Below are 57,179 nucleotides of genomic sequence, written 5' to 3'. Positions count from 1 at the left end.
GGGCGCGCTGCCCCCCAGCTGGGTCATCGTCTCGGCCGGTGCGGCCATCGCCACCGGTGCGCCGGCTGCGGGTGCGCCCGCCGTGGGCCTCCCCGCTACTTCCCGGTCATCTGCACCACGCAGAGGATGTTCCCTTCACTGTCCTTGAACCATGCACCGCGCATCCCCTCGACCTCCATGACGCCGTCGACGGTCTTCAACCCGGGCAGGTCGTAGTCCTCGAACGTCACGCCCTTGGAGCGCAGTGCCGACATCTCCGCATCCAGGTCGGAGACCTTGAAACTGGCCAGCGTGTGGTCGGCCTTGCCGCCGTACGGCGTCTCGTACATGCCGAACAACGTGCCGCCGCACTCGAAGCCGACCTCGTTCGGGTTGTCCTCGACGATCTTCAGCCCGAGGGTGTCCTGGTAGTAGGCCTTGGCCCGGGCCAGGTCCGCGACCGGAATGACGGCTTGCAGTGGCGCATCTGAGAGCATCTCCATCGCCTCCTCCTTCCAGGCTAGGCGTATCCGGCGATTCGCGTCGGACACGCCTCGGCTACTCCCCGCCCGGAATGCGCAGGGGAGTTCGGGGAGTCCGCGGGCCGCGGCGCTGGGTCACCGGGTGTGCGGGATGCGTTCCAGGACGCCGCCCGCGAAGACCTCGTACAGCGGCAGGGTCTCCAGGTGGACGTAGCCGATGTGGCAGTCGCAGACCGGCAGCGGGCAGCCGCGCGGGCGCAGGCCGGCCCGGTAGGAGCCGTCGTAGAGGTTGCCGAGCGGGGTCCGGACGAAGTGGCAGCGGCGCACGGTGCCGTCGCCGTCCACCGAGAGCACCGACTCGCCGGTGCGGCACGGGAGTCCGGCACTGGGGTGGGCGGTGCGGCTGAAGCCGAAGTGCGGGTCGAGGGCCGTCCAGTCGGCGGCCTCGGCGTCCGTGTAGACCAGCCCCTCGGCGGCGTTGATCCACAGGTAGACGGCGGGGGCCAGGTCGGCGCGCAGCCGGCGGGCCGCCGCGAGGTGTTCCGGCTGCCCGACCACGCCGACGCTGTACCGCACGCCGAGCGCGTCCAGCTCCCGGCACTTGGCGAGGAAGCGGTCGTGGCTGAGCTGCCCCGGGTGGTACGTCACCCAGAGGGCGAGGGTGTCGAGGTCGGCCTCGGCGAGCCAGCCGGTGCGGCAGCTCAGGTTGGTCTGGATCGCCACCCGGCGCACGTGCGGCAGCCGGCTCAGCCCGACCAGGGCCCGCCGGTACCAGGAGCGCACCAGGCCCTCGCCCCACGGGGTGAACAGCACGGACAGGGTGTCGCCGCTGCCCGCCCGGGCCTGCGCCCAGCCGGTGAAGCGTTCCAGCGCGGCCCGGTCGGCGCGCAGCTGCTCCGGGGTGTCGCGCCGCTTGGCGAACGGGCAGTAGGGGCAGTCGTAGTCGCAGGAGGCGAGCGGCCCCCGGTAGAGGAGCGTCAGATCGAGCGGCGCGGCCTCCGGGGCGGACTTCGCTGCAGGGGATGGGGCCGCGCCCGGGGCCGCGTCGGGCCCGGGGGAGGCGGGCAATCCCAGGAAGGTGCTCACCTGGCCTCGTAACCGGCCATGCGGGCGCGCACCTCGGGGGAGAAGAGCATCGGACCGAGCGCGTCGGAGTGCGCCAGCCCCTCGGGGGAGAGGACCAGCCGCTGCGGGTCCGCGGGCGCCGCCAGCCAGCCGCGGTCGGCGAACGCGGCCAGCTCGGCCGGGAAGTCCTCGGCCGGGTCGGCGCCGAAGCGCTCCCGGTAGTCGGCGACGGGCAGCCCCTCCGCCTGCAGCAGCGACTGGACGAGGTGGCGCCGGCGGGCCTCCCCGGGCGTCATCCAGTGGCCGACCTCGGCGCGCGAGAAGTCCTCGACGGCCACGTAGTCGTCGATGATCCGCCGCACCTCGGTGGCGTTCACCGCGTAGTCGAAGGAGTAGTGCAGCCGCGAGGTGTAGGAGCGGGAGCCGCAGCCGAGGCCGACCATGCCGTCGGTCTGGCAGGCGTACTCGCTGCTGCCAGCCTGCGGGGAGTCGGCCCGGCGGAACATCCGCATCGAGACCTGCTGGTAGCCGTGGGCGAGCAGGTGGTCGCGGCCGGTCCGGTAGAGGGCGAGCCGCTGGGCGTCCCAGGCGGGCGACCCCTCCGGCTCGACGGCGGGGCCGCCCGGCTGCCCGCGCCGGGCGAGGCCGGTGAGCGGGCGGACGTACAGCGGGTAGAGGTACAGCTCCTCCGGCTGCCAGGCGAGGGCGGCGTCCAGCGAGCGCAGCCAGGCGGCCGGGGTCTGGCCGTCGATCCCGTAGATGAGGTCGATGTTCAGCACCGGGAAGTCGGCCGCCCGGATCCGTCCGAGCGCCGCCTCCACGGCGGCGCGCTTCTGCGGGCGGACCGCCGAGCGGGCCTCCTCGTCGAGGAAGGACTGCACCCCGAGGCTGAGCCGGGTGGTGCCGCGCGCCGCCAGGACCTCCAGCCGGTCGGCGGTCGCGGTGTCCGGGGAGGCCTCCACGGAGAGCGGGACCGCGCGCAGGTCGGCGCCCATCCGAAGCTCGGCGATGTCGCAGAGCCGGTCGAGTTCGGCGGCGGTCAGGTAGGTGGGCGTGCCGCCGCCGAACGCGGCCAGGGCGAACCGGGCCCCGCCGTCCAGCGCCTCGCGCACCTGGCGGGCCTGTCGGTCGAGCGCGTCCAGGTAGGCGGTGGTCAGGCCCTCGGGGCTGCCGATCCGGGTGAAGAGGTTGCAGAAGCCGCAGCGCACCTCGCAGAACGGGATGTGGACGTACAGCGAGAGCGCGTGCTGCGGTTCGCCCGCCCACAGCTCGCGCAGCGCCGGGCGCTCCGGCAGCGGCCGGTACGCCGTCTTGTGCGGGTAGGCGTAGACGTACGACAGGTACGGCGACTCCGGGTCGGGAGCGGGTGCCCCGGCGGCGGTCGCGGGGCCGGTGGAGCCGGGCCCGACCAGCGGGAGCGGGGCGGGTCGCGCGGGAGCCGGCGCGGTGTCCGGGGCCGTCGTCATGCGGACTCCTCGGGGCTCGCGGCCGCGGGCGCGGCGGCAGGAGTGGCGGCGGGGAGGGTGAAGTGCGCGTACGGCACCGTCCAGACCACCTCGTGGCCGATCCGGTGCCCGGTGTAGCCGTCCTCGCCGTACGCGGTGCCGTGGTCGGAGCAGACCACGGCGAAGCACGGCCGTCGGGCGCTCATCGCCGCGAACAGCCGGCCGATGTGCGCGTCCACGTACTCCAGGGCGGCGGCGTGGCTCTCCCGGGTGTCGCCGTGCTCGCGGCTCGCCCCCGGCAGGTGGAACCAGTTCGGCTGGTGCAGCGCCGAGACGTTGACGAACAGGAACAGCGGGCGGTCGGCGGGCTGCTCGGCGGCGACCCGCTCCGCGCAGGCGACCTGCGCCTCGAAGGAGGTCGGCGAGGGCACACCCATCTCGGGCGACCAGTGGCTCTCCTGGAACAGCCCCGGCAGGACGGAGCCGAGTGGTCCCTGCTTGTTGAAGAAGCCGACGCCGCCGATGCAGACCGTGCGGTAGCCGGCCCCGGCCAGGGCGCTCGGCAGGTCGGGCGTGTCGAAGACCCAGGTGCGGCTCTCGGTGGTCTCCGACCCGGCGAAGCGCGCGGCGAACAGGCGCGGGTGCGGCCCGTCCGGGCTCGCCGGGGTCGGCAGGAAGCCGGCCAGCATCGCCTGGTGGGAGGCGTAGGTGAAGCTGCCGGGGGAGTGCCGGCGCTCCCAGCGGCCCTGCGGGAGCAGCGCCGCGAGGTGCGGCGTCCGGCCGGCGGCGGCCAGCTCCTGCGCCACGTCGAAGCGGAGCGTGTCCAGCGTGACGAGCAGCAGGTCGTGGCTGCCGACCACGGCGTTCATGTCGGGCAGGGCGTCGGTGTTCGCGTGGGGCAGGGCGTTCACGCCGGTGACGGCGTGCTGCGGCGGGTGCGGGCGGTTCGGTGGGTGGTTCATCGGCGCGGTTCCAGGGGTGGGTCGGGCAGGGGTGCGGGGGCGGCGGCGGTGCCGGGCGGTGCCGGTGGTGTCGGGGCGCGGCCGGGGCCGGGCGGGGCGAGGGTGCCGTGGGCCAGCAGGGCGGCGAGCTGGGCGCCGTAGGTGTCCAGGCCCTCGGCCGGGCCGCCGGGCAGACCGGTCAGTCCGGGCAGCAGGTCGCCGAACGCGTTCACCTCGCCGACCAGCGCCCGCCGCCAGCCGGCGGTGGGCAGGACGTCGACCCCGACGGCCGGGGAGCGCGGGAAGCAGGCGGCGGCGCGCTCGGCGGTCTCCAGCACGGTGGGCCAGGCCGTACCGGCGGCCTCCCGGGCCAGCCCGACGCTGCCGCGGGCCCCGCCGAGGTGCAGGTTGGTCATCGGCTGCCGGCTGGTGCGGACGACGACGTGGGTGGCCCGGCCGCCGATCACCACCACCCGCAGGTCCGCCGAGCGGCCGGACTGGGCGGCCTTCGGGATCCACTGCTCGACGTGCAGGCCGTCCGGGGCGAGCCGGTCGACCAGGTCGGCGACCTCCCGCTCCGAGCGGTACCGGCGCACCCGCAGCGAGTTGTGCAGCCCGTCGGGCGCTGACTCGACCGAGGTGGTGGCCTGCACCCGGCCGCCGGGACCGAACTCCAGGGCGACCACCCCGGACGCCGACGAGCCGTGCGCGGGCTTCACGAAGACCCGGCGCAGGTCGGCCGCGGCCAGCCGGGCCCGCAGGTCCTCCCAGCCCGCGATCGGGGCGCCGGACGGGCCCGCGCCGAGCGCGCGCGGCACCGGGACCCCGGCGGCGTCGAGCAGTGCGTGCGCCCGCCGCTTGTCGAACATCACGGCGATCTCCTCCGGATCGCCGAGCAGCCGCACCCCCGGCAGCCGGGCCAGCCCGCGCAGCGCCGCCGTCACCCCCGCGTACCAGGCGGCGCCGCCCTCCACCCGGGTCGGCGCCCAGCCCGCGCCGAGTGCCGGACCGCGCAGCAGCTCGTCGACCGCCGGCTCCTCGCCGGGCGACTCGATCCGCAGCAGCGCGCCCTCGGGCGGCCGGGCCGTACCGCGCAGGACGTCCAGCCAGGGCACGACGAGCGGCTCCGGCAGGCCGGCGGACCGTGCGGCGTCGGCGAACAGGACCACCCGCCGGTGGCCCGGGTTGCCGAGCACCGCCAGCCGCCCCGGGCGGCCTGCCGCCGGCCGTACCGCCATGCCTGTCTCCACGCTCTCCCGCCCTCCCGTCCCGCCCGTTGCGCCCGTTGCCTGTCCCGACCGCAGCGCCCGTCGCGTCCGTACCTGCCCGGCGGCTACTCGGCGACCGCGACGTAGCGGTCCTCCGGATCCTCCTCGTCGTTGTGGAAGTCGAGGTCGACCGCCACCCCGGGCAGGGCCGCGACGATCCGCTGCTGCAACTCCTCCGACACGTAGTGGTAGTACAGGTCGAGCGACTCCAGGTGGGTCAGCGGCTGGCCCTCCAGCAGCGCGACCGCGCCCTCGTCGCCCAGCACGCCCATCCCCAGGCCCAGCGAGGAGAGCTGCGCCACCACCGGGGCGTGCGCGACGGCCGCGGCGATCTCGTCCTGGTACTCGCTGTTCTTCAGGCCGAGGCGGCGCAGCGCCGGGAAGTGCGAGCCGTCGAGGAACGGCCGCAGGTCGTCGAGGGTGGAGTCGCCGCCGTACTCGTCGACGCCGAGCCAGAGGTCCAGCTCCTCCAGCGCGGGCAGGTCGGCGGCGGCCACGCCCCGGACCACCTCGGCGGGCAGGCCGCCGGAGTGGAAGCGCAGGGCCCGCAGCCGTTCGTGCCGCACCGGCTTGAGGCCGAGCCCGCTGCCGCCGCGCACCACCAGCTCGTCCAGGGCGGGGAAGGAGGTCAGGACGGAGGTGATGTCGCACAGTTGGAGCCAGGAGATCTCGCACTCCTCGGACACCACGTCGGCGAGGAACAGCGCCTCCAGGGCGGGGAGCCGGTCGGCCGCCGCCACCAGGGCGTCGATCGCGGGGCGCAGCCCCGAGTAGTCGCGCCGCCACCACGGGCCGATCAGCACGGCCCGGACGCCGGCCGGGTCGACGGTGGCGAGGAACGCCTCCCAGCGGGCGGTGAAGTCCTCCGGAGCGTCGTACTCCAGTGCGACGTACCAGGCGACGGCGCCGGGCTCGGGGAGCTGCTGCCGGTCGGCGGGGTCGGCGGGGAAGGCGTGCACGGGGAGCCCGTGGAACTGCTCGGGGTGGCGGTGGTACACGGCGGCTGCTCTTCTCTGGGCGGGGGGACAGTGGTGACGGCCGGGCGGCGGAACGGCGATGAGGGGGGTCGGGCGGCGGCCGGGCGGGGCGGGCGCCCCGGTACTACTCGGCCACGGCGACGTACCGCCGGCGGTCGTCCGGCTTGCCGGCGCCGGAGAGGTCCAGCTCCACGCCGGGCAGCGCGTCCCGCAGCCGCTGCTGCATCGCCCCGGTGAGGAAGTGGTGGTGCAGGTCGAGGGACTTCAGGTGGGTCAGCGGCTGGCCCTCCAGCAGCGCGACCGCGCCCTCGTCGCCGAGTACACCCATCGACAGGGCGAGCGACTCCAGGCGGGCGACCACCGGGGCCTGGGCGACGGCCTCGGCGATCCGGTCCTGGTACTCGCTGTTCTGCAGGCCGAGGTGGCGCAGCGCGGGGAAGGCCGCGCCGTCCAGGAAGGGGGCGAGGTCCTCGATCCGGGTGTCGCCGCCGTAGTGCTCCACCCCGAGCCAGAGCTCCAGCCGCTCCAGGGCGGGGAAGCCGCAGGCCGCGATCCGGCGCACCACCGCGGCCGGCAGCCCGCCCGCCTCGAAGCGCAGGGCGCGCAGGTGCTCGTGCCGCACCTCCTGGAGCTCCAGGCCGTCGCCGCCGCGCACCACCAGCTCCTCCAGCGCGGGGAAGGCCGTCAGCAGCGCCGTGACGTCGCACATCTCCAGCCAGGAGATCTCCGACTCCTCGTAGGTGATGTCGCCGAGGAAGAGCCCGCGCAGCGCCGGCAGCCGCCCGGCGGCGGCGGTGACCAGCTCCAGCGACGGGGCGAGGTTCTCCGGCTCCTCGGACCACTGCCCGATCACCACGGCGCGCACCCGGTCGGTGTCCACGGCGTCGAGGAAGTGCTCCCACAGGGCGGGGAACTCGTACTCGCTGTCGTAGTCGGTGCCGATCTTCCAGGCGACCCCGGCCGCGTCCGGCAGGTCGGCGCCCTCCTCGACGGCGTGCCGCAGGTCGAGGACGGGCAGCCCGTGGAACTGCTCGATGTGGTGGTTGACCGTCATGCGCTGCTCCCGGCGCTGTACCTCGTGGATCCCGGACGGGATCTGTCTATCAGCCGCCCCCGACAGACCGGTGCCCGGGTGCCGCGCCCGGTCCTGTGCCCGGTGCCGTGTCCGGTGCCGTGCCCGCGGCCGTGGCCCGGACGGCGGCTCGGGCGAGGTGCGGGCGAGGTGCGGCCGGGGCCGGGCCGCGTTGTCGGTCCCCTGTCCTAGCGTTCGGAGCGTGGGATTCCGACGCCCCGCCGGACCGGCGGGGGTCCGTACGTGCTGCCGGGGAGGCCTGATGTATCGCCAGGGTGATGTGCTGATCGTGCCGGTGCCGGAGGATGCGGTGCCGGCCCGGGTCGCGGCGGCGGCCGTGCAGCCGCGGGACGCGCGGGGCCGCATGGTGCTGGCACTCGGCGAGGTCACCGGCCACGCGCACGCCGTGGTCGGCCCGGGGGAGCTGCGCCGGGAGGGCGGGCCGTTCGGCTCGGGCTGGCTCCACCTGCCCGAGGGCGGCCGGGTGGTGCACGAGGAGCACGCGGCGATCCCGCTGCCCAGGGGCTGGTACCGGGTCGTGCGGCAGCGGGAGTACGTGCCGGGCGCGGTGCGCGTGGTGGCGGACTGACCCGCGCGCGGCGGCGGTCACGGGACAACGGAACGGAACGGCGGAGCAGGAGCGTGGAGGGCATGACGGTGACGGAACCGACGGACGCACCCGGCGAGGTGACGGCCCGCTGGCGGGCGAGCGCGGCGGCGACCGGCCCCGGCGACCGGGCGGCGGTGGAGCGTGCGGTGCGCGCCGCCTACCGGGCGGCCGGGCTGCCCGAGCCCGCGGAGGTCCGGTGGTGCGGCTCGCCGCTCGAAGCGGTGGCGGCGGCGCTGGAGCTGCGCGGGGCCGGTGCGGTGAGCGTCCGCGAGGCCGTGCGCACCCGCACCTGGGACCGGGCGCGGCGGCGGGCCGTCGAGCGGGTCGGCCCGCAGGGCTGGGCGCCGCTCTGGGCGCTCACCGGCGGCGAGCTCGGGCCCGCCACCAACGCGCTGGCCGACCGCATCCGGGACGCCGTCCTGGACCGGCTCGGCCCGGAGCCGGACTTCGAGCGGGACGACGACGCGGTGGTGACCTGGGCCCTGACCCGGCGCACCGCCGTCCGGCTCGCCCTGCTCGACGCGGTGCGCGGCCAGCACGACGCACCCTGGCTCGCCGCCCTGGAGGCCGCGGGCGCGTTCGGCGCACCGGCCGGGGACGGAACCGCGGACGTGATCGGGGACGTGGCCGGGGACGGCGGCGCCGACGGGGAGTCCGCCGGGCCCGCCGCCCTCGCCGAGGTCGCCCGCGGGGCCGGCTGGTGGTGGCCGTACGAGCGTGTCGCCCTGGTGAGCGACCGGCCGCTGGCCCTCCACCGGGACGAGGCGGGCCGACTCGATCGCGCCGACGGCCCCGCCCTCGCCTACGCCGACGGCTTCGCGCTGCACGCCTGGCGCGGCATGCCCGTCCCGCCGGACTTCCTGGCCGGTCTCGGCACGCTCACCGCCGAGCGCATCCGCACCGAGGAGAACGCCGAGCTGCGCCGCGTGATGCTGGAGCACTACGGCTACGAGCGCTACCTCGCCGACTCGGGGGCCAAGCCGCGGCACCGGGACGAGACGGGGGTGCTGTGGGAGATCGTCCTGCCGGACGACGAGCCGGTGGTGATGGTCGAGGTGGTCAACTCCACCGCGGAGCCGGACGGCACCTTCCGCACCTACTGGCTGCGGGTGCCGCCCGGCATCCGCACCGCCCGCGCGGGCGTGGCCTGGACCTTCGGCGTGACGGAGGAGGAGTACCGCCCGCAGCGCGAGACCTGAGCCGGGACCTCGGCAGACCGCGAGGCGCTACCGGGGGGAGGCGCCACCAGGCGGGCCGGGCGGGCCGGGCGGGGCGGGGCCGCGGTGCGCGCGGCGGGCCCGCCCCGGTGTCACTCCTGGAGCTCCTCCAGCGAGACCTGCAGGGCGTCCCGGGCGCGGGTGAACCAGTCGGCGAGGACGGCGGTCTCGTCGGGGGTGTAGTCCGCGAACAGGGCGTTGATCCGCTCGTAGAAGGGACCGTAGACCTCCAGGAGGCGGGCCTGCGCGCCCTCCTCCATCACCACCCGCACCCGGCGGCGGTCGCCGGGATCCGCCTCCCGGCGCGCGTATCCCGCCTTCTCCAAGCGGTTGAGCACGCCCGTCACCGCGCCGGTGGTCAGCCGGGCCTGGTCGGCGAGGTCGCCGGCCGCGAGCGACCGGCCCGCCAGCGCGGCCTCGATGACGAAGCCGAGGCAGGTCAGATCCGTGACGTTGAGCCCGAGCCGGGCGGCGATGCCCTGCTGGCCGAACTGTGCGAGCGCGACGAACCGGTCCATCGCGTACAGCGCCTGCGGGGCCGCCGCCTCGGGGCGTGCCTTGCCCTCCACCCAGATTCCCCTTAGCATCTAAGTTACTTAGATTGTAAGACTTCTTGTGCGGGCCGTACCAGCGGTCCGCCGGATCGTCGCACCCCGAGGGAGTCGACATGAGCATCCACGGCGATCATGACATGGGCCACACCGTCGCCGGATGGACCGGGACCGCCCTCGCCTTCACCGGGAGCCTGGTCGCGGGCGTCGCGTTCGCCGCCGGCTCACCGGTCGGCCTGGCGGTCGGGACGGGCGTCGTCGTCCTCGCCGCCGTCACCACCTGGCTGCTGCACCTCGCGGGCTGGGGCAAGCCCGGCGGCCCGCGGCCGGCCGACCAGTGGGACTGGCGGGTCCGGGACACCGCCGCCCGCCGCGGCCACCGGGACTGCCTCGGCTGCCGGCTCGCCGGCCGCCGCCCCGCCGCCCGGCCCGAACCCGCCGCACCCCCGGCCGCCACCGCGCAGCCCGTCCTCGTCGCGGCCGGCCGCGACCGGGCCTGAGAACGCGCCCACCGTCCCCGCCCACCGCCCGCCAGGTCCCGGAGGCCCGGGGAACCGGTCCCGGGGGACCGTTCGCCCGGGTCAGTCCAGTCCGCGGGCCGCGCGGAGGCGGGCCGAGAGCCGGTCGGGGTCGATGACGGGCGAGGGGTAGTCGGCCGGCGGGCTGTCCAGCCGCCAGGGGCGGTGGACGGAGCGGCCGGGCAGCCCGGCCAGTTCGGGCACCCAGCGGCGGACGTAGGCGCCGTCCGGGTCGAGCCGGTCGGCCTGGGCGAGCGGGTTGAGCACCCGGTTCGGCCGGGTGTCGGTGCCGGTGCCGGCCACCCACTGCCAGTTCAGCTGGTTGTTGGCGATGTCGCCGTCGACCAGCAGGGAGAGGAAGTGCCGGGCGCCGATCCGCCAGTCCCGGTACAGCGTCTTGGTGAGGAAGGACGCCGTCACCAGCCGGGCGCGGTTGTGCATCCAGCCCTCGTGGGCGAGCTGGCGCATCCCCGCGTCGACGATCGGGTACCCGGTCCGGCCCTCCCGCCAGGCGTCGCACTCCGGCCCGTCGGGCAGCCACCGGTCGCCCTTGCCGCGGTAGTCGGACCAGGCCGCCGCGGGCCGCGCGGCGAGCACCTGGTGGTGGAACTCCCGCCACACCACCTGCCGGACGAACGCCGCGGCGCCGCTGCCGCCGTGCCGTTCGGCGTCCTCGACGAGTTCGGTCGCGGAGAGGCAGCCGAAGTGCAGGTAGGGCGAGAGCCGTGACGTCGCGTCCGCGGCGAGGTCGTCGTGCCGTTCCTCGTAGCGGTCCAGGCCGCCGTCCGAGCGCCATCGCCGCCACGCCCGGCGGCCCGCCTCCTCCCCGCCGGGCGGCAGGCCGGGGGAGTCGGGCCGCGGCCGGGGCACGGCCACGCCGGAGAGGCCGTCCGGGGTGCGGAGCGTGCGCGGGGCGCGGTGCACCGTGCGGCGCGGCGCCTGCTGCCAGGCCCGCAGATAGGGGGTGAAGACCGCGTAGTGGTCCTTGCCCGCGGGGGCGACCTCGCCGGGGACGGTAGCGGTGAGCGAGGCGTCGTGGACGTGCAGCCGCTCGCCCAACCGCTCCCGCAGGGCGTGTTCGCGGGCCCGGGCGAAGGCGCTCACCCCGGCGGCCACGTGCACCGAGGACGCGCCGCACTCCTCCGCCGACCCGGGCCGCCTGCTCCGCCGGCCGGCCGCGCCGGACCACCAGGCGCCCGCCGAGCCGGCGCAGCGAGGCGTCCAGGTCGGCCAGGCAGTCGCCGAGGAAGGCCGACCGGTTGGCGGTCGCGAAGCCGGCCGCCGCGATGTCCGGGTCGAGGACGAACAGCGGCACCACCTGCTCCGCGGACCGCTGGGCGGCGAACAGTACGGGATTGTCGTGCAGGCGCAGGTCCTGGGTGAACAGGGCGACGGAGACGGTCATCGGCGGCCCGGGTGTGCTCGTGCGGACGGGGACACGCGAGCCTCCCACCCGCCGTCCGGCCGTCCCGGCAGGCGCGCCGACCCCGCCGGGGCCGCCGACCCCGCCGACCTGCAGGGGTCGCCGGGGTCGTGCACTGTGCCGTATCGGGCCCTACGCCGTGCCGGGCGCGACGTCGCGGTAGGGGTTGCGCGGGGCCTGGACCGGGCGGACCTCCTGGAGCACCAGCCGGGGCGCGGCCGTCGGCGCGACCCCCGGGACGGCCTGCCAGGTGCCGGTGATCTCGACCCAGCTGTCGGTGGCCGGGGCCGCGCCCGGGCCGACCACCTGGACGCGCAGCCGACGGGCGTCGGCCGCACAGCAGTTGACGGTCAGCCGGTTGAGGTACCACTCGCCGGCCTTGGCGCCGGGCGCGGCGAAGCCGGTCAGCCGGACGGTACGGCCCTCCAGGCTCCGCGCCGGGTCCTGGCTGCGCCCGATGAACTCGGTGAGCGACATCGGGGTGGTCGGCCGGTCGGGGGTGAGCCCGGCGTACTCGACCTGCTCGACCGGGGCGGTGGTGCCCTCGCGCTGGGCGGTGAACGCGCCGAGGGCGGGCGGGGCGAAGAAGATCAGCGCCACCGCGGGGACGGCGAGCAGACCGGCGACCCGCGGTACGGCGGAGTGGTCGTGCCCGCCCCCGTGCGACCCGTGCCCGCCGTGACCCCCGTGCCCGTGGTGTCCGCCGGGCCCGGCGTGGTCGTGCGGCTGCCCGCCGGGTTCGGCCCGGTGCCACTGGGCGCTGCCGTCGGCGGCCCGGCTGAAGCGTAGGACGGGCTCCCGCCGGGGCCGCAGACCGTGCACGGCGTTGGCGGCCCCGACCAGCACCAGGACCGCGCCGGAGAGGACGAGCGGGACGTACAGGCCCTCCTTGACGTACTGGAGGTAGACGTCGCTGCCGACGGTGATCCGCAGCAGGGCGCCGCCGAGCAGGGCGAGCAGCAGCGGGGGGACGAGGACGCGGACGCGGCTCACAGCAGGATCCCTCCGACGGCGATGCTGGCGAGGACGGCGACGACGAAGGTCGCGGCGGGGAAGCGGGCGGCGAAGGAGCGGCCGAAGGCCCCGGACTGCAGGGCGATCAGCTTGAGGTCGACCATCGGGCCGACGACCATGAAGGCGAGCCGGGCGGTGGGGGAGAAGCCGGTCAGCGAGGCGGCCACGAAGGCGTCGGCCTCGGAGCAGACGGCGAGCACCACGGCCAGCAGGGCGAGGGCCAGGACCTGCAGCCAGGGGGAGCCGGCGAAGGCGTCGAGCACGGCGGGCGGCACGAGGACGTTGAAGGTGGCGGCCGCCGCGGCGCCGACCACCAGGAAGCCGCCGGCGTGCAGGAAGTCGTGCTGCAGGCCGCGGCCGAAGCGGGCGAGCGGGCCGTCGTCCTCCTCGTGCTCCTCGGACGCCTTGGGCAGCCGCAGCCACTCCTCCCGGCCGAACCGCAGCCAGAGCCAGCCCATCGCGGCGGAGGCGAGCAGCGAGGCGAGCAGCCGGGCGGCCACCATCTCGGGCTGCCCGGGGAAGGCGACGGCGGTGGAGACCAGCACGACGGGGTTGACGGCCGGGGCCGAGAGCAGGAAGGCCAGGGCCGCGGCGGGGGCGACCCCGCGCTTCATCAGGCTGCCGGCGACCGGCACCGAGGCGCATTCGCAACCCGGCAGCACCACTCCGGCGGCGCTCGCCACCGGCACGGCAAGGGCCTGACGGCGCGGCAGCAGACGGCTGAACAGGTCGGGCGGGGCGAACGCGCCGATCGCGGCCGACACCACGGTGCCGAGCAGCAGGAACGGCACGCCCTGCACCACGATGGCGATCAGGACGGTGCGCCAGGTGGCGAGGGCGGGCGCGGTCGAGCTGCCGAGGAAGCCGGTGCCGAGCAGCAGGACGGCGGCGCCGACGGCGGCCGGTGCGGCGACGGCGGCGATCCGGCGGGCGCCTGGTCCGGTTCGAGGGGGGCGCTCCGGGGTGCCCGGCGGTGGCCGGTGGGGTGCGGTGCGCGGGGGTGGTGCGGTGGCTGTGGGGGTCCTGTCGGCCATGTTCCCGCCCTGACGGACTGCCGGTGTGCGGCAGGAGGTGTGGGGGTGCCGACCCGCGCCGGAGCATGGTGGCGACGGCGAGGGGTGGCGCCGGCTCGGCTCCGGTGCGAGCGGCGGGAGCCACAGTAGCGCTTGATAATCATCTTCATCTAGAGGGTGGGGCTCACTGGTTTGAGGTGTCCAGATCACCCGCCCGTTCGGGGCGCCCGGCGGTGCTTGACCTTGTCGCAGCGACAGGGTCTCTACTGGGTGCCATGCGTATCGGAGAACTCGCCGGCCTGGTCGGCATCACCACCCGCGCGGTGCGGCACTACCACCGCATCGGGCTGCTGCCCGAACCTCCGCGCCAGTCCAACGGCTATCGGGAGTACTCCCTGCGGGACGCCGTCGAACTCGCCCGGATCCGCCGGCTGGTCGAACTCGGACTCGGCCTCGACGAGGTCCGCGACGTCCTCGCGGACGACGCGGGCAAGGAACTCGTCGAGGTCCTGGCCGGACTCGACGCCGACCTCGCCCGGCAGGAGGACGAGATCCGCGAGCGCCGCGCCCGGCTGGCCGACCTGCTCGCCCGGGCCGAGGCGGCCGGCGGCCTGCCCGCCGAGGGGCCGGTCTCGCCCGAACTCGCCGCCGTCTTCGCCGACATGGCCCGCGAGGCCGATCGCAGGACCGGCCCCGAACCGGCCATGGCGGCCAAGGAGCGCCGACTGCTCGCCCTGCTGGAGAGCAGCGCACCGGGCGGCGACCGCGGCTGGCTCGACGGGATGCTGCACGCCCTCGGCTCCGACCCGCAGGCCGTCGAACGGGCCTACGAGGTGTACGCCCGCCTGGACGAACTGGCCGATGCGGCGCTCGACGACCCCCGGATCGAGGCCGTCGCCCGGGCCGTCTCCGCCGCCGTACCCGACGAGGCGGTGCGGGCCATGCGGCTCTCCGCGGCCGGCGGGGAGCCGGCCGACGGCGGCTTCGCCGACGCCTTCTTCGCGGACTTCGCCCCCGCCCAGGCCGCGGCCGTGCGCCGGGCGATCGAGCTGATGCAGGAGCGTGCCCGGTGAGCGCCCGTCCGCGCCGCCCCGCCCGCCCGGCCGCCCCGGGGCGGGCCCCGCTGCACGCCCGGGTGCGCACCCGGCTGGAGGGCCCCGCACGGGGCCCGGTGGAGCGTCTGGTGAGACGCCTGGTGGAGCGTTTGGTGGCCGGCGTCCCCGTACCGCTGCGCCGGCTCGCCGTGCACGAGATCCGCCTCACCGTCGCGCTGCTCCGCTGGGTGGCCCGGCGCGGTCCGCACGGGGTGTCCGAGGGCGGCCTCGCCGTGCCGTACGCCTCCGCGCAGGCCCTCGCGACGGCGGTGTTCCTGTTCGTCTCGGTCGTCGAGACGGTCGCCCTGGCGCTGCTGATCCCCTGGCCCGCCGTGCACCGCGCGGTCCTGCTGCTCGACCTGTGGGGGATCTGGTTCGTCGTCGCCCTGCACGCCTCCTGCGTGGTGCGCCCGCACGTGGTGGGCGCCGACGGCTCGCTGCGGCTGCGCTACGGGGCGCTGGTCGACATCCGCATCCCGGCCGGGCGGATCGCCGCGGTCCGGGTCGAACGCCGGTACCCCGACAGCCGGTTGGCCGCCGTAGGGGAGGACGGTACGGCCGACCTCGGGATCGGCGGGCAGACCACGGTGACCGTCGAGCTGACCGAACCGCTGGCCTTCACCCGTGCCCTGGGCGGCCGTTCGACGGCCCGCGCGTTCCGCTTCTACGCGGAGGACCCGGCCGCCACCGTCGCGGCCCTGCGCCCGGCCGGATAGGCCCTGTCCGGGGCTCGGGCGCAGGGCCGGGTGTCCGGGCGGTCAGGGCTCGGGCGCAGGAGCCGTTGTTCGGGCGTCCCGCCGCTCAGGGATCGGCGACGGCGGTGGCCGGCCCGCCGCGCGGGACGAGCGCCGTCACCGCCTCGCTCTTCACCAGCCAGGCCACCCCGAAGGCGAAGACCGAGACCGCCTCGGCCAGGTAGGTCGGGGTCAGCGGCGCGTCCCAGGCGAGGTGCAGCACGGCCGCCACGGTGGCCACCGCGATGCACGCCACGATGACCCAGCCGCAGACCAGGTACACCCAGTCGCGGGCCGGCCGCCGCCCGCCGGAGCTCGGGGAGTCGGCGAACAACCGCAGGCAGAAGTACGCCAGTACCCCGAACAGGCCCGCGGCGCAGCCCAGATGGAGCAGGCCGACGGTCTGCTGGAGCGGGCTCGGGTCCGGCTCCACCGAGGAGGGCGGCTCGGTGGGCAGCAGCGCCACCAGGACGGCGAGGACGCCGGCCACCGAGCTGAGCCGGTCCTCGCGGCGGTCGTGGCGGTAGCAGATCAGGAACACGCCGACGGCACAGAGGCCGCCGACGAACACGTCCCGCATGTCGCTGTAGTACGAGGCGCTCATCGAACTGAGCACCGCGAGGCGGGAGGAGGTGAGGCTGTTGCCGAGGGGCAGGACGATCGGCAGCAGGAATCCGATGACGCCGACGCCCAGACGCAGGCGCCGTACGGTACGGACGTCCTGGGCGCGGGGGTCGACGGAGGGCTGGAGGGGCATGGCACGGCCTCCCTTGACGAGCCGAGGCAGTCGTCCGCGGCCCGGTGCGGGAGGATCCGCCGCACCACCGGACGGCGGTCGTACCGGATGTACCCGCACGTCCGCCCGGGGAACCCGCTCCGGGCCGACCGTTGGCCGACCGTGACGAACCGTCGGCCGGCCCGGAGCAGGGTGCGTGGGACCGGCCCTACCCCAGCAGCCCCGCCGAGAGCCGGGCGACGAGGCCGTCCAGCCAGCCGCGCACGGTGCCCTCGTCGAACAGGTCGGCGTCGTACTCGGCGACCCCGGCCATGCCGTCCGCGTCGGGGCTGAGCATCAGCAGCAGGTCGCAGCGGGCGGCGCTGCCGGGCAGGTCCTCCACGGCGACCTCCAGGCCCGCCAGCTCCAGCACCGGCGCCGGCGTGGTCTGCATCGCCAGCAGCAGCTGTGGGAAGGACGGCGGCAGCTCCAGCCCCAGCTCCCGCAGCGGCTCGGTGCACAGGCCGAACGGCACCTCCGCGTCGTCGACGGTGGTCGCCAGCGCCCGGCCGGCCAGGTCCACCAGGGCGTCGAAGCCCCCGGCGGCCCGTCCGGGCAGCCGCACCGGCAGGTTGGTGGTCAGCAGGCCGACCAGGCGCTCGTGCTCGCGCCGCCGCCGGTTGGCGGTGGAGAGCATCACCAGCGTCTCGTCGGCGCCGGTCACCTCGTGCAGCAGGTCCCCGAGGGCGGCCAGCACCACCGCCGCCGGGGTGGTGGAGCGCTGCGCCGCACGGCGGGTGAGGGCCGCGGTGAGGTCGGCCGCGAGCCGGAAGTGCAGGATGCCGCCGCGGCCGGAGCGCCGGTCCGGCCGCGGCCGGTCGGTGGGCAGGGGGACGGTCAGCGGCAGCCCGGCCAGCCGGTCGGCGTACCGGCGGGTGGCCCGGCGGACGGCGTCCCGGGTGACCACGGTCCGTTCCCAGCAGGCGTGTTCGATCATCGAGCCGGGGTCGGGCAGTGCGGCGTCCGGATCGCCGTACAGGGCGCCGAGGTCCTCCAGCAGGGTGGCCAGCGACCAGCCGTCCAGGGCGATGTGGTGGACCGTCAGGAACAACACGTGGCGGTCCGCGGCCGAGCGCAGCAGGCGGGCGCGCAGCAGCGGCGGGACGGCTAGGTCGAACGGGGTGCCGGTCTCCGCGCGGGTGGCGGCGGCGACCGCGTTCCGCCGGCCGACCTCGTCGAGGCCGGCGAGGTCGGTGACCGGCAGCGGCACCGGTCCTGCGGGGTGCACCTGCTGGAGCACGCCCAGGTCGGACGGGACGAAGCGGGTGCGCAGGCTCCGGTGGCGGGCCACCAGGGCGGCCAGCGCCCGCTCCAGGCGGGCCGGGTCGAGCGGCCCCCGGAGCCCGATGCGCAGCGTGATGTTCCACAGGCTGGGGTCGGCGGCCCGGCCGTGGCCGCGGTGCATCCGGGCCTGGGCGATGCCGGCCGGGGCGGCGGCCTCGGCCGTGCCGCCGCCGGTGAGGGTGGCGAGCAGCCGCTCGCGCGAGCCCTTCACCAGGGCGACGAGTTCCGCGTCCATCGCCCCGGGCGGGGCGAGGTACTCCAGCCGCTCGCCGGCGGTGGACAGCACGACCTCCCGCGCGTCCAGCAGCCGGACCAGTTCGCTCCAGTCCCGCTCGGCCTGCTCGGCCTGTTCGGTCCGACCGGTCGGCTCAGGCGTGCCCGGTGTGCCCGGCGTCCCGTTCACAGCGTCCCCCGCTCGAAGGTCTCGGCCGGGGCGGCGGCGGTGGCGCGGTCGGCCATGCCCCGGACGGTCGGACGGCGGAAGAACTCCAGGACGCCGAGTTCCAGCCCGGCCTCCTCGCGGACCCGGTTGAGCAGCCGGGTGGCGGCCAGCGAGTGCCCGCCGAGGTCGAAGAAGGAGGTCTCCACCCCCGGGTCGGACACCTTCAGCTCCTCCGCCCAGATCCGCTGGAGCAGCCGCTCCAGCCCGGTGGCGGGCGGGGCCCCGTCGGCGGCGCCCAGCGGTGCGGCGGGCGGCAGGGCGGCCCGGTCCAGCTTGCCGTTGCGGGTCAGCGGGATCGTGTCGGTGGCGGCCCAGAGCCGGGGCACCATGTGCTCGGGCAGCCGGTCCGCCAGGGCGTCCCGGACCCGGTCCGGTCCGGTGCCCGGGTCGAGTACGACCCAGGCGGCGAGCGCGGTGCCGTGCGGCCCGGACTGCGGGGCGACGGCGGCGGCGAGCACCCCGGGGACGCCGCGCAGCACGTTCTCGACCTCGCCCGGCTCGATCCGGTAGCCGCGGATCTTCACCTGCTCGTCGATCCGCCCGAGGTAGTCGAGGCTGCCGTCGGGCCGCAGCCGGCCGAGGTCCCCGGTGCGGTAGCGCAGGCCCTGCGGGGTGGCGGTGAAGGCGGCGGCGGTCTCCTCCGGGCGGTTCAGGTAGCCGAGGGCGACCTGCTCGCCGAGGACGTGGATCTCGCCGACCGCGCCGTGCGGCACCGGGCGCCCGGCGCGGTCGAGCAGCAGGATCCGGCTGCCGGGGACCGGCCGGCCGATCGGCGCGTGGTCGGGGCCGTCGGCCGGCACCTCGACCGCGGTGACCGCGTGGGTCTCGGTGGGGCCGTAGTGGTTGACCAGCCGGCACTGCGGGTGGCGGCCGAGGAAGGCACGCAGCGCCGGGGTGAGCAGCAGTTGCTCGCCGCCGGAGACGATCTCGCGGAGGTCGGGCACCGGCTCCTCGGCGAGCGCGTCCAGCAGCCCGGTCAGGGTGGTGTGCGGCAGGTGGATCCGCTCGGTGCGGGTGCGCCGCAGGTGCTCGGCGAGGGCGCGGGCGTCGTAGCGGGTCGCCTCGTCGAGCAGGACCAGCGTGCCGCCGCCGGACAGCGCGGTCAGCACCTCCTGGACGGAGACGTCGAAGCCGCAGGAGGCGTACTGCAGGGTGCGCCGCGGCGGGTGCTGGGCGGTGTTCCAGTCGATCAGGGCGGCCAGGGCGCGGTAGGGCATCAGGACGCCCTTGGGGCGGCCGGTGGTGCCGGAGGTGTACAGGCAGTACGCGGGCGACTCGGGGTCCGGGTCGACCGCGGGCGGGGCGGGCGGCACCGGGGTGTCGTCCTCGACCAGGACGGCCGGCAGCGGGATGCCGAGGCGGTCCACGGCGCCGGAGGTGAGCAGGACGGGGGCGCCGCTGTCGGCGGCGATCAGGCGGCAGCGCTCGGGGCCGTTCACCGGGTCGACCGGTACGTGCACGGCGCCGAGGCGCACCACGGCGAGCAGGGCGGCGACCTGGTCGGCGGAGCGCGGCAGCAGGGTGGCCACCGGCGTGCCGGCGCGCACCCCGGCGGCGGCCAGCAGGGCGGCCAACCGCTCGGCGCGGTCGTGCAGTTCGCGGTAGTCGACGGCCGTGCCGTCGGGGGTGAGGACGGCGGTGCGGCCGGGGTGCTCGGCGAGCGTGCGGGCGAGCCGCTCGCGCAGCGGGACCCGCTCGACGGGCGCTCCGGTCTCCACCGCCCCACCGCCCGGCAGGAGTTCGGCGAGCGGGCGGTCGGGTGCGGCGACCGCGGCGGTCAGCAGCTGCTCGAAGGCGGACAGCAGCCGGTCCACGGTCTCCCGGTCGAACAGCGCGGTGGCGTACTCGACGTGGCAGCGGAGGCCGTCCGGCAGGTTGGTGAGGAACAGCGTCAGGTCGAAGCCGGCCTTGTCGACCACGTCGTCCAGCGGGCGGGCGGTGAGGCCGGGCAGGTCGAGCTCGAAGAGCGCGTGGTTCTCGAACTCCACGAGCACCTGGAAGAGCGGGTTGCGGCTGGTGTCGCGCTCCGGGTTCAGCTCCTGGACCAGCACCTCGAATGGCAGCTGCTGGTGCTCGTAGGCGTCCAGCGCGGTGGCCCGCACCCGGGAGAGCAGCTTCTCGAAGGCGGGCTCGCCGGACAGGTCGAGCCGCAGCGCGAGGGTGTTGACGAAGAAGCCGACCAGGTCCTCGGTGCCCTCCGTGCGGTTGGCGACCGGGGTGCCGAGCACGATCTCGTCCTGGCCGCTGAAGCGGTGCAGCACCCCGGCGAAGGCGGTCAGCAGCACCATGAACAGGGTGGACCGCCTCGACCTCGCCAACTCGCGCACGCCGTCAGAGAGTTCGGCCGGCAGCAGTCGGACGAAGGCACGCCCGCGGCCGTCCGGCACCGGCGGACGCGGGCGGTCGGTGGGCAGCGCGAGCACCGGCAGCTCCCCGCCGAGCACCTTGCGCCAGTGCGCCAGGCTCTCCGCGTACGCGCCCTCGGCCACCCGGGCCCGCTCGTCGGCCGCGAACCCGGCGTAGCTCGTCGCCAGGGCCGGCAGCGCCGCCGGGCGCCCCTCCAGCGCGGCGCGGTACAGCTCGCCCAACTCGCGGGTGATCACCACCGCGGACAGCGTGTCGATCACGATGTGGTGCATCGAGAGGACCAGCACGTGCCGTTCCGCGGCGAGCCGCAGCAGCCGGGTGCGCAGCAGCGGCCCCTCGGCCAGGTCGAAGCAGTGCGCGCCCTCCTCGGCGACCAGGGCGCGTACCGCCTGCTCCGGGTCCGGCCCGGCCGGGGCGTCCTCGACGACCAGCGGCACGTCCACCGCGGGGAGCACGACCTGGTACGGCTCGCCGTCCTGCTCGCGGAAGACCGTGCGCAGCGCGCCGTGCCGGTCGGCGAGCGCACGCAGCGCGGCGGCCAGCGCCTCGCGGTCCACCGGGCCGTCCAGGGCGATCGCCTTGACCTCGTTGTAGCGGGAGCTGTCGGGCAGCATCCGGTGCAGGAACCACATCCGCTGCTGCGCGTACGAGAGCACGGCGCGCCGCTCGCGGGGTTCGGCGGTGGCGCGGCGCAGCGCGTCCAGGTGCGGCATCCCGGAGGCGACCAGCTCGGGGGAGAGGCCGAAGTCGACGAAGGCGGCGATCTCGTCGGCGCCGGCCGCGCGCAGCGAGTCCAGGACGCCCTGGACGCTCTCCGGGGTGCCGATCAGGGCGCGGGAGGCGCAGTAGCGCTCGTAGGCGCGCTCCAGGACGAATTCGAGGTCCTCCTCCGGGGTGTTCTCGTAGTCGAGGGTGAGCCCGAGGCTGTTGGCGACCTGGCCGAACAGCGAGAGGGAGGAGCGGAGGTAGGAGCAGAACGGCCGGTACGCCTGCTCGCGGGCGGTGGCGAGGTCGGCGCCGAGGTAGGTGTGCACCAGGACCACCACCCGGCCGGCCTCGGGGTCGAGGCCGTGGTCGGCGCGGGTGCGCCGGTAGAGCGCGATGTTGGCGGCCAGCGTCGCGACGTCCTGGGTCATCAGGTTGGTGATGACCCCGAGGTCGTGCCGGGCGGCCTCGCGGAAGCTGTCCGGGTTGCCGACGATCGCCGTGAACATCGGCGGCAGCTCCTGCAGCGGCCGCGGGTGCAGCCCGACCTCGATCTCCTCGCCGTTGCCGTTGCGGCCGCGGTAGGGCTCGCCGCGCCACAGCGACCGGACGGTGTCGATCTGACCGTGCATCAGCTCCTTGTGGGAGCCGTAGTTCTCGGGGGCGAAGAGGAAGTCGTTGGGGTGCCAGCCGCTGGCGCAGCCGAGGCCGACCCGCCCGCCGGACAGGTTGTCCACCACCGACCACTCCTCGGCCACCCGCACCGGGTGGTGCAGCGGCAGCACCGCGCAGCCCGCGTTGAGGCGGATCCGCTCGGTCTCCCGGGCCAGCGCGGCGGCCAGCACCGAGGGGTTGGGGAAGATCCCGCCGAAGGAGTGGAAGTGCCGCTCGGGCAGCCAGACCGCGTGGAAGCCGTTGCGGTCGGCGAACCGGGTGCTCTCCAGCACGATCCGGTAGCGGTCCTCGGGGCGGGTGTCGACCGGGTAGTCGCCGAAGAAGTAGAGGCTGAAGTCCACCGGCCGGTCCGGGTCCCCCGGGGCCGCGGGCACGGGCGCGGGTGCGGGGGTCGGCGCGGCGTCCTGCCGTGCGGGGGCGTGGGTGTCGGGCAGTTCGCGGCGAAGTGCGGGGGCGTCGGTACCGGGCAGTTCGCGGCGGGGTGCAGGGACCGGGACCGGCCGGGCGGACGGGAAGAAACCGCCGCGCCGCATGTCCCGCAGCGACTCGCGGACGGCGTCGACCACGAACTCCACGTCGCCGTCCGAGTGCGCGGTGGAGAGGAAGAAGTTGCGCCACTCCCAGATGTACACGCCCCGGGTGAGCAGGTGCGGGAAGAGCAGTTCCATGTCGGCGCGCGGCTCGAAGCGGAACAGCGAGCCGAAGTGGGCCAGCGAGAGCGGGAACTCCTCGTCCGCGAAGAACGCGTTGAGGGTCGAAGCCAGCTCGTCGGTGCGGGCGTTCAGCCGCTCCTGCAGCGCCGGGCCCTGCTCCTTGAAGTGCCGCAGGACCGCCCGGCAGGCCGCCATCGACAGCGGGTGCTGGATGTAGGTACCGCCGAAGAAGGTGGTGTCGTTCGGCGGGTAACTGGCGTCCCCGTACTGCCAGAAGCCGCCGTCGATGCCGTCCATCACCGCCGCGCGCCCGGCGATCGCCCCGATCGGGAAGCCGCCGCCGAGCACCTTGCCGTACGTCGACAGGTCCGGCTCGACGCCCCAGAAGCCGCGGGCGCCGCGCAGGTGCGGGCGGAAGCCGGTCAGCATCTCGTCGAAGACCAGCACGATGCCGCGGCGGGCGGTCAGTTCGCGCAGCGCGCGGACGAACTCGGCGGGCTGCCGGCCCGGGTGGCGGCTCTGCACCGGCTCCACCAGGACGGCCGCTATCCGGTCGCCCTGCTCCTCGATCACCTGCAGGCTCTGCGGGTCGCCGTACTTGAGCACGATCAGGTCGGCGACCGCGCTGCCCGGGATACCGATCGACACCGGGACCGTCTCGCGGTCCGCGCCGGAGCCGACCGAGCGGCCCAGGGTGTGGTCGAAGTGCCCGTGGTAGGAGCCCTCGAACATCACGATCCTGTCCCGCCCGGTGTACGCCCGGGCCAGCCGGATCGCCCCGGCGTTCGCCTCCGTCCCCGAGTTGGCGAAGGCCACCCGCTCGGTGCCGGTCAGCTCCGCCAGCAGCTCGGCCGCCTCGCCGGTCTCGTCGCCGCGCGGGCCGAGCCGCAGCCCGCCCGCCAAGTGCTCGCGCACGGCCTCCTGGACGAACGCCGGCTCGTGGCCGAACAGCAGCACGCCGAAGCCCATGGTGATGTCGACGTAGGAGTTGCCGTCGATGTCCTCCAGCCGGGAGCCGTGCGCCCGGCTGGCCGCGAGCGGGTACAGCATCTCCTTGGTGGCCGAGCGGAAGCCCACCACCGCCCGGCTGTCGGCGAGCACCCGCCGGTGGCGCTGGGTGAGCGCCTTGGACGCGGCGGTGCGTGCGGTGAACCGGGCGGTCAGCTCGTCGAGGTGGCGGCGCTGTTCGTCGGTCAGGCCGCCGGCCGCCATCCCGGAGTCGCGGGCCACGGTCACCCGGGGGCCGTGCACCTGGGGCGCCGCGGCCGGGGCGGACGGCGGCGCGGGCTGCTGGGCGGCGGGCTGCTGGGTGGGCCGTTGGTCCGGCTGGGGTGCCGCGGGCAGGGCGGCGGGGACCGGGGCGGCGGGCAGGGCCGCCGGAGCGGGGGTGCCGCCGGCCAGCAGGGTGAGCTGGTGGGCCATCAGCTCGGAGAACTGGCCGAGCAGGGCGAGCTGGCGGTCGATCACGGCGCCGGCCCCGCTGTCGGCCCCAGCCGGGGAGGTCGGAGCGGTCGGGGCGGCCGGGACCACCGGGGCGGCGGCGAACGGCGCGACCGGGACCGCCGACAGGGCGGCTGCGGGCGGTACGGCTGCATGCGGTGCGGTCAAGGGCGCTACGGGTGCGGGCAGGGCCGGTACGGGCTGGGGCACGGGCACCGGGACGGCTGCGGGAGACGCGTCCGCGACGGCAGCCGCCGCCACCGGCTCGGGCGCCGGGGCTGCGACCGGCGCCGGTGCGGGCACCAGCGCCGCCAGCGCCTCCGGCGACATCCGCCCGGCGATCAGCCCGGCCAGCCGGGCCGGGGTGTCCGCCTCCTCGAACAGCTCGCGCATCGAGACCCGGACCCGGAAGGCCCGTTCCAGGTCGCGGATCATGTTGATCATCGACAGCGAGTCGGCACCGAGGTCGAAGAACGGGTCCTCGGCCCCCACCGCCTCGTCCGCCACCCCGAGCTGGCGGGCGGTCTGCTCGACCACCCGGCGCAGGATCAGGTCGGCCGCGAGCTCCTCGGCGGCGGCCTCCGCCGCCGGGGCCGGCACGGGCGTCTCGGTCATGACGGGCTCCTCCAGGGCGGTGCGGTCGGGTACGGACGCCACAGTGGGCGGGGGTGTCGGCGCCGGCGGGGTCGCGGGCGCCGGCGGGGTGAACCAGTGGTGGGTGCGCCGAAGCGGCCGTCCCGGCAGCGGGACCCGCCGCGCGGGACCGTCCGGCCACGGCCGGGCGCCGGCGGCCCCGGCCCAGTCCACCGGCGCGCCGTGTGCCCACAGCGTGCCGAGCGCGGTCAGCAGGTGCTGCTCGGGATCGCGCCCGCGCCGGCCGCTCGGCACGAACACCGCCCCGGCCAGCTCGCGCCGGCCCAGCCCGCTCAGCGTGTGGTGCGGTCCGACCTCCAGGAACAGCCGGTGCCCGAGGCCGTCCAGCGCGGCCAGCACCCGGTCGAAGCGCGCGGTCTCCCGGGTCTGGCGGACGAAGTGCTCGGCGTCCGGCACCGTGCCCGGGGCCAGCACCGCACCCCCGAGGTTGGTGACCAGCGGCAGCCGCAGCGGCCGGAAGGCGATCTGCCGCAGCCGGCCGCGGAAGGCGTCCAGCATCGGGTCCATCAGCCGGGAGTGGAAGGCCCGGTCGGCGGCCAGCCGCTCGGCCTCGACTCCCTCGACGCCCAGCACGGCCTCGGCCGCCGCGACGTCCGCCGGACGGCCGGCCAGCACGCACTGGCCGACGCCGTTCACCACCGCGAGGTCCACCCCGGGCAGCCACGCGGCGAGCTCCGCCAGCCGCTCGACGGCGATCGGGACGGCGGTCATCGCCCCCGGCTCGGTCGAGCGGTGCATCAGCCGGCCCCGCACCCCGGCCAGGAAGAGCCCGTCCGCCAGCCCGAACGCCCCGGCCGCGTACGCGGCGGCGTACTCGCCCGCGCTGTGCCCGGCCACGGCCGCCGGACGCACCCCGAACTCCTCCCACAGCGCGGTGTACGCGGCCTGCACCGCGAACAGCGCGGGCTGCACCGCCTCCGTCGTCCAGCGCTCCGCACCGTCGGCGCGCTCCAGCAGCAGCGGAAGCAGCGGCTCGCCCCAGGTCTCCCGGTGCAGCCGGTCACAGGTGTCCAGCACCCGCCGGAACACCGGGAACGCCCGGTACAGCCCTGCGGCCATCCCCCGGTACTGCGCGCCCTGGCCGGTGAACAGCAGCACCGGCGCCTGCGCGCTGCGCCCGGCGTCCGCCGACAGGTGCGCCGGTCCGGAACGCCGTCCGGCGGTGTACGCGTCCAGCGCCTCGGCGAGCGCGGCCGGACCGTGGCCGGTGACGGCCAGCCGGTGGCGCAGCGGGCGGCGGCCCGCCCCCAGGGTCAGCAGCAGGTCGCCCGGCCGCGGCGCCGGTTCGGTGCGCAACCGGTCGCGGACGGCGGCGGCCAGCTCGGCCAGTGCCTCGGGACTGCGCGCGGAGAGCGGCAGCAGGCCGAGCGGGGCGGCGTCCGGCGCGGTCGCCGGTCCGGCCCGGTCGGGTGCGGGCGGCTCCTCCAGCACCACGTGCGCGTTGGTGCCGCCGACGCCGAGCGCGCTGACCCCGGCCCGGCGGGGCGCGGCGCCGCGCGGCCAGGCGGTCGCCCCGGCGGGCAGCACGAACGGGCTGCCCGCCAGCCCCAGCGCCGGGTTGGGCCGGGTGAAGTTGGCCAGCGGCGGGATCGTGCCGTGCCGCAGGGCGAGCACCGCCTTGATCAGCCCGGCCAGCCCGGCGCAGGTGTCCAGGTGCCCGATGTTCGGCTTGACCGAGCCGAGCGCGCAGAACTCCGCGGCCTGCGTCCGGGCGCGGAAGGCGCGGGTGAGCGCCTGCACCTCGATCGGGTCGCCTAGCGGGGTGCCGGTGCCGTGCGCCTCGATGTAGCCGATGCTGTCGGCCGGTACGCCCGCGGTGTCCAGGGCCCGGCCGACCACTGCGGCCTGGCCGTCCACGCTGGGCGCGGTGTAGCCGACCTTGCCCGCGCCGTCGTTGTTGACCGCCGAGCCGAGGATCACCGCGTGCACGGTGTCCCCGTCGGCCAGCGCCCGGTCGAGCCGCTTCAGCAGCACCGCGGCCACGCCGTTGCCGCCGACCGTCCCCCCGGCCCGCTCGTCGAACGCCCGGCAGACCCCGTCCGGCGCCAGGATCGAGCCCTCCTGGTAGCGGTAGCCGGCCGCCTGCGGGATGTGCAGCGCGGCGGCTCCGGCGAGCGCCAGGTCGCTGTCCCCGGTGAGCAGCGACTGCACCGCCAGGTGCACGGCGACCAGCGACGTCGAGCAGGCGGTCTGCACGCCCACGGCGGGCCCGGTCAGACCGAGCCGGTACGCCACCCGGGTGGCCGCGAAGTCCGCCTGGTTGCCGATCGCGAACTGCAGTGCCTCGACGGGCTGCGCCGGGTCCGCGGCGGCGCCGACGGTCTGCTGGAGGTAGGTGCGCAGCGCGTACAGGGTCATCCCGGTGCCCGCGAACACCCCGATCCGGGTCGCCGGGTCGCTGTCGCCGTAGCCGCCGTCGTCCAGCGCCCGGGCGCAGGTCTCCAGCAGAAGCCGCTGCTGCGGGTCCATCAGGGCGGCCTCGGCGGCGCTGATGCCGAACGCCTCGGCGTCGAAGTGCCCGATGTCCTCGATCGGCGCGGTGACCGGCACGAAGTCCGGGTGGGTGTACTCGGACTCCCGGATTCCGGCCGCCGCCAGCTGGTCGGGGGTGAAGCGGGTGGTGCTGACCACGCCGTCCACGATGTTGTGCCAGTACTGCTCGGGGGTGTCGGCACCGGGCAGCCGCAGCGCCAGGCCGACCACGGCGATCCGCCGGTCGTCCGGGACGGTCCGCGACCCCCCGACGGGCTCCGGGGCGGGCCGCGCCGGGTCGGCCGGACCGCCGGCCAGACGGGCGGCCAGCGCGTCCACGGTCGGGTGGCGGAACAGCGCGGTCGGCTCCAGCCCGGGCGCCGGGCCGGCCGCCAGCGCGGCGTGCACCCGCATCAACTGCACCGAGCCGATGCCCAGTTCGTGGAAGGGCAGGCCCGGGTCGACCGGGCCGCCGAGCACCGCCTCGAAGGCGTCCAGCACCCTGCGCCGCAGTTCGGCGGGCGCGGTGACGGGGGTGGTCACGGCCGCGGTCGCGGGGGCGGCGACCGCGTCGGGCACCGGCCGCTCGGTCGGGTCGGCCCGGTCGGTCGGGTCGGTCGGGCCGTCCGGGTCCGCGGCGGCCTCGACCACCAGCCGGGGGGCGTCCGCCAGCAGGCGGCGGCGCGCGGCGGGACGGCCCGCGTCCGGCCCGGCGAACCAGTGGCCGGGCGGGCCCGCCAGCAGGGCGGTGGCCAGCCGCCGGCCCTCGGCGGCGCCGAGCACCGCGATGCCGCGTTCGGCGGCGGCCGCATCGTGCGACTCCTCCCGGTTCATGCCGATACCGCTCCACAGGCCCCAGGAGACCGTCCAGGCGGGCACCCCGTGCTCGCGGCGCAGCCGCTCCAGAGCAGCCTCCAAGGAGCGGTTGGCCGCGGCGTACCCGGCGGAGCCGACCACCTCCTGCAGACCGATCAGCGAGGAGAAGCCGACGAAGCCGGCGCCCGGCCGGGCCAGCACCAGCTCGGCCAGTGCCGCGGTGCCCTCGGCCTTGGCGGCGACGGCCTCCCGCCACTGCTGCGCGGTCAGCTCCTCCAGCAGCCCGATCCGGTAGGAGCCCGCCAGGTGGAGCACCCCGTCCAGCGGAGCGCCCCAGCCGGCCTCCGCCTCGGCGACGGCCTCGGCGAGCGCCTTGCGGTCGGTCACGTCGACGGACCGGTACTCCACCCGGCCGCCCGCCCGGACCAGCCGCTCCAGGGCGGCCCGCCGGGCGGCGGCCGCGGGTCCGTCCCCGTCCGGGTCGGTGCGGCCGATCAGCAGCAGTCGGGCGCCCCAGCGGCGCAGCAGTTCCGGCAGCAGCTCCGCGGCGATGCCGCCGAGCCCGCCGGTCACCAGCAGGCGCACCCCGGGTGCCAGCAGCCCGCCGCCGGGGGCGCGGTCGGTGGGGGTGCAGTCGGTGGAGGCGGTGTTCGCCGGTACTGGGGCGCTCGGCGGACCGAGCCGGGGGACGTACGCGCGACCGTCGCGCCAGGCCGCCTCGGGCTCCTGCCGCGGGTCGGCGAGGAACGCCAGGACGGCCTGCGGGTCCGGTGCCGCATCGCCCGGCAGGTCCAGGTGGCGGGCGCCGGCGAGCAGGTGCTCGACCCGCACGCCGGCCGTCAGGGCCGCCGTCTGCGCCGCGGCGGGGACGGGCAGTTCACCCTCCGCGAGGGCGTGCAGCCCGGCGCTGACGGTGGTCAGCCGGATGCCGGAGGCGGCCCCGGTGCCGTAGTGGCGGGCGAGCGCGCGGGCCAGGCCGAGCAGGGCCTCGCCGCAGAACCGCGGGTCCGGGTCGGCGGTGTGCGCCCACAGGTGCAGGACCTGCGACGGGCGGCGTCCGGCGGCGTCCAGCTCGGCGAACAGCGCGGGCCAGTCCTCGGCGGCGAGCTGGTCGAGCACCCGGGTGTCGCCGCCGCTGTCGGTGCTGCCGGAGCCGTCCCGGCCGCCGGTGTCGTGGGTGCCGTCGGGGGCGTCCGCGGGGTCGGGGGTTTCCGCGTGGCCGACCCGGACGGCCTGCGGCAGCAGCGCCGCCAGCGCGTCCGCGAGGGTGCCGGGGCCGGTGGGACCGACCAGCAGGATCGTTTCGTCGGGGATCGGGGCGGGCCGTACGGGCGCCGGCCGGGGCTCCCAGACCAGGCGGCGTACGGTGTCGGGCACCGTCCGGGCGTTGCCCTCGGCGAGGTCGAGGGCGGTGAGCAGCGGGTCGAAGTCCCCGGCCAGCAGCCGGCCGCGGACGGCGGTGCGCTGGATCTTGCCGCTGGTGGTGCGCGGGAAGTCCGCGGCGGGCAGCGGCAGCACCACGGCGGCCGTCAGCCCGAAGCGCTCGGCCAGCGCGGCCCGGACGGCCGCCACCACCGCGGTCGCGCGGGCGGGGCCGGGAACGGGCACGGGCACGGCGACCGGCGCGCGGTCCGGGGCGGTGCTCCGGTCGGACGGCGGTTCGGACGGCGGGGCGGACTCCACGGCCGCCTGCCGGTCGGACCCCAGGTCGGACTCCGGGTCGGACCCCAGGTCGGAGTCCGGGTCGGAGTCCGGGGCGAGGACGAAGAACAGCGCCAACTGCTCGCTGCCGCTGCGTTCGTCCGGTACGCCGCAGGCCGCGACGTGGCCCGAGAGCACGCCGTCGACGGCGGACACCACGTCCTCCAGGTCGTGGCAGAAGTGGTGGACGCCGTTGATGATGATGATCTCCTTGCGGCGCCCGGTCAGGATCACCTCCCCGTCGCGCAGGTAGGCGAGGTCACCGGTGTCGAACCAGCCGTCGGCGGTGGAGGATTCGCGGTCCGCCTGCGGGTTGTTGAGGTAGCCGGGGGTGACCCGGCCGGAGGAGATCTGCAGCCGGCCGATCCGCAGCTCGGGCAGCACCGTGCCCCGGTCGTCGGCCACCCGGATCCGGGCGCCGGCCGCCGGTCGGCCCATGGAGAGGAACCGGGTACCGGGCCGCTCGGCCGACTCGGCCTCCAGGGGCCGCAGTTCGCCGGTCAGCGAGTCGGTGGCCAGCAGCTGGACGGCGCCGGGCTCGCCGTAGCGCTTGTAGGTGACGACCGTGCAGGTCTCGGCCATTCCCCAGCCCAGCAGCAGGTGGTCGGGACGCAGCCCGGACGGTGCGAGGCGGGCGAGGAACTCGTCGGCGACCGACTCGGTGCACTGCTCGCCCGCGTTGATCAGGGACTTGACGGCGGTGAGGTCCCAGCGGCGGTCGGGCGCCGCGCGCAGCGCCTCGGCGACCAGCCGGTAGCCGAAGTTCGGCGACCAGGAGTGCGCGGCACGCTGCCGCTCCAGCGTGTCCAGCCACAACAGCGGCTCGGCGAGCACCAGTTCGGTGGGGATGTGGGTCTGGTCGGCGGCCATCACCACATCGCGCAGGTGGAACATCAGCAGGCCCGCGACGTGGTCGAGCGGCAGCCAGTTGACGGTGGCGTCGCCGGGCGCGAAGCCCTCCTGGCAGGCGCCCGCGACGTACTCCAGGATGCCCCGGTGCCGGATCCGGATCGCCTTGGAGCGGCCGGTGGAGCCGGAGGACAGCTGAAGGATCGCGACCTCGCCGCTCGGCCCGTGCGGCTCGGCGGGCGGCTCCCCGGCGGAGCGGTCGACCGGGACGATCCGCATGGCCGCGGCGTCCGGGTGGAGCGCGCCGAGGCCGGCCAGCCCCGGGACGGCCGGGCCGGCGGCCAGGACGGCCGGGTGCTTCAGGGTCTCCCAGGCGTTGAGCAGTTTCTCCAGCACCGGGTGGGGGTGGTCGTAGCCGGGCGGCCTGGCCACCGTGACCGGCAGGATGCCGCCGAGCAGGCAGGCCCAGAGGGCGGGGAAGTACTGCTCCGGGTCGGGCACCTGGAGGATCGCGCGGTCGCCGGGCCGCAGGCCGGCCCGGGTGAGCGTGGTGAGCACCCGCCGGGCGCGGTCGAGGAGTTCGGGGTAGCGGAGGGTGGTGGTGCCGCCGTCGGCGCGCACCAGGTGCAGGCCCCGCCCGGGGTGCCGCTCGGCGGCCCGCAGCAGGGCGTCGGCGAGGTCGGTGGGGGAGTCGGGCAGCGGTTCCAGCGGCGGGCCCTCGGCGACGGCGGGTTCCCCGGCGGGGGCGTCCGGCGGTGCCGCGTCCTCCTCGGCAGCGGCCCCGCCGCCCGTGCCTCCGCCCGGCCCGGCGCCCGTGCCCCCGCCCGGCCCGGTGCCCGCGGCGGTGCCGAACGGGCGCCAGTGCGGGGTGAGCCGGCTCAGGTGCTGCCGCGCCGGCCGGGGGTGCTCGTGCGGCTCGCGGGCGGCCGCGAGGGCCTGCCGGTCCGGTGTGCCGTCGGCCGTCCGCGGGATGCCGTCGACCAGCACGATCGCGGCGTCGGGGGCGGTGTCGAGCAGTTCGGCGGCGACGCGTCGGCGCAGCCCGTCGGTGCCCCGGCCGACCGCGGGCACCACGTACGCGACCGGGGCGGTGCCCGCCGGGGCCGCTGCGCCGTCCCGGTCGGCCGTCGGGTCCCCGGCCGGGAGGAGCGCGCAGTCGGCGACGTCGGGGTCGCGCAGCAGCCTGCCTTCCAAGGCGTCGAGCCGCTGGCGGTCGGGGCCGGGGGTGCTCATCTGTCGTACCTTCCTGGGCTTTGTGGGCGGAAGCGAGGTACTGCGGGCACGGCGGTGCCTCGGCGCGGCCGGTGGGCGGCGTCGGGGCGAACGGGTCGGAACGCGTACGGGGCGGAGCGGGGCGTGCGGGCGGTGCGGCCGTACGGGTGGGGCCGGTTGGTCGGCGGGGCGGTGCGAGCGGGGCGGTGGGGCTGTCGGGAGGGTGGGTCCGGACGGTCCGTGGCGGGCCGTCGGCGGGTCAGTGGTCGGCGGGGACGGGTACCGGGGCGGCGGCGGTGGCGGTGCCGCGCCGGCGGGCGGCGACGGCGACGAACAGCAGGAACCCGGCCGCCAGCACGATCGGCACGGCGTGCGAGAAGCCGACCACCGTGAGCGGGCTGAAGCGTTCCAGCAGCCCGGCGCTGAGCAGCATCCCGGTGCCCATGCCGAGGCTCTCGGCGCTGGCGACCAGTCCGAACGCCTGGCCGCGCCGGTCGTCCTCGACGGCCTGGATGCGGGTGGTGTACGAGATCTCGGTGAAGCCGTCGGCGAGGCCGGCACCGAGTGCGACCAGCAGGAAGAGCGGGGTCGGCAGGCCGGTGAAGGCCAGGATGAAGCAGGCCGACATCAGTGCGGTGCCGACGGCGAAGGCCCGTTCACCGGGCTCCCGTCCGTGCTTGAGCAGCAGCCGGGAGACCAGTTGGTGCGCCCCGAGGCTGCCGACCGCCCAGGTCGCCCAGAACAGGCCCAGCACCGAGGCCGGGTTGTCGGGGGCGCTCTGGGTGGCGAACACCGGCAGGCCGATGTTGTGCGCGGCCGAACCGAAGGCGTCCACCAGCCGGATGGCGACCATCGCGCCGATCACCGGCAGGGCGCGCAGCAGCACCAGGCCGGCCCAGCGGCTGCTGCCGCCCGGCTGTGCCGCCTCGCCCGGCGTGCCGGACTGCGCGGTGTCCCCGGTCCCCGAGGACGCCCCGGACTCCCCCTTCGCCGCCGGGGCCCCGGCGGTCTCCGCCCGGGTGCGCAGCCGCAGGCGGAGCACCACGATCCCGAAGACCGCGAAGCTGGCGGCGTCGGTGAGCAGTGCGGCGTGGATCCCGGCCCAGGCGACCAGCACGCCGGCGGAGGCGAAACCGAGCACCATGGCGGTCGAACGGCCGGTCACCAGCACGCCGTTGGCGCGGGCGCGCTGCTCGGGGCCGACCATTTCGGGGACGCTGCTGCGCAGGGACACCGCGGAGAGGGTGCCCGCCGCGCCGAACAGCAGTGCCAGCGGGTAGAGCACCGGGATGCGCAGGTGCTCCGGGGTGAGTGCGAGGCCGACCAGTCCGGCGGCCTGGGTGAAGGCGCAGGCCACCATGAGCAGGCGCCGGTCGAGCCGGCCGACGATCCGTCCGGCGAGGAGGCCGGCGCCGAAGCCGCCGAGCAGGCGCAGGGTCAGGTACCCGGCGGTGCCGAGGGCGTTCCCGGCGGCCTCGTACGCGAACAGGCTGAGCGCCACCATGTTGAGCTGGCTGCCGTAGCTGGAGACGGCGTCCCCGACGGCGAGCCAGTAGAACGGCCTGGGCAGGGTGCTCGTGGCGGTGCCCGGGCGTGGAACGGTGTGATCCCTCACGGCGGCTCCGTTGCCATGTGACATTTCACTTTGATCCTAGGGCGCCGCCTGCGGCGGGATCAAGGGTGGTGACCCCGGTCGATGCCTGCCAGGGCGGCGGTATGACCATACGTCAGTACGCGGTCAAGGCTGGTGCGGAGCGATCAGTTCCGGCCACGGCCCGGGATGCCGCCGACCGCACCCCGGACCCCGCGCCGACCGCACCCCGGACCCCGCGCCGACCGAGGTGGCAGGCCGGTTACGATCGGTGAGGACGGGGGCGCCGCCGGGGCCGACCGGCGAGCGTACGAGGACGAACGCGGGAGACGCGATGGTGCACGAGCGGGCCGGACAGCAGGCGCGGCCGGAGGACCTGGTGGACGTGGCGAGGCTGGTGACGGCCTACTACACGCTGCACCCCGATCCGCAGGACGTCGGCCAGCGGGTGGCCTTCGGCACCTCCGGGCACCGCGGGTCGTCCCTCGCCACCGCCTTCAACGAGGACCACATCGCCGCCACCACCCAGGCGATCTGCGAGTACCGCGCGGCGCAGGGCATCACCGGCCCGCTCTTCCTCGGCGCCGACACCCACGCGCTCTCCGAGCCCGCCCGGGCCACCGCCGTCGAGGTGCTCGCCGCCAACGGCGTCACCGTGCTGCTCGACAGCGCCGACGGCTACACCCCCACCCCGGCGGTCTCGCTCGCCGTCCTCACCCACAACCGCGCCCACCCCGGGGCGCAGGCCGACGGCATCGTGGTGACCCCCTCGCACAACCCGCCCGCCGACGGCGGCTTCAAGTACAACCCGCCGCACGGCGGCCCGGCCGGCTCCGACGCGACCGGCTGGATCCAGGACCGCGCCAACGAACTCATCGCCGCCGGGCTCACCGGCGTCAAGCGGCTGCCGTACGCCCGGGCGCTCGCCGCCGACACCACCGGCCGGTACGACTTCCTCACCGCCTACGTCGACGAGCTGCCCTCGGTGCTCGACCTCGACGCGGTCCGCGCGGCCGGCCTGCGGATCGGTGCGGACCCGCTGGGCGGCGCGTCGGTGGCCTACTGGGCGCGGATCGCCGAGACCCACCGGCTCGACCTGACCGTGGTCAACCCGGTCACCGACCCGGCCTGGCGGTTCATGACGCTGGACTGGGACGGAAAGATCCGGATGGACTGCTCCTCGCCGCACGCCATGGCCTCGCTGATCGGCCGGCGCGACGAGTACGCCGTCGCCACCGGCAACGACGCCGACGCCGACCGGCACGGCATCGTCACCCCCGACGGCGGCCTGATGAACCCCAACCACTACCTCGCGGTCGCCATCGACTACCTCTACCGGCACCGCGCCGAATGGTCCGAGCGGGCCGCGGTCGGCAAGACCCTGGTGTCCTCCTCGATGATCGACCGGGTGGCCGGCGAGCTGAAGCGCGAGCTGGTCGAGGTGCCGGTCGGCTTCAAGTGGTTCGTCGACGGGCTGCTCGCCGGCTCGACCGCGTTCGGCGGGGAGGAGTCCGCCGGCGCGTCCTTCCTGCGCCGCGACGGCCGGGTCTGGACCACCGACAAGGACGGCATCCTGCTCGCCCTGCTCGCCTCCGAGATCACCGCCGTGACCGGCCGCAGCCCCAGCGAGTACTACGGCGAGCTGACCGCCCGCTTCGGCGCCCCCGCCTACGCCCGGGTCGACGCCCCGGCGGACCGCGCGCAGAAGGCGCTGCTCGGCCGGCTCTCCGCCGACCAGGTGAAGGCCGGCGAGCTGGCGGGCGAGGCCGTGACCGCGGTGCTCAGCGAGGCACCCGGCAACGGCGCGGCGATCGGCGGGATCAAGGTCTGCACCGAGAACGCCTGGTTCGCGGCCCGCCCCTCCGGCACCGAGGACGTCTACAAGATCTACGCCGAGTCCTTCCAGGGGCCGGAGCACCTGGCCCGCGTCCAGGAGGAGGCCCGCGCCCTGGTCGGCGAGGTCCTCGGCAACGCGTAGGGCGCTTCCGGCCGTTCCCGTGCTTCCCGCCGCAATCGCCGTGCCCCGCCGTTCCGCCCGGCTCCCGTCCACCGGGCGGGCGTGCGGGCCGCGGGCGTGCGGGCCCTCGGGCGGCGGGCCGTATCGTGGCGGTCGACGAGAGGGGGCCGGCCGTGACCGGAACGACGGGTGCGGGGAATGCGGTACTGCTGGCCACGGGGCGGCCGTTCGCGCAGCGGGTCGCGGCGGCGGCCCGGGCCTGGGAGGAGGCCGGCCGCGGCGCCGACCCGCTCCCGCACGGCCCGGCCTTCTTCGCCCTGTACTGCTGGCACCAGGAGCAGCAGCGGCATGCGGGGCCCGCCGCCGGGGCGCCCGCCGACTACCTGCACGCCGCGTACCGGGGCATCGGCGGCGCGGCCGGCTGGGACACCCTGCTGGCCGAACGCGCGTACTGCGACTGCCACGGCGTGCGCTGGCGGCTGGAGAACCTCGCCGTCTGCGTCGGCTGCCTGCGCTACCGCTGCTACGAGGCCGAGGGCCGCTGCGCGGCCGGGCCCCACTGCGAGACCGTCGGCTGAGCCGGCCGGTACACCGTGAGCGCGCCGCGCGCCTTCGACAGCCGCAGCGGGCCGGAGGCCGGCACGCTCTCCCCGTCGACCGCCATCCGGTCGGCGTCGCCCAGCGAGGACAGCTCCAGCGAGGACAGCCGGGCCGCCCGGTAGACCCGCGAGCGGTCCAGGGTGCCGGACAGGAACGCCGCCGCCAGCCGGGTGCGGGCGAACGGGCTCCCGCCGTCCACCGCGCGGACGTCCAACAGGCCGTCCGCGAGCCCGGCCCGCCGGGTCGGCGCGAAGCCCGCGGGATCGTACGCGCCGTTCCCGGCGAACAGCAGCCACAGCCGGCGGCGCCGGCCCCCGGCCACCACGGTCACCGGCTCGGCGTTCGCCAGCACCCGGGCCACGGCCACCGCAAGGGCCGGCCACTTGCCCAGCTGCTTCTCCAACTCCTCGCGGACCCGCACCAGTTCGGGGTAGACGCCGAGACTGAAGGTGTTCACGAACACCCGTCGGCCGGTGCCGTCCGCGGCCACCCCCAGATCCACCCCGCAGGCCGTCCCCGCCTCCACGGCGGCGGCCGTCGCACCCGCCCACTCCACGCCGAGGTCCAGTGCGAAGTGGTTGAGCGTCCCCCCGGGGAAGACCGCGAGCGCCAGCCCGCGCTCGGCGGCCAGCGAGGCGGCCAGGTTGACCGTGCCGTCACCGCCCGACACCCCGAGGGCCCCGCCCTCCTCCACCGCCCGGTCGGCCGCCGCCTTCAACAGGACCGGCAGGTCGTCCTCCGGCCCGCACACCTGCACCTCGGCCAGCGGCAGCAGCTCGCGCAGCTCCGCCACCGTCTCCTCCGGGCCGGACGGCAGCATCGCCCCGCTGCCCGAACCGGCGTTCACCACCACCTGCAGCCCCTTGCCGCCCGGCAGCGCCGGCGCCGGCTGCCGGGGCGGTGCGGCCGGCACCGGGCCCTCCGACGATCGCGGCCACCACCGCAGCGTCAGCGCGGCCATCGCCCCGCCCACCGCGAACCCCGCCAGCACGTCCCCCGGGTAGTGCGCCCCCGTGTACACCCGCGAAGCGCCGACCGCAGCCGCGACCGGCGCCACCACCGCACCCAGCGCCGGCGACTCCAGCGCCACGGCCGTCGCGAACGCCGCCGCCGAGGCGGAGTGGCCGGACGGGAACGAGGTCGTCACCGGCTGGCGCAGCAACTGCCGCACCAGCGGCACCTGGTCGAGCACCGGCCGCGGCCGGCGGGTCAGCTGCTTCGCCGCCACATTGGCCATCGTCGAGGCCAGCGCAATCGCGCCCACCCCGCGCAGTGCCGCGCGCCGCCCGGTCCGCCCGCCGACCGCGGCCAGCACGGCGGCGGTGCCGAACCAGAGCTTCCCGTGGTCGGCGGCGTGGCTCAGATGGCGCAGCCACGGCTGCGCCCCGCGCAACCCGGCGGTGGCCACGCGGTCGAACAGGGCACGGTCCAGCGCGTCCAGTCGGTCCATCCTCGGAGCCTAGCGCCTGCGCGGCGGCGGGGCCGGGCGGCGGTCGCCCGCACCACGGCGGCAGCGGACACCGGCGTCGGGCGGATGGGTGGGCGGTCCGGTCAGGCGGCCCGGGCGGGCGGCACCGTGACGACCGGGCAGTGCGCCCGGTGCAGCAACCCGTACGGCACCGAGCCCAGCCGCATCCCGGTGAACCCGCCGTGCCCGCGCCGACCCACCACCACCGCCAGCGCCTCCGCGGACGCCTGCGCCAACTCCTCCACCGGGTGGCCGACCAGCACCTGGTGGGTCAGCGCCACCTCCGGGTGGCGCTCGCCGTACCCGGCGGTCAGCTCCGCCAGCCGGGCCCGGGCCGACTCCACGGCGGTCCGCCGGTCGGGTGGGAACAGCAGCGGCGGCTGCCACACCCAGACCGCCCGGACCACCGCGCCGCGCCGGGACGCCAGGTCGAAGGCGAACGCCACCGCCGACGCCGAGGCCGGGCTCCCGTCCACCCCGACCACCACCTGGCGGGGCTCCCCGGTGTCCTGCTCCGGCTCCGCCACCACCGCGACCGGGCAGCGGGACTGCGCGCTCACCGGCACCGTCACCGAGCCGTTGCTCAGCACCTCCTCCAGCCGGTTCAGCCGGCGCGAGCCCAGGACCACCAGTTCGGCGTGCCGGGACTCCGCGCAGAGCGCCCGCGCCGGGCTGTCCTCGACCACCGCGCTGGACAGCACCACCTCGGGATGCCGGGCGAGCACCGCCTCGGAGGCGGCGGCGAGTGCGGCATCCGCGCGCTCCCGCACCTCCCTGCGGTAGCCGACCCGGTCGAAGGCGCGGGCGTCGTGGCTCGGCTGCGGCAGCGCGTGGACCAGCCGCAGCGGCAGCCCGCGCCCCGCGGCCTGGTCGGCCGCCCACGCGGCCGGCAGCGGCCCGGGCGCCAGGGCGTCGACGCCCAGCACGATCGGGCGGCTTCCCTCGGTGGCAGTCATGCTTCCTCCACGGTGGACCGGCCGGGCGGGCGCACCCCGGACGCTGCCCGCACCCCCGTCCGGCGCCGGCGGACCCCACCCCTCCATGGTCGCCCCGTCCGCCCCGGCCGACCAGGACAACGGCGGGGCGGACGGGGCGGACGGGACGGGGTGGCTCACCGGTGTGGGGCGTGGGGCCTGGGCGTGGGGTGTGGGGCGGCCGGGGTCGGGCCGCGGTCAGGCCAGGGTCACCAGGTCCAGGTACCCCTCGTGCCACAGGTCCTCGTCGCCGTCCGGCAGCAGCAGCACCCGGTCCGGCCGCAGCGCCGCGATCGCCCCCGGATCGTGGGTGACCATCACGATCGCCCCCGGGTACGTCCCGACCGCGCCCAGCACCTCGTCGCGCGAGGCCGGGTCGAGGTTGTTGGTGGGCTCGTCCAGCAGCAGCACGTTCGCCCCGGAGTGCACCAGCGTGGCCAGCGCCAGCCGGGTCCGCTCACCGCCGGACAGCACCCCGGCCGGCTTGTCGGCGTCGTCACCGCCGAACAGGAACGCGCCGAGCACCCGCCGCACCTCGCCGTCGGTCAGCTGCGGCGCGGCGGACGCCATGTTCTCCCGGACCGTCCGGGCGAGGTCCAGCGTCTCGTGCTCCTGGGCGAAGTAGCCGAGCCGCAGACCCGGTCCGGCGACCACCCGGCCACCGTCCGGGGCCTCCCGGCCGGCGAGGATCCGCAGCAGCGTGGTCTTCCCGGCGCCGTTCAGCCCCAGGACGACCAGCCGCGAGCCCCGGTCCACCGCCAGGTCCAGCCCGGCCAGCACCGGCCGCCCGCCGTACGCCTTCGCCAGGCTCACCGCGCCGAGGGGGGTCCGGCCGCAGGGCGCCGGCTCGGGCAGCCGGATCCGGGCGGTCCGTTCCACCGGTCGCACGGCCTCCGACTCGGCGAGCAAACGGTCCGCGCGGCGGGCCATGGTGCGGGCCGCCACCGCGGTCGCCACATTGGCGCGCATCCGGTCGGCCTGGGCGTGCAGCGAGGCGGCCTTGCGCTCGGCATTGGCCCGCTCCCGGGCCCGGCGGCGCTCGTCCGCGCCGCGCCGGGCGAGGTAGGCGTCCCAGCCGGTGTTGTGGACGTCGATCGCGGCGCGCCGGGGATCGAGGTGGAAGACCCGGTTCGCGGTGTCGGCCAGTAGCTGGACGTCGTGGCTGATCAGCACCAGGCCGCCGCGGTACCCGGCGAGGAAGCCGCGCAGCCAGCCGACCGCGTCCGCGTCGAGGTGGTTGGTCGGTTCGTCCAGCAGCAGCGTGCCGTGGTCGGCGAAGAGGATCCGGGCCAGCTCGACCCGCCGCCGCTGGCCGCCGGACAGCGCCCCGACGGGTTGGTCCATCACCCGCGTGGGAAGGCCGAGACCGGCCGCGACCCGGGCGGCCTCGGCCTCCGCCGCGTAGCCGCCGCCGGCCTGGAATCCGGCCTCGGCCCGGTCGTACGCCGCCATCGCGCGCTGCTGCGCGGCCGGCCCGGCGCCCTCCGCCATCGCGGACTCGGCGGCGCGCAGCGCCCGCACCGCGCGGTCCAGCCCGCGGGCGGAGAGGATCCGGTCGGTGACGGTGACCGCCGGGTCGGCGGCCCGGGAGTCCTGGGCGAGGTGGCCGATGCCGCCGGTGGCGGTGATCGTGCCCGCGGCGGGCTTCAGCACCCCGGCGAGCGTGGTGAGCAGGGTGGTCTTACCGGCGCCGTTGCGGCCGACGAGGCCGATCCGGTCGCCCGGCGCGATGTGGAAGGAGAGGTCGGACAGCAGCAGACGGGCGCCGACGCGCACGTCGACACCGCGAACGGTAATCATGGGATGACGCTCCGAACTGGCAAAAGGACACACGGGTGGCGTGGAGGTGTGTCCTGGAGCTAGGAGATTCGGGGCGTAGACATGTCGACCAGGCTAACGGCACCGGACCGACCGGTGCACCCGGATTTCGCCAGCCGACCCCCACGGGGTCGCCGCTTCGGGTGAAAGACGGTTCGGCAGGGCTCCCGGGTGGCAGGGTGGCCGCAGTGGCAGTGGCAGTGGCAGTGGCAGTGGCAGTGGCAGTGGCAGTGGCAGTGGCAGTGGCAGTGGCAGCAGAGCAGAGGTGAAGGGTGGTGGGCGCGGTGCACGAATCGGGTCCGTACCGCGCGTACCCGTACGAGGCCTACATCGTGCGCGTGGTCCGCGCCCTCGGGGTGGCCGGCGCCGGGGTGTCCTCCTGGCAGACCGACACCCGGACGCGCGCCCACGGCGACCACCTGGGCGCCGAGCTGTGCTGGCGTCGCGCCACCCTGGTCGAGCGGGGCGCCGCCGCCGGCGGCGGACGGGACCTCCACCTGTTCTGGAACCCCGAGGACGGCTGGACCTACCGCTGGGGCCCGGGCCGCGACGACACCGGCGCCCGCGCACTCGACCTGGACGCCTTCGCCTCCCCGTCCGACGTGGTCGCCCTCCTCGGCGACCTGGCCGCCGGTGCACCGGAGGGCACGACGGAGGCGACGGGCACGACAGACGCGACGGGCGGGACGGAAACGACGGGCACGACGGGCGCGGCGGCCGGGACGGAAGCGACGGGCACGACGGCCGGGACGGATGGGCCCGACGTGTCCGGCGCGGCCGCGGGCCGCGAACCCCGTCCCGCGCCCGCGGCCGGCACCGTGTTCGCCGCAGGGCCGGGGATGAACATCGGCAACGGCGTCGTCATCGGCAGCCCCGCCCAACCGGTGCCCAACCGCCGCGACCTGCTCGGTGGTCCCCTCGACGGCCACCGCCTCGACGTCAGCACCCTGACCGCCGAACAGCTCCGGGCCGGCCTCGCCCTGCGCGCCGGCGGCTGCGCCTACCCCGGCGGCCGGAGCGTCTACACCCAGGACCCGGAGCGCCCCGACGTCCTCCGCTGGGCCGGCGACATCCCCCGGTAGCCCCCGGGCGCCGTCCGCTGGGGGTGCACACGGACGGCATGACCCGGTCCGGTCCGGTCCGGTCCGACCCGAACCGACCCGGACCGAGCGACGGACCCGGGCCGGCGGATTCCGGTCCGCGGCCGACCCGTCCGGCGGGAATACCCCCTTGCCCGGCGGGCGGGTGCTGGGTTCCATGGCAGGTATGGGGCGAACCGAGCGCGTTCTGACGACCGATCACGAACCGGCCGACCGGCCCGCGGCCCGGCGGCCGACCCGGCGGCCGACCGGCGACGGTCCTGAGCCCGGCCGACCGACCGGCCACGACGGGCCCGTGGCGCCCCCCGCGCCGCGGGCCGGGTAGGGCCCGCGGTGTCCGCCCGCGGGGGCCGCCGCCGGGGCCAGGACCCGGACTCCCACCGACTGCGCGGCTGGGGCTGGCTGATCTGGGTGGTGCTGATCGGCCTGTTCCTCTGGGCCGGCCTCGCCGCAGGCCCGTCGCGGTAGTGCCGCGCCCGGCCCGCGTCTCCGCCCGGCCGGGTCGGGTGGCGCGCACCACCCGTGGCCGCCACCGGCCGTTTCCGGAACCCGGTTTGACGGTTCATCGGAAGTGAGTACGGGTACTCAGGCTGAGCTGCCGGGAGCAGCCTAGGGTGGCAGGCCGGGGGAGCATCAGGAGGGGGCGGCGATGAGTACGGCGGTGAACGGGCCGGTGCCGAACGGCCGGACGGGCGGCGGCTCGGGGGACGGCAGCCCCGTCGACCGGGGCACGGCACAGCGGGTTCGGACCAGGCAGGCCGGGGCCGGCCGGCGCCGACCAGGTCGGGAACGGCCGAACCAACCGGTCAACGGACCGGTGGTCAACGGCCTGATCGCGATCGCGGGCGCGGCCCTCCTCGGGGTCGCCGTGGGCTTCTGGGCGGAGGGCGACGGCGGCTCGGTCCTGCTGCGCCGCTGGCTCGGCGACCCCGTCCCGCTGCTGCTGGCCGCGCTGCTGCTGGTGGTCGCCGCCTGGCTGGTGGGTCGCCGGCGGACCGGCGGTCTGCTGGTCTGCGCGGTGCTCGCGGTGCCCCTGGTCGCGGTGGCGGACCGGCCCCAGCCCGTGGTCGTCGTCGAGGCCGTCGCGCCCGGCCACGGAGACCGCCGGGTCCTGATCCTGGAGCGCGACGGCAAGGAGTGGGAGCGGAGCGTCGAACTGCGCACCGGCCGCGGCCTGACCGCCCGCCACTGGTCGCTCGACTCCCGGGTCACCACCACCGCGACCGGCCCGCACAGTGCGGTCGGCTGGAACGGCCCGGACCAGGTCCGGGTGACCGACGCGGGCGGCCAGGAGCACACCGTCGACCTCGACCCGGCCACCGGGGCGCCGCTGCGCGGCTGAGCCACCGACGGGACCGGCCGGGGGCGGGCCGAGGAGCGCCGGGGCGCCGGGACGGGGCCGGGACGGGGCCGGGGGCCGGTCGGAAGCCGTGGGCACCGGGTCCGGAGCCGGTCGAAGCCGTGAGCACCGGGGCCGGGGCCGGTCGGAGGCGGTGCCCGTACGGGGCTAGACTTGGGCGCGTTGTGCAGGCACCTCGTTCGGTGAGGCGTCGCCACGGACACAGGCCACTGACCCCACGACGTCGAGAGACGCCCAGGGTCAGGACAGGTCTCCCCGGCCTAAGGGGTGACCCCAAGTGGCTGCACCCCCGGGTGCTACGCCGTGGCGTGCCAAAGCTCTGACGAGTACAGGGGTGCCCCGCCCGGATCGACCGGTCTGCGTACCGGTGCTGCCCGTGGCGTGAATCTCCTGTGGCCGGGTACCGGCGCCCTGTGACAGGGCGTCCCGACGGCGAGGAGGTGAGGTCAGTGGAGTGCAGTAGTCCGGGCCGAAGTCGGCCCCGCACCGAGACGTCCCCCTTCCTCGGCACCCGGCAGTCCCCCTCCCGTACCGCTCCCTCCGCCCGCCGCCCGCCCCGCCGCTGACCCCGGCCCGGACCGGCCCGCGGACCGGCGCCGTGCGCGGTGGAGGCCGGCCGGTGCCGCCCCACCCCCACCGTGGAGGCAACCCGCCATGTCCGACTGGCGTGTGCGCGCCGTGCGCGCGAGCAAGCGTCCCTTCTCCCGTCCCGCAACCCCGGCCGCCCCGATCGGCCGGGTGCACCCGGCACCCGAGCACTCGATGGACCCCCGGTCCGACCACGCCGCCGAGACCGTCTCGCTGGAACGCTCCGTCGTGGAGTCCGCCGTCTACCGCGACGGCCGGCGGATCCAGGCTCCCTCCGGGCTCGCCGACATCTACCGGGAGCTGCCCGGCAAGCCCGGCACCATGGCCTGGATCGGCCTCTACCGCCCGGCCGAGGCGCAACTGCTGGAGGCTGCCGAGAAGTTCAACCTGCACGAACTCGCCGTCGAGGACGCCATCGTCGCCCACCAGCGGCCCAAGCTGGAACGCTACGGCGACACCCTCTTCGTGGTGCTGCGCGCCGCCCGCTACCTGGACGACGTGGAGGAGGTCGACTTCGGCGAGATCCACCTCTTCGTCGGCCCGGACTTCGTCCTCACCGTCCGCCACTCGCAGGCCCCCGACCTGTCCGCCGTCCGCAGCCGGCTGGAGGCCGACCCGGAGCTGCTGGCGCTCGGCCCGGAGGCCGTGCTGTACGCGGTGCTGGACGCCGTGGTGGACGGCTACGCCCCGGTCATCGCCGGACTCCAGCACGACATCGACGAGATCGAGACCGAGGTGTTCGGCGGCGACCCGCAGGTGTCCCGCCGCATCTACGAACTCTCCCGCGAGGTCATCGAGTTCCAGCGGGCCACCCGCCCGCTGCTGGAGATCATGAAGTCGCTGGAGGCCGGCTTCGGCAAGTACGGCACCGACGACGAACTCCAGCGCTACCTGCGGGACGTCGCCGACCACGCCACGTACGCCGCCGAACGGGTCGACGGCTTCCGGCAGATGCTGCAGAACATCCTCACCGTCAACGCCACCCTGGTCTCCCAGCGGCAGAACGAGGAGATGAAGCAACTCGCCGAGGCGGGCCACGCCCAGAACGACGAGATCAAGAAGATCTCCGCCTGGGCCGCGATCCTCTTCGCACCGACCCTGATAGGAACCGTCTACGGCATGAACTTCGAGGCCATGCCCGAGCTCAAGTGGGCCTTCGGCTACCCCTTCGCGATCGCCCTGATGGCCCTGGTCTGCACCGGCCTCTACCTGGTCTTCAAGCGCCGCGACTGGCTGTAGCCGGGAGGGGGCGGGTGCCCGCGCGGCTCAGCGGAGGCGGGGCTTGAGGGCGATCCAGAGGGTGACGGGGGCGGTGAGGGGGTGGACGGTGCCGACGGTGGGGTCGGTGCGGGTGGCGGCGCCCTCGGGGAGGGTGCGGCTCTCCTCCTTCTGAAGCGTGACGTTGGTGAAGTGCGCCTTCTTGAGGAGGAGTTCGGCATCGGCGCTGCTCAGGCCCGCGACCCGCGGGAGCTCCGCCCGTCCGTCGGAGAGGCGGAGCAGGACCTCGCTGCCCCGGGCGACCCGCGCCCCCGCGGCCGGGTTGGCGCCGATCACCTGGTTCTCGGGTGCGCGGCCGACCTCCACGCGCTCCCCGGCCACGGTCAGGCCGAGCGCCCGGAGCTTCGCCGTGGCGGCCTCCCGGGTCAGCCCGACGACCTCGGGCACGATGATCAGGGCGGCGGACGGTGACGGGCTGCCGCCGCCCCTGCCGCCGTTGCCGCTGCCCGGATTCACACCGTTGCCCGGATTCACGCCGGTGCCGGGACTGACGCCGTTGCCGGGCTTCACCGGGGACGGCGAGGTGGACGGCCCGCCGGGGCCGGTGACCGGCGGACGGGCTTCGCCGCCACCGGAACCACCGCTGCCGGAACCGCCACTGCCGGAGCCGCCGACACCGGTGCCGAGTCCGAGGACGAGGACGAGGGCCGTCGCGGCGGCGATCAGCACGACCACGACGCCGAGCAGCAGCCCGCTCCGGCCGGCCCCGCCCGACCGGGGCGTCGGGCGGGGTGCCGAACGGGAGGGCCGACGGCCGGCACCCCGGTCGTGGTCCCGGTCCCGGTCGAGGTCGAGGTCGAGGTCCGGACGGTCCGGCAGGTCGATGGCGAAGGCCGCGCACGCCGCGCCCTGGCCCGCCGTCGCCGAGACCACCCGCAGGGCGACCCCGAACCGGGCCCCCGCCACCCCGTTCACCAGTCCCGCCGCCTCGGCGCCCGGCACGCCGAAGCGCGAGGCGGCGTCCAGGCCGCCGCCGAGGTGGTCCCGCGGCGGGGTGCAGCGCAGCTCCACCTCGCGCTCCTGCCCCGGTGCGAGCGGTCTCGCGAGCAGCCGCTCGTCGAACTCCAGCCGCCCGTCGACCGGTTCGAGCGGCTCCAGCCGGTAGCTGTCCGGCCGGTCGCCGGCGTTGCGCACCCGCAGCCGTACCAGGGCCGTGCGGCCCGGCTCGCCGAACTGCTGCTCCGGCACGCACCACGCCTGCACCCCGCCGGCGGGGCCGGCCCGCAGATCGGTGCCGCAGCGCCCACCGGGGCAGTAGCTCCCGAAGCGCTCACGGCCGTCGGTACGGTTGCCGCACAGGCGGCAGAAGAGCCTCATGGCAGGTCCCCCCGGGGTCGGCGTCCGCAACCCCGGCTACCCCCGGTCCGGACCGGGGAACCATGCCGCCCCGAACCGGGACCGGGCCGTGACCGATCGACCCCCTACCCGTTGCCTTGTCACGCAACCGTCAACGCGGAAAGGGGTGTTGGTGTCGTCAGGCCGGCAGTCGGCGGAGCTTCAGGGTGTTGTCGTGCCGCAGGTACGTGCGGCCGTCCGGTGCGGTCCACGGCAGCTCGTGCTCGTCGCTGCGAAGGACCTCCCAGCCGCCCTCGGGCAGCGCCAGGTCCGCCAGCACCTCCTGCGGGCCGGGGAGGTGCAGATCGGCGTGGTCGTGCCGGCCGTGCTGCTGCTCCTCGTCGTGCCCGTGGCCGTGGCCCGCCTGCGCCGAGTGCTCGGCGTGCGCCCCGTCCCGGTCGGCGTCCCCCGCGGGCCCGCCGACCGGGACGGGGAACGCCGCGTGCCCCACGACCAGCAGCACCCCGCCCGGCTCCACCGCCGCCGCGGCCGCGCGCAGCACCGCCGTGCGGGGCAGGTCGGTGGGGGAGTGCAGGAACTGGGCGCACACCAGGTCGTACGAGCCCTCGGGGAAGTCGGTGCCCAGGTCGCGGCACTGCCAGTCGATCCGCCCGTCGACCCCGGCGTCCACCGCGTGCCCGGCGGCGCGGGCCAGGGCGACCGCGGACACGTCCACCGCGGTCACCTGCCAGCCCTGCCCGGCCAGCCAGACGGCGTCCGCGCCCTCCCCGCAGCCCAGCTCCAGGACCCGCCCGGGAGCCAGCCCGTCGACCTCCCGGACCAGCGCCGGGTTGGGGTTGCCGCTCCACATCCGCGCGTTCTCCGCGTAGCGGGCGTCCCAGTAGGCCGCGTCCGAACCCGCCTGCACGGTCATCCGTACCACCTCCGTTGCCGCCGGCCCGCCCGGTGCGGACCGTCCCGACCACGGTGCGCCCGGTCCCGAACGATTGACAAACCCGCTTGCGAAAGCAGCAAACTGGATCCATGGCCGACGACGACTTCGACACCGTCCTGAACACCGTGGGCCCGCGGCTGCGCGCCCTGCGCCGCGACCGCGGCAGCACGCTCGCCCAGGTGAGCGAGGCCACCGGGATCTCCCTCTCCACGCTCTCCCGGCTGGAGTCCGGCCAGCGCCGGCCCACCCTGGAGCTGCTGCTGCCGCTGGCCCGGGAGTACCGGGTCCAGCTGGACGAGCTGGTGGGTGCGCCGCCGACCGGTGACCCGCGGGTGCACGCCCGGCCGGTCGTCCGGCACGGCAACACCTACGTCCCGCTCACCCGGAGCCTGGGCGGGCTGCGCGCGTACAAGATGATCCTCCCGCCGGCCGCGGCCACGACCCGGGAGCCCGAGCAGAAGGTGCACGAGGGCCACGAGTGGCTGTACGTCCTGTCCGGCCGCCTCCGGCTGCTGCTGGGCCCCCACGACCTCGTGCTCACCGCGGGGGAGGCCGCCGAGTTCGACACCCGGACGCCGCACTGCTTCACCAACGCGGGCGCCGAGCCGGTCGAGTTCCTGAGCATCTTCGGGCCGCAGGGGGAGCGCATCCACGTCCGCGCCCGCACCACCGACCGCTCGGCCGACCGGCCCGGTGACGGCGCTGCCGACGCCACCGGTGCCGGCATCGGCGCCGACGACCGTCCGGCCGACTGACCCGCCTGCCCGGAGGCCGCCGTTCGGCGCGTGATCGGGGTGGGATGCGCGACGGTCGGCGGCTGATCCGCCGGCCGCCGGCGATCAGGATGGTGCCCACGGAATCCGAACTCGGGTCGTCCACAAGGGCGTTCCGACGATCGGTCGCCGAGCCTCGCTCCGACCGGCCGTCACCTCGGTTCCGGATCGCACGCATCGACCATGAACGGACGGACACGATGAAGACCCGAATGGTGCTCTCCGCCGGTACGGCGGCACTGGCCCTCGGCGCGGGCACGGTGGCCGCCGCCCCCGCATCGGACGCGAGCGGCGCCGCGCCGACCGGCCGGACGGGCCCGCACACCCGACTGGAGCCCGCGCGGCTGCAGGCCGCCCTCGACACCGTGCACCGCGCGGGGATGCCGGGGGTATTCGCCGAGGTCCGCGACGGGGGACGGGCCTGGCGCGGCGCCTCCGGGGTGGCCGACCTCGCGACCGGGCGCCCCGTCCGGCCCGACCTGCGGCACCGGGTCGGCAGCGTCACCAAGACCTTCACCGCCGCCGCCGTCATGCAGCAGGTCGAGCAGGGCCGGCTGCGGCTGGACGACCCGATCGGCGACCACCTGCCGGAGCTGATGCCGGGGGAGCGCGGCCGCCGGATCACGGTCCGGATGCTGCTCAACCACACCAGCGGCCTCGCGGACTACCTCCCCCACGCCTTCCCCTCCCTCGCGGGACTGCCCGCCGGGCCCGGGGTCTCGGCCAAGAGCGTGGACGACAACCGGTTCCGGGAGTTCGACCCGGACGAGCTGATCGCGATGGGCGTGGCGGCGCCCCCCGTCGGCGAGCCCGGTGCCCCCACCGGGGTGTACTCCAACACCAACTACCTGCTGCTCGGCCGACTCCTGGAGCGGGTCACCGGCACGACGGCCACGGAGTACATCACCCGCCACGTGATCGAGCGCGCCGGGCTCCGGCACACCGAACTCCCGACCGGGCCGCGCATCGAGGGCCCGCACTCCCGCCTGTACGAGGCGCTGTACGGCCTGATCGACCCGCCGCGCGACTACAGCGTCTACAACATGTCCTGGGTCGGCCCGAGCGCCGGCCTGGTGTCGACGATGGAGGACCTCAACCGCTTCTACGCCCGCCTGCTCGACGGCCGGATCGTCAGCCGGGCGTCACTGGCGGAGATGCAGCGCACCCTCCCGGTCCGCGCGCTGGACGGCACGATCGTCCAGTACGGGTTCGGCCTGCACCGGGTGGACGTCCCGGGCTGCGGCACCTTCTGGGGCCACGACGGTTCGGCCTGGGGCGCCGGGACGCTCTCGCTCACCCGCGCCGACGGGCGGCGCCAGCTGTCCGTGGCGGTCAACCTCGCGCGGTGGAACAAGCCGGACGCCTCGGGGCAGCTGCAGCACCACCCGCTCGACGACGCACTGCCGGCGCTCTACCGGGAGGCGATGTGCGGCGGCAGCGGCCCGCACCCGAACGGGGAGGCGCCGGCGGAGTAGTCGCGCACCGGGCCGTGTGCCGGGGCGCGCGTCCGCACGTGGCCGGTGGGCGCGGTGGGTGGAGGCGATCGGTGGGCGCGATCGGGGGGTCGGCCCGCGCCCGGTGGACGGGGGTCACCGGGCGCGGGCGCGGGCCGCGAGCAGCGCGATGTCGTCCTCGGCGGGTGGCGGCGGAGCACCCGTGGTGCGGCCGGCCTGCCGCCGGCCGGGGCCGTGTGGGGTGAGGCTGTGCAGGACGGCGTCGAGCAGGTCGTCCAACTCGCCCTCGGCAGGCAGCCGGAGAGCGGCGAGCCGGTCGAGCGACACGTCGATGTCCTCGTCGCGCCGTTCGACCAGCCCGTCGGTGTACATCAGCAGGGTCTCGCCCGGGAGCAGCTCGTGGGCGGACTGCTCGTAGCCGCCGAGGCCGGTGCCCAGCGGCGGGCCGGTGGGGATGCGCAGCAGCTCGGTGGGGCGGCCGGGGCGGATCAGCGCGGGCGGCAGGTGGCCGGCGCTGGAGAGGGTCCAGCGGTTGCGTCCGGGGTCGGCGAGGGCGAGCAGGCAGGTGGCCGGGCGGGCGGACTCGTTCGCCGAGATCAGCGCGTCGAGCTGGCGCAGGATCCGGTGCGGGGGCAGGTCCATGGCGGCCGTGTCCCGCAGGGCGGAGCGGTAGGTGCTCATGTCGACCGCGGCCTCGACGCCGTGCCCCATCACGTCGCCCATCGCCAGCAGAGTCCGGCCGAACGGCAGCCGCACGGTCTCGTACCAGTCGCCGCCGACCACCGAGGCGGTCCCGGACGGCAGGTAGCGGGAGGCGAGCTCCAGGTTCTGGTGCGGGTTGCCGGGTTCGCTGAGCAGGGCGTGCTGCAGTTCCAGCGCGATGCCCTGGGAGCGGCTGAAGCGCCGGGCGTTGTCGACCGCGATCGCGGCGCGGCCGGCGAGGTCGCCGACCAGCACCACGTCGTCCGGGGTGAAGCCGTGCCCGTCGCCGCCGGCCCTGCCGTCGTCGTCCCGGCCGTTGCCGCCGTCTCCGGCCGGGCCGGAGGACCGGTTCGCGCCGCCGTCCCCGACCCGGGCCAGCGACAGCACGCCGATCACCCGGCCGCGTGCGGACAGCGGAACCGCGAGCAGCGAGTCGACGCCCGCGGCCCGGTACGCGGCCTGGCTCGCCGGGTCGGGCGCCGACCGGGCGGCCACGTCGGCCGACTGCGCCCGCAGGCCCAGGGCGAGGACGGCGGCGCCGGTGGCCAAGGCTCTGGCGGCGGCGGACCCCTCCCGGTAGCGGACCGACTCCCCGGGGCGGGCCAGCGGGCCGAGCAACTCGCGCAGTTCCGGCACGCACGACACCGCGGCCCGGTGCAGGCGCACCCCGGCAGCCCCGGCCCGTTCGGCGGCCTCGGGCGGCAGGACGTCGACGGTCACCAGGTCGGCCCGGTCGGGGACGGTGAGGTCGGCGAGCTCGGCGCAGGTGGTGTCGATGTCGAGGGTGGTGCCGATCCGCCCGGCGGCCTCGTCCAGGACGGCGAGCCGGGCCGTCGCCCGGGCCAGCTCCGCCTCCAGTTCGCGCAGCCGCCGGGCCGGGTCGTCGGTCGGTGCGGGGGCCGGTGCGGTGGGGTTCGGGGCGGTGCTGTCCGGTGCCGGTTCCGGTGCCGGTGCGGTGGTGGGGCCGGCCGTCGGGGCGGTGGCCGCACCCGTGGTCGGCACCACGGCGACCGCGACTCCGGTCGGCCGCCCGCCGGCTTCCATCCGCCGGGCCCGCAGGACGGTGCCCGTCGGGCCGTCACCGTCAGTCAGGGCGCACTCCCGGGGTCGGCCGTCATCGAGTACCTGCCGCAGGATCGTTTCGGCGGGCGCGAGGGCGGTCGCGGCGACGGGCCGACCGATCAGCTCGGCCGCCCGTACGCCGGTGGTGCGGATGAATTCCGGGTTGGCGAACCGCCAGTGCAGCCGCCCGTCGAGCAGGGCCAGGCCGGCCGGTGCGGAAGCCGCCAGCTGACGCAGCAGGTCGGCGTCGTCACTCTCCGCAGTGTGCCGGGCTCCGGTGGCGCGCGCTGCCGCGGAGGGCCCGGGTCGGGGGCCACCCGTTGCAGCGCCGCCTCTGCCACCACCGGGCCGCCACCGCATACAGCCCATGATCACGCTCTCCGCCCCCGAGTGCGAACGGCCCCCCGGGTGGTCGACGGAGCGGAGCGAGGCCGGTGCGCTCCGTCGCCGGGTCGCGGGTGTCGCGGGCGCCTGCGGACCGGCCGGGCCGGTAGGCCCGATGGCCCGGCCGTATCGGCAGGAGCTGTCTGCCGAACGGCGGCTTCCGCTGCTCGGATGGCAGCGCCCGGGGGTGTGCTCCGGGCGTCCGGCGGAGGGTCAGGAGTTCGCCGTGTTCCGCGACTCGCAACCCAAGATCCTGCTGGGAGCCGTCGCGCCGGCCACCGCCGTGGCGAGTGCGCTGATCGGGGCGGCCGGGGCCGCGCAGGCGCATGCCGGTGCGGATCTACAGCTCGTTCCAGGGCGCGTCCACCCGGCAGTGTCTGGACGCGGATGCCAACAACGGCGCCAACGGCACCAAGGTGCAGACCTGGGACTGCAACGGCACCAGCCAGCAGCGCTGGTACTGGTGGGACGACGCGTGCTGCGGCCCTCCTGCGCGCTCCCCGACCGTTCTCTCCGCGCGCTCCGCGGGGCTGCTGCGCCGCTACCGTTCGCTCCGCGGGACCGCGCCGGCCCTCCTCCACGCCCGAGTGTGCGCGGCAAGTTCGCGTGTGCATGGCGATCACCGTCGGCGACCGGAGTGCGCACCGGATCGACACTCGGTAGCCACAACATCTCGATCCGCCAACGGCTCGGCCTACGATCCGTCAACCACCCCCGGGCCGCGGCCCGTTCTGCTTGACTCGCGGTTTCCATGTGATCCCCCCAAGCGGAACGGAGCGTTCTCCACCCATGCCCAACCGCACCCGCATATCCGGACGTCGCCCGCTGGCCACCGTCGCCGGGCTGGTCATCGCCGTCGGCCTGGCCCTCACCGGTTGCGAGCCCGGCAGCAGCGGCACCGCTGCCGCGACGTCCGTCACCACGGCCGCCGAGACCGGTACGACGGCCCCGGCCACCACGACGGCCCCGCCGACCACCCCGCCGGTCACCCCGTCGTCCACCCCTCCGGCCGAACCGACCGCCGCCGCGCCGGCCCCCGGCAAGGTGCCCGCCCAGCCGGTGCCGTCGAAGGCCCCGGCCACCGCCAAGGCCACCCCCGAGGCCGAGCCGGCACCCGAGCCGACCCGGGCCGCGCCCGCCGGCGCCTGCGAGATCGTCTCCGAGGCGGGCAATTGCTACAAGGCGGGCCAGTTCTGCCGCAAGGCCGACCTCGGCCGGAGCACCCACGACGCCGGTGGGCGGATGCTGACCTGCCGGATGGTCAGCGGGAAGCCGCACTGGCAGGCCGACTGACCGTGACCCGCCCGGATCCCGCCCGGCTGCCGTCCGGATCCTTCGCGGGTCGCCGTCCGGGTCGCCGTCCGGATCCCGCCCGGCCCGCCCTCAGCCTGCCAGCGTCACGGGGGTCGGGCCGTCCGGGCGGACGGTGATGCCGTAGGACGCCCCGGCCGGGGTGCTGCGGAAGCGCGGCACGGCCCCCTCCAGGAGCAGCTCGACCACGGCCGTGGACTCGCGCACCGCGAACTGGGTGCCCAGGCAGGCGCGGGCCCCCACCCCGAACGGGTAGTACGCGCCGAGCTGCGCCGGGCGCGCGCCCGCGGCCGTGAAGCGCTCCGGTTCGAACCGCTCGGGGTCCGGCCACAGGGCGGGGTCGCGGTGCGTCAGGTACGGGCAGACCAGCAGGTCGGTGCCGGCCTCGATGCGGTACCCGGCCAGCACGTCCGGCTCGGCGGCGTGCCGGGGCAGGATCCACGCCGACGGGTACAGCCGCAGCGTCTCGCTGACCAGCGCCTGCACCGCCTCCCGGCGCTCCGGCGAACCCTGCGGTCCGGCCGCCAGCGCCCGGTCGCGCGCCCCGGGGTGCCGGTCGAGCAGCAGGAAGAGCCAGGTCAGCGTGGTGGCGGTGGTCTCGTGTCCGGCGAGCAGCAGGGTGACGAGCTCGTCGCGCACCAGCCGGTCGGTGTACTCGGGGTGCTCGGCGGCGGCACCGAGCAGGACGCCCAGCACCCCGTCGGCGGACGGTTCGCGCCGGGCGGCGTCGATCGCCGCGTGCGCGACGGCGTCGATCCGGGCCAGGTCGGCGGCGACGGCTGCGTGCGCCTCCCCGGAGTCGGCCGGCAGGGTCGGCAGCGCGGCCACCACCCCGGCCACGGAGTTCAGCTCGTGCGCGGTGTGCTCGTCCACCGGTCGGCCGGTGAGCGCCCGCCAGATGGTGTCCAGGGCGAAGCGCCGCATCTCCTCGCCGAGGTCGAACTCCTCGCCGGTGCGCGCGTACCCGGCCCAGCGCTCCGCGGTGAGGGCGGCGGCCTCGGCGATCCGCTGCTCGTAGCGGCGCATCCCGGTGCCGGTGAACTGCGACTGCAGCAGCCGCCGCTGCCGCTTCCACGCCTCGCCGGTCGCCGAGAGCACCCCGTCGCCGACCAGCACCCGGGCGCGGTGCGAGCGCTTCACGTACCGGTCGGGGTGCCGCCCGAGGACGTGCTGGACGGCCTCCGGCGCGGTCACCACCACCGTCGGCGTCGCGCCCGTACGGAACGCACCCACGCCGCCGAACCGCCGCTGCACCCGCGCCAGCAGCTCGACCAGCTCGGCCCCCTCGGCGTGCCAGGCCGCGACCTCCTCGGCCGGCAGCTCCGGCACCGGCCCGCCGCCCGCCGCCCCTACGGCTACCTCAACCGCCGGTGCTGCCACCGGCGCTGCCGTCGCGGCCTCGGCGGACGGCGGGACCGGGCTGGAATGCGCGTGCGGGGCCACAGGGAACTCCTGATTCGACTGCTGGACGGGTGTCCTGACGGCGCGTCGCCAGCACGGACTGTACGCCACCCCGGACACCGCGTGGCACCCCGTGCCGCCCGCCCGCTCGCCTGCCCGCCCGGCTGTCCGCCCGCCTGCTCACCTTGCGGTGCATGCCGCGGCCGGGCGTCCGACTGTGCCGCCCCGGGGCGCCTGTGCCGGGGCGCCTGTGCCGGGACGTCTGCGCCGGGGCGCCTACGCCGGCGAAGGGAGGGGGTGACAGGGGTGGTCGTTCGGGCAGGACCTGGAGGTGACGGGGCGGTAACCCGGTCCAGGGGCTTGGCAATGCCGGTCCGAGCATGTCAAATCTCACCATGCGGATGACCATGCGGCCGGCCTCGGCCGGCCGTCACCCGCTGCTGGACTCCGACTGCAGGACTGACGAAAGGCTCCGCCTTGAACGCACGTACCCGCACGACCCCCCGCACCACTGGAATGGCCGCCACCCTCCGCTCCCGCCGGACCGCCGGCGCCGCACTCGCGGTCGCCGGTCTGGTCACACCGCTGCTGCTGGTCGGCGCCGGGAGCGCCGCCGCGGACCCGGACCCGGCGAGGAAGGCCGCCCAACTGGCCGCGAAGCTGGTCGACAGGGCCGACGGCGAGGACGCCTACGAGTCCCTGGAGGCCTTCCAGCGGTTCGCCAAGCGCAACGGCGGCCACCGGGTGGCCGGCTCCAAGGGGCACGAGGAGTCCGCCCGGTACGTGTACGAGCAGGCGCGCCGGGCCGGGCTGAAGGTGTCCAAGCAGGAGTTCGACTACATGTTCTTCCAGGTGCTCGCCGAGCGCCTGCAGGTCGTCTCGCCGACGGGCGAGGACGTGCCGATCATCCCGATGACGTACTCCGGCGGAGGCCCGGCCGGCGGCCTCGCCGCGCAGCTCGCGGTCGTCCCGGTGGACGCCACCACGGGCTGCGAGGCCGCCGACTACGCCGCCGGCGCGTTCACCGGGAAGGTCGCCCTGATCAAGCGCGGCGGCTGCAACTTCGCCGTCAAGCAGGCCGCCGCCGCCGACGCGGGCGCGGTCGGCGCGATCGTCTACAACAACACCGAGGGCGAGCTCAACGGCACCCTCGGCGACCCGGCCGCGGGCCGGGTGCCCACCGGCGGCATCACCCAGGCGGCGGGCGAGGCGCTCGCCGCCAAGGCCGCCGCCGGCCCGGTGACCGTCAACCTCGACATCCGCACCTTCATCGAGAAGCGCCGCACCTGGAACGTCATCGCCGAGACCCGCGGCGGCGACGCCGAGAACACCGTGATCGTCGGCTCCCACCTCGACTCGGTGCTGGCCGGCCCCGGCATCAACGACAACGGCTCCGGCTCGGCCGGCGTGCTGGAGGTCGCCAAGGAGCTCGGCAACCGCCCGGTGAAGAACAAGGTCCGCTTCATCTGGTGGTCGGCCGAGGAGTTCGGCCTGGTCGGCTCGGAGCACTACGTCGCGCAGCTCTCCGAGGCGGAGAAGAAGCGGATCAAGCTCTACCTCAACTTCGACATGATCGCCTCGCCGAACTACGCGCAGTTCGTCTACGACGGCGACGACTCCGACCACACCGGCGCCGGTGCGGGGCCGGCCGGCTCGGCCCAACTGGAGCGCAGCATCAACGCCTACCTCGACCGCCGGGGCAAGCCGCACGAGGGCGCAGACTTCACCGGCCGCTCCGACTACGGCCCGTTCATCGAGGTCGGCATCCCGTCCGGCGGTACCGCCACCGGCGCCGAGGGCATCAAGACCGCCGCCCAGGCCGCCCGCTACGGCGGCACCGCCGGGGTGGCGTTCGACAAGTGCTACCACAAGGCCTGCGACAACCTGTCCAACCTCGATTTGGACGCCTTCGACGTCAACATCGACGTCATCGCCAACGCCGTCGGCACCTACGCCTGGGACCTCTCCTCGCTGTACGCGCCCGTCGCGCCCGAGGACACCAGCGGCGGCACCGGCAGCAGCGGCGGTCTGCAGGAGGACCACGCCCACGAGGTCGAGAGCTGATCCGACCCGTCGAACGCATGCGAACGGCGCCCCGGGGGACTGCCCCCGGGGCGCCGGGCGTCGGTGGCCGGACGGGGGCCGGGCAGGACCGGCGTTGCGCCGGATGCCACCATGGCAGAAGATCACGTCTGGATCGTGTCACCCGACGCACGGCAGCCCTCGGAGGAGTCAAGCACCATGAGCAGCACGCACTACGACGTCGTCGTCCTCGGGGCCGGCCCCGGCGGCTACACCGCGGCCGTCCGCGCCGCCCAGCTGGGCCTGCGCACCGCCGTCGTCGAGGCCAAGTACTGGGGCGGCGTCTGCCTGAACGTCGGCTGCATCCCCTCCAAGGCCCTACTGCGCAACGCCGAGCTCGCGCACATCTTCACCAAGGAGGCCAAGACCTTCGGCATCAAGGTCGAGGGCACCGTCACCTTCGACTTCGGCGAGGCGTTCCGCCGCAGCCGCTCGGTCGCGGACGGCCGGGTCAAGGGCGTCCACTACCTGATGAAGAAGAACGGCATCACCGAGTACGACGGCCGCGGCACCTTCGTGGACGACCGCACCCTGCAGGTCGCCCTCACCGCCGGCGGCTTCGAGCTCATCACCTTCGACCACTGCATCATCGCGGCCGGGGCCAGCACCCGCCTGCTCCCGGGCACCAGCCTCAGCGACCGCGTGGTCACCTACGAGGAGCAGATCCTCACCGAGGAACTGCCGGAGAGCATCATCATCGCGGGCGCCGGCGCCATCGGCGTCGAGTTCGCGTACGTGCTGCACAACTACGGCGTCAAGGTCACCATCGTCGAGTTCCTGGACCGCATGGTGCCGCTGGAGGACGCCGAGGTCTCCACCGAGCTCGCCAAGCAGTACCGCAAGCTCGGCATCGAGGTGCTCACCTCGACCCGGGTCGACTCGATCGACGACAAGGACCCGGCCGCCAAGGTCAAGGTCACCGTCACCGCCAAGGACGGCCAGCAGAAGGTGCTGGAGGCCGACAGGGTGCTCCAGGCGATCGGCTTCGCCCCGCGGGTCAACGGCTACGGCCTGGAGAACACCGGGGTCAAGCTCACCGACCGGGGCGCGATCGCCGTCGACGGCCGGGGCCGCACCAACGTCGAGCACATCTACGCCATCGGCGACGTCACCGCCAAGCTGATGCTGGCGCACGCCGCCGAGTCCATGGCCGTCATCGCCGCCGAGACCATCGCCGGCGCCGAGACCATGGAGCTCGACTTCGCGATGATCCCGCGCGCCACCTACTGCCAGCCGCAGATCGCCAGCTTCGGCTACACCGAGGCGCAGGCCCGCGACCTGGGCTACGACGTCAAGGTCGCCAAGTTCCCGTTCACCGCGAACGGCAAGGCGCACGGCCTCGGCCACCCGATCGGCTTCGTGAAGGTGATCAGCGACAACACCCACGGCGAGCTGCTGGGCGCCCATCTGATCGGCCCCGAGGTCACCGAGCTGCTGCCCGAGCTCACCCTCGCCCAGCAGTGGGACCTCACCGTCCACGAGGTCGCCCGCAACGTGCACGCCCACCCGACGCTGGGCGAGGCCGTCAAGGAGGCCATCCACGGCCTCGCCGGCCACATGATCAACATGTAGTCGCACGAACGGCGGCGGGGCGGCCC

At 76.0% G+C, this 57,179-nt stretch carries 37 protein-coding genes, 1 pseudogene and 1 riboswitch; of the genes and pseudogenes, 16 read left to right on the top strand and 22 right to left on the bottom strand.

From position 1 onward, the window contains the following. Positions 1-95: 95 nt before the first annotated feature. The 7 genes from ACWGB8_RS14015 to ACWGB8_RS13985 form a co-directional block, all read right to left on the bottom strand. Positions 96-482 (bottom strand): VOC family protein, encoded by a 387-nt coding sequence (locus tag ACWGB8_RS14015; protein ID WP_452213397.1) that lies wholly within the window; start codon positions 480-482, stop codon positions 96-98. A gap of 114 nt (positions 483-596) precedes the next feature. Then, the gene (locus ACWGB8_RS14010) at positions 597-1,442 is read right to left on the bottom strand and encodes an STM4011 family radical SAM protein (protein WP_452213401.1); all 846 of its coding nucleotides are present in this window, start codon (positions 1,440-1,442) and stop codon (positions 597-599) included. Positions 1,443-1,543: 101 nt separating this feature from the next. Continuing rightward, positions 1,544-2,992: an STM4012 family radical SAM protein gene (locus ACWGB8_RS14005; RefSeq protein ID WP_452213395.1), complete on the bottom strand. Its 1,449-nt coding sequence runs from the start codon at positions 2,990-2,992 to the stop codon at positions 1,544-1,546. Further along, a complete protein-coding gene (locus ACWGB8_RS14000) occupies positions 2,989-3,840 on the bottom strand; it encodes an STM4013/SEN3800 family hydrolase (RefSeq protein WP_452213399.1) in 852 nt (283 codons plus the stop codon). Before ACWGB8_RS14000 ends, ACWGB8_RS14005 begins: the two co-directional genes overlap by 4 nt. Before the next feature lie 89 nt (positions 3,841-3,929). Continuing rightward, on the bottom strand, positions 3,930-5,150 hold the full coding sequence (locus ACWGB8_RS13995) for an STM4014 family protein (protein ID WP_452213393.1): 1,221 nt from the start codon (positions 5,148-5,150) through the stop codon (positions 3,930-3,932). Between the two features lie 95 nt (positions 5,151-5,245). Next, positions 5,246-6,178, bottom strand: coding sequence for an STM4015 family protein (locus tag ACWGB8_RS13990; RefSeq protein ID WP_452213391.1), 933 nt, complete (start codon positions 6,176-6,178; stop codon positions 5,246-5,248). A gap of 103 nt (positions 6,179-6,281) precedes the next feature. After that, a complete protein-coding gene (locus ACWGB8_RS13985) occupies positions 6,282-7,211 on the bottom strand; it encodes an STM4015 family protein (protein ID WP_452213390.1) in 930 nt (309 codons plus the stop codon). Between the two features lie 280 nt (positions 7,212-7,491). On the opposite strand from ACWGB8_RS13985, the gene ACWGB8_RS13980 reads away from it, so the two are divergent. After that, a complete protein-coding gene (locus ACWGB8_RS13980; RefSeq protein WP_452213388.1) occupies positions 7,492-7,818 on the top strand; it encodes a hypothetical protein in 327 nt (108 codons plus the stop codon). A 62-nt stretch (positions 7,819-7,880) separates the two neighbouring features. After that, positions 7,881-9,038 (top strand): DUF6745 domain-containing protein, encoded by a 1,158-nt coding sequence (locus ACWGB8_RS13975; RefSeq protein ID WP_452213387.1) that lies wholly within the window; start codon positions 7,881-7,883, stop codon positions 9,036-9,038. Positions 9,039-9,148: 110 nt separating this feature from the next. Here ACWGB8_RS13975 and ACWGB8_RS13970 read toward each other — a convergent pair whose 3' ends face one another. Next, positions 9,149-9,643 (bottom strand): MarR family transcriptional regulator, encoded by a 495-nt coding sequence (locus tag ACWGB8_RS13970; protein ID WP_452213385.1) that lies wholly within the window; start codon positions 9,641-9,643, stop codon positions 9,149-9,151. 80 nt (positions 9,644-9,723) lie between these two features. Between ACWGB8_RS13970 and ACWGB8_RS13965 the strand changes: the two genes are divergently transcribed. After that, positions 9,724-10,107, top strand: a complete 384-nt coding sequence (locus ACWGB8_RS13965) for an HGxxPAAW family protein (protein WP_452213383.1) — start codon at positions 9,724-9,726, stop codon at positions 10,105-10,107. Positions 10,108-10,188: 81 nt separating this feature from the next. On the opposite strand, the pseudogene ACWGB8_RS13960 reads toward ACWGB8_RS13965, so the two are convergent. The 3 genes and pseudogenes from ACWGB8_RS13960 to ACWGB8_RS13950 form a co-directional block, all read right to left on the bottom strand. Further along, a pseudogene (locus ACWGB8_RS13960) lies at positions 10,189-11,530 on the bottom strand (cryptochrome/photolyase family protein). A gap of 150 nt (positions 11,531-11,680) precedes the next feature. Then, positions 11,681-12,541 carry a TIGR03943 family putative permease subunit gene (locus ACWGB8_RS13955; RefSeq protein WP_452213381.1) on the bottom strand — a complete coding sequence of 287 codons (861 nt, stop codon included), beginning with the start codon at positions 12,539-12,541 and terminating at the stop codon, positions 11,681-11,683. Then, on the bottom strand, positions 12,538-13,596 hold the full coding sequence (locus ACWGB8_RS13950; protein ID WP_452213379.1) for a permease: 1,059 nt from the start codon (positions 13,594-13,596) through the stop codon (positions 12,538-12,540). Before ACWGB8_RS13950 ends, ACWGB8_RS13955 begins: the two co-directional genes overlap by 4 nt. Before the next feature lie 254 nt (positions 13,597-13,850). Here ACWGB8_RS13950 and ACWGB8_RS13945 point away from each other — a divergent pair, with 254 nt between their 5' ends. Together ACWGB8_RS13945 and ACWGB8_RS13940 are read left to right on the top strand one after the other, a co-directional pair. Then, positions 13,851-14,648, top strand: a complete 798-nt coding sequence (locus tag ACWGB8_RS13945; RefSeq protein WP_452213377.1) for a MerR family transcriptional regulator — start codon at positions 13,851-13,853, stop codon at positions 14,646-14,648. Further along, positions 14,645-15,385 carry a hypothetical protein gene (locus ACWGB8_RS13940; RefSeq protein WP_452213376.1) on the top strand — a complete coding sequence of 247 codons (741 nt, stop codon included), beginning with the start codon at positions 14,645-14,647 and terminating at the stop codon, positions 15,383-15,385. Before ACWGB8_RS13945 ends, ACWGB8_RS13940 begins: the two co-directional genes overlap by 4 nt. Before the next feature lie 85 nt (positions 15,386-15,470). Here the strand turns inward: ACWGB8_RS13940 and ACWGB8_RS13935 are convergent, their stop codons facing one another. The 4 genes from ACWGB8_RS13935 to ACWGB8_RS13920 form a co-directional block, all read right to left on the bottom strand. Beyond that, a complete protein-coding gene (locus ACWGB8_RS13935) occupies positions 15,471-16,160 on the bottom strand; it encodes a hypothetical protein (protein ID WP_452213374.1) in 690 nt (229 codons plus the stop codon). 187 nt (positions 16,161-16,347) lie between these two features. Beyond that, complete coding sequence (locus ACWGB8_RS13930; RefSeq protein ID WP_452213372.1) at positions 16,348-17,865, bottom strand: condensation domain-containing protein; 1,518 nt, start codon at positions 17,863-17,865, stop codon at positions 16,348-16,350. After that, positions 17,862-31,469 (bottom strand): MupA/Atu3671 family FMN-dependent luciferase-like monooxygenase, encoded by a 13,608-nt coding sequence (locus tag ACWGB8_RS13925; protein WP_452213370.1) that lies wholly within the window; start codon positions 31,467-31,469, stop codon positions 17,862-17,864. The genes ACWGB8_RS13930 and ACWGB8_RS13925 overlap by 4 nt, the downstream gene beginning before the upstream one ends. 238 nt (positions 31,470-31,707) lie before the next feature. Continuing rightward, positions 31,708-33,063 carry an MFS transporter gene (locus tag ACWGB8_RS13920; protein ID WP_452213368.1) on the bottom strand — a complete coding sequence of 452 codons (1,356 nt, stop codon included), beginning with the start codon at positions 33,061-33,063 and terminating at the stop codon, positions 31,708-31,710. A gap of 310 nt (positions 33,064-33,373) precedes the next feature. Here ACWGB8_RS13920 and pgm point away from each other — a divergent pair, with 310 nt between their 5' ends. Together pgm and ACWGB8_RS13910 are read left to right on the top strand one after the other, a co-directional pair. Beyond that, entirely contained in the window at positions 33,374-35,017 is a 1,644-nt protein-coding gene (pgm, locus tag ACWGB8_RS13915) for a phosphoglucomutase (alpha-D-glucose-1,6-bisphosphate-dependent) (RefSeq protein ID WP_452213366.1), read from the top strand. Between the two features lie 152 nt (positions 35,018-35,169). Further along, positions 35,170-35,574: a hypothetical protein gene (locus tag ACWGB8_RS13910; protein WP_452213364.1), complete on the top strand. Its 405-nt coding sequence runs from the start codon at positions 35,170-35,172 to the stop codon at positions 35,572-35,574. On the opposite strand, the gene ACWGB8_RS13905 is transcribed toward ACWGB8_RS13910, so the two are convergent. The 3 genes from ACWGB8_RS13905 to ACWGB8_RS13895 all read right to left on the bottom strand — a co-directional run bounded on the left by ACWGB8_RS13905 (position 35,520) and on the right by ACWGB8_RS13895 (position 39,838). After that, a complete protein-coding gene (locus tag ACWGB8_RS13905) occupies positions 35,520-37,046 on the bottom strand; it encodes a phosphatase PAP2 family protein (protein ID WP_452213361.1) in 1,527 nt (508 codons plus the stop codon). The two genes, ACWGB8_RS13910 and ACWGB8_RS13905, sit on opposite strands and share 55 nt — an antisense overlap. A gap of 101 nt (positions 37,047-37,147) precedes the next feature. Then, positions 37,148-38,020, bottom strand: a complete 873-nt coding sequence (locus tag ACWGB8_RS13900) for a universal stress protein (RefSeq protein ID WP_452213359.1) — start codon at positions 38,018-38,020, stop codon at positions 37,148-37,150. A 216-nt stretch (positions 38,021-38,236) separates the two neighbouring features. Beyond that, positions 38,237-39,838, bottom strand: a complete 1,602-nt coding sequence (locus ACWGB8_RS13895; RefSeq protein ID WP_452213357.1) for an ABC-F family ATP-binding cassette domain-containing protein — start codon at positions 39,836-39,838, stop codon at positions 38,237-38,239. A gap of 293 nt (positions 39,839-40,131) precedes the next feature. Here ACWGB8_RS13895 and ACWGB8_RS13890 point away from each other — a divergent pair, with 293 nt between their 5' ends. The 4 genes from ACWGB8_RS13890 to ACWGB8_RS13875 all read left to right on the top strand — a co-directional run bounded on the left by ACWGB8_RS13890 (position 40,132) and on the right by ACWGB8_RS13875 (position 44,143). Further along, entirely contained in the window at positions 40,132-40,938 is an 807-nt protein-coding gene (locus ACWGB8_RS13890) for a DUF6292 family protein (protein WP_452213356.1), read from the top strand. A gap of 351 nt (positions 40,939-41,289) precedes the next feature. Continuing rightward, positions 41,290-41,424 carry a hypothetical protein gene (locus ACWGB8_RS13885; protein WP_452213354.1) on the top strand — a complete coding sequence of 45 codons (135 nt, stop codon included), beginning with the start codon at positions 41,290-41,292 and terminating at the stop codon, positions 41,422-41,424. A gap of 181 nt (positions 41,425-41,605) precedes the next feature. Then, positions 41,606-42,298: a hypothetical protein gene (locus ACWGB8_RS13880; RefSeq protein ID WP_452213352.1), complete on the top strand. Its 693-nt coding sequence runs from the start codon at positions 41,606-41,608 to the stop codon at positions 42,296-42,298. Positions 42,299-42,483: 185 nt separating this feature from the next. Next, positions 42,484-42,657, top strand: a riboswitch (M-box (ykoK) riboswitch). A 313-nt stretch (positions 42,658-42,970) separates the two neighbouring features. Then, positions 42,971-44,143 carry a magnesium and cobalt transport protein CorA gene (locus ACWGB8_RS13875; RefSeq protein WP_452213350.1) on the top strand — a complete coding sequence of 391 codons (1,173 nt, stop codon included), beginning with the start codon at positions 42,971-42,973 and terminating at the stop codon, positions 44,141-44,143. 27 nt (positions 44,144-44,170) lie between these two features. Here ACWGB8_RS13875 and ACWGB8_RS13870 read toward each other — a convergent pair whose 3' ends face one another. After that, positions 44,171-45,499, bottom strand: a complete 1,329-nt coding sequence (locus ACWGB8_RS13870; RefSeq protein WP_452213349.1) for a PASTA domain-containing protein — start codon at positions 45,497-45,499, stop codon at positions 44,171-44,173. A 157-nt stretch (positions 45,500-45,656) separates the two neighbouring features. Beyond that, entirely contained in the window at positions 45,657-46,391 is a 735-nt protein-coding gene (locus ACWGB8_RS13865; protein ID WP_452213347.1) for a class I SAM-dependent methyltransferase, read from the bottom strand. Between the two features lie 110 nt (positions 46,392-46,501). On the opposite strand from ACWGB8_RS13865, the gene ACWGB8_RS13860 reads away from it, so the two are divergent. Next, a complete protein-coding gene (locus tag ACWGB8_RS13860) occupies positions 46,502-47,167 on the top strand; it encodes a helix-turn-helix domain-containing protein (RefSeq protein ID WP_452213346.1) in 666 nt (221 codons plus the stop codon). A 218-nt stretch (positions 47,168-47,385) separates the two neighbouring features. Beyond that, positions 47,386-48,660 carry a serine hydrolase domain-containing protein gene (locus ACWGB8_RS13855; RefSeq protein ID WP_452213344.1) on the top strand — a complete coding sequence of 425 codons (1,275 nt, stop codon included), beginning with the start codon at positions 47,386-47,388 and terminating at the stop codon, positions 48,658-48,660. Positions 48,661-48,774: 114 nt separating this feature from the next. Here ACWGB8_RS13855 and ACWGB8_RS13850 read toward each other — a convergent pair whose 3' ends face one another. Continuing rightward, positions 48,775-50,763, bottom strand: coding sequence for a SpoIIE family protein phosphatase (locus tag ACWGB8_RS13850; protein ID WP_452213342.1), 1,989 nt, complete (start codon positions 50,761-50,763; stop codon positions 48,775-48,777). A gap of 813 nt (positions 50,764-51,576) precedes the next feature. On the opposite strand from ACWGB8_RS13850, the gene ACWGB8_RS13845 reads away from it, so the two are divergent. Next, positions 51,577-52,080, top strand: coding sequence for a hypothetical protein (locus ACWGB8_RS13845; protein ID WP_452213340.1), 504 nt, complete (start codon positions 51,577-51,579; stop codon positions 52,078-52,080). Positions 52,081-52,170: 90 nt separating this feature from the next. On the opposite strand, the gene ACWGB8_RS13840 is transcribed toward ACWGB8_RS13845, so the two are convergent. Next, positions 52,171-53,427 (bottom strand): cytochrome P450, encoded by a 1,257-nt coding sequence (locus ACWGB8_RS13840; protein WP_452213339.1) that lies wholly within the window; start codon positions 53,425-53,427, stop codon positions 52,171-52,173. Positions 53,428-54,015: 588 nt separating this feature from the next. Here ACWGB8_RS13840 and ACWGB8_RS13835 point away from each other — a divergent pair. Both ACWGB8_RS13835 and lpdA read left to right on the top strand, forming a co-directional pair. Next, positions 54,016-55,563, top strand: coding sequence for a M28 family metallopeptidase (locus ACWGB8_RS13835; protein ID WP_452213337.1), 1,548 nt, complete (start codon positions 54,016-54,018; stop codon positions 55,561-55,563). A 177-nt stretch (positions 55,564-55,740) separates the two neighbouring features. Beyond that, positions 55,741-57,153, top strand: coding sequence for a dihydrolipoyl dehydrogenase (gene lpdA / locus ACWGB8_RS13830; RefSeq protein ID WP_452213336.1), 1,413 nt, complete (start codon positions 55,741-55,743; stop codon positions 57,151-57,153). The last annotated feature ends 26 nt before the right edge of the window (positions 57,154-57,179 follow it).

This window comes from Kitasatospora sp. NPDC054939 (genome assembly GCF_053610105.1).
The sequence above is the reverse complement of the archived record's forward strand: the minus strand, read 5'-3'. Positions and strand labels throughout refer to the sequence as shown.

Coding starts and splice junctions, on each gene's coding strand:
- ACWGB8_RS14015 (WP_452213397.1), bottom strand. CDS start 482: ATGGAGATGCTCTCAGATGCGCCACTGCAAGCCGTCATTCCGGTCGCG.
- ACWGB8_RS14005 (WP_452213395.1), bottom strand. CDS start 2,992: ATGACGACGGCCCCGGACACCGCGCCGGCTCCCGCGCGACCCGCCCCG.
- ACWGB8_RS14000 (WP_452213399.1), bottom strand. CDS start 3,840: ATGAACGCCGTGGTCGGCAGCCACGACCTGCTGCTCGTCACGCTGGAC.
- ACWGB8_RS13995 (WP_452213393.1), bottom strand. CDS start 5,150: ATGGCGGTACGGCCGGCGGCAGGCCGCCCGGGGCGGCTGGCGGTGCTC.
- ACWGB8_RS13985 (WP_452213390.1), bottom strand. CDS start 7,211: ATGACGGTCAACCACCACATCGAGCAGTTCCACGGGCTGCCCGTCCTC.
- ACWGB8_RS13980 (WP_452213388.1), top strand. CDS start 7,492: ATGTATCGCCAGGGTGATGTGCTGATCGTGCCGGTGCCGGAGGATGCG.
- ACWGB8_RS13975 (WP_452213387.1), top strand. CDS start 7,881: ATGACGGTGACGGAACCGACGGACGCACCCGGCGAGGTGACGGCCCGC.
- ACWGB8_RS13970 (WP_452213385.1), bottom strand. CDS start 9,643: ATGCTAAGGGGAATCTGGGTGGAGGGCAAGGCACGCCCCGAGGCGGCG.
- ACWGB8_RS13965 (WP_452213383.1), top strand. CDS start 9,724: ATGAGCATCCACGGCGATCATGACATGGGCCACACCGTCGCCGGATGG.
- ACWGB8_RS13950 (WP_452213379.1), bottom strand. CDS start 13,596: ATGGCCGACAGGACCCCCACAGCCACCGCACCACCCCCGCGCACCGCA.
- ACWGB8_RS13945 (WP_452213377.1), top strand. CDS start 13,851: ATGCGTATCGGAGAACTCGCCGGCCTGGTCGGCATCACCACCCGCGCG.
- ACWGB8_RS13935 (WP_452213374.1), bottom strand. CDS start 16,160: ATGCCCCTCCAGCCCTCCGTCGACCCCCGCGCCCAGGACGTCCGTACC.
- ACWGB8_RS13925 (WP_452213370.1), bottom strand. CDS start 31,469: ATGAGCACCCCCGGCCCCGACCGCCAGCGGCTCGACGCCTTGGAAGGC.
- pgm (WP_452213366.1), top strand. CDS start 33,374: ATGGTGCACGAGCGGGCCGGACAGCAGGCGCGGCCGGAGGACCTGGTG.
- ACWGB8_RS13905 (WP_452213361.1), bottom strand. CDS start 37,046: ATGGACCGACTGGACGCGCTGGACCGTGCCCTGTTCGACCGCGTGGCC.
- ACWGB8_RS13900 (WP_452213359.1), bottom strand. CDS start 38,020: ATGACTGCCACCGAGGGAAGCCGCCCGATCGTGCTGGGCGTCGACGCC.
- ACWGB8_RS13895 (WP_452213357.1), bottom strand. CDS start 39,838: ATGATTACCGTTCGCGGTGTCGACGTGCGCGTCGGCGCCCGTCTGCTG.
- ACWGB8_RS13880 (WP_452213352.1), top strand. CDS start 41,606: ATGAGTACGGCGGTGAACGGGCCGGTGCCGAACGGCCGGACGGGCGGC.
- ACWGB8_RS13875 (WP_452213350.1), top strand. CDS start 42,971: ATGTCCGACTGGCGTGTGCGCGCCGTGCGCGCGAGCAAGCGTCCCTTC.
- ACWGB8_RS13870 (WP_452213349.1), bottom strand. CDS start 45,499: ATGAGGCTCTTCTGCCGCCTGTGCGGCAACCGTACCGACGGCCGTGAG.
- ACWGB8_RS13865 (WP_452213347.1), bottom strand. CDS start 46,391: ATGACCGTGCAGGCGGGTTCGGACGCGGCCTACTGGGACGCCCGCTAC.
- ACWGB8_RS13860 (WP_452213346.1), top strand. CDS start 46,502: ATGGCCGACGACGACTTCGACACCGTCCTGAACACCGTGGGCCCGCGG.
- ACWGB8_RS13855 (WP_452213344.1), top strand. CDS start 47,386: ATGAAGACCCGAATGGTGCTCTCCGCCGGTACGGCGGCACTGGCCCTC.
- ACWGB8_RS13850 (WP_452213342.1), bottom strand. CDS start 50,763: ATGCGGTGGCGGCCCGGTGGTGGCAGAGGCGGCGCTGCAACGGGTGGC.
- ACWGB8_RS13845 (WP_452213340.1), top strand. CDS start 51,577: ATGCCCAACCGCACCCGCATATCCGGACGTCGCCCGCTGGCCACCGTC.
- ACWGB8_RS13835 (WP_452213337.1), top strand. CDS start 54,016: ATGGCCGCCACCCTCCGCTCCCGCCGGACCGCCGGCGCCGCACTCGCG.
- lpdA (WP_452213336.1), top strand. CDS start 55,741: ATGAGCAGCACGCACTACGACGTCGTCGTCCTCGGGGCCGGCCCCGGC.